General features: G+C 63.3%; 53 protein-coding genes. 32 read left to right on the top strand and 21 right to left on the bottom strand.

Translation table 11 applies throughout. The features are described from left to right. Positions 1-2: 2 nt before the first annotated feature. On the top strand, positions 3-476 hold the full coding sequence (gene bfr, locus ACTJKT_RS11925) for a bacterioferritin (RefSeq protein ID WP_009050554.1): 474 nt from the start codon (positions 3-5) through the stop codon (positions 474-476). Positions 477-597: 121 nt separating this feature from the next. Here bfr and grxD read toward each other — a convergent pair whose 3' ends face one another. From grxD to ACTJKT_RS11910, 3 genes are all read right to left on the bottom strand, one after another. Further along, positions 598-936, bottom strand: a complete 339-nt coding sequence (grxD, locus tag ACTJKT_RS11920; protein WP_440787208.1) for a Grx4 family monothiol glutaredoxin — start codon at positions 934-936, stop codon at positions 598-600. Positions 937-1,032: 96 nt separating this feature from the next. Beyond that, entirely contained in the window at positions 1,033-3,141 is a 2,109-nt protein-coding gene (locus tag ACTJKT_RS11915; RefSeq protein ID WP_440787207.1) for a molybdopterin oxidoreductase family protein, read from the bottom strand. A 126-nt stretch (positions 3,142-3,267) separates the two neighbouring features. Continuing rightward, positions 3,268-3,561, bottom strand: coding sequence for a hypothetical protein (locus tag ACTJKT_RS11910; RefSeq protein WP_440787233.1), 294 nt, complete (start codon positions 3,559-3,561; stop codon positions 3,268-3,270). A gap of 505 nt (positions 3,562-4,066) precedes the next feature. Between ACTJKT_RS11910 and argF the strand changes: the two genes are divergently transcribed. Together argF and ACTJKT_RS11900 are read left to right on the top strand one after the other, a co-directional pair. After that, complete coding sequence (argF, locus tag ACTJKT_RS11905) at positions 4,067-4,987, top strand: ornithine carbamoyltransferase (RefSeq protein WP_025806006.1); 921 nt, start codon at positions 4,067-4,069, stop codon at positions 4,985-4,987. Continuing rightward, a complete protein-coding gene (locus ACTJKT_RS11900) occupies positions 4,984-6,096 on the top strand; it encodes an ABC transporter ATP-binding protein (protein ID WP_440787206.1) in 1,113 nt (370 codons plus the stop codon). Before argF ends, ACTJKT_RS11900 begins: the two co-directional genes overlap by 4 nt. A gap of 96 nt (positions 6,097-6,192) precedes the next feature. Here the strand turns inward: ACTJKT_RS11900 and ybaK are convergent, their stop codons facing one another. Beyond that, the gene (gene ybaK / locus ACTJKT_RS11895) at positions 6,193-6,663 is read right to left on the bottom strand and encodes a Cys-tRNA(Pro) deacylase (RefSeq protein ID WP_016703437.1); all 471 of its coding nucleotides are present in this window, start codon (positions 6,661-6,663) and stop codon (positions 6,193-6,195) included. A gap of 383 nt (positions 6,664-7,046) precedes the next feature. On the opposite strand from ybaK, the gene ACTJKT_RS11890 reads away from it, so the two are divergent. The 14 genes from ACTJKT_RS11890 (at position 7,047) to ACTJKT_RS11825 (ending at position 21,594) form a co-directional block, all read left to right on the top strand. Then, positions 7,047-7,898 carry an MIP/aquaporin family protein gene (locus ACTJKT_RS11890; RefSeq protein ID WP_440787205.1) on the top strand — a complete coding sequence of 284 codons (852 nt, stop codon included), beginning with the start codon at positions 7,047-7,049 and terminating at the stop codon, positions 7,896-7,898. Between the two features lie 78 nt (positions 7,899-7,976). Further along, on the top strand, positions 7,977-9,482 hold the full coding sequence (glpK, locus tag ACTJKT_RS11885; RefSeq protein ID WP_440787204.1) for a glycerol kinase GlpK: 1,506 nt from the start codon (positions 7,977-7,979) through the stop codon (positions 9,480-9,482). Positions 9,483-9,577: 95 nt separating this feature from the next. Next, entirely contained in the window at positions 9,578-10,333 is a 756-nt protein-coding gene (locus ACTJKT_RS11880) for a DeoR/GlpR family transcriptional regulator (protein ID WP_007922413.1), read from the top strand. A gap of 340 nt (positions 10,334-10,673) precedes the next feature. Further along, complete coding sequence (gene glpD / locus ACTJKT_RS11875) at positions 10,674-12,212, top strand: glycerol-3-phosphate dehydrogenase (RefSeq protein WP_440787203.1); 1,539 nt, start codon at positions 10,674-10,676, stop codon at positions 12,210-12,212. Positions 12,213-12,664: 452 nt separating this feature from the next. Next, a complete protein-coding gene (locus ACTJKT_RS11870) occupies positions 12,665-13,579 on the top strand; it encodes a glutamate/aspartate ABC transporter substrate-binding protein (protein ID WP_025806014.1) in 915 nt (304 codons plus the stop codon). Between the two features lie 190 nt (positions 13,580-13,769). Beyond that, complete coding sequence (locus ACTJKT_RS11865) at positions 13,770-14,516, top strand: amino acid ABC transporter permease (protein WP_009050566.1); 747 nt, start codon at positions 13,770-13,772, stop codon at positions 14,514-14,516. Further along, positions 14,516-15,187: an amino acid ABC transporter permease gene (locus tag ACTJKT_RS11860; protein WP_440787232.1), complete on the top strand. Its 672-nt coding sequence runs from the start codon at positions 14,516-14,518 to the stop codon at positions 15,185-15,187. The genes ACTJKT_RS11865 and ACTJKT_RS11860 overlap by 1 nt, the downstream gene beginning before the upstream one ends. Further along, positions 15,184-15,918: an amino acid ABC transporter ATP-binding protein gene (locus ACTJKT_RS11855; protein ID WP_097304879.1), complete on the top strand. Its 735-nt coding sequence runs from the start codon at positions 15,184-15,186 to the stop codon at positions 15,916-15,918. The genes ACTJKT_RS11860 and ACTJKT_RS11855 overlap by 4 nt, the downstream gene beginning before the upstream one ends. Positions 15,919-16,046: 128 nt before the next feature. Next, positions 16,047-17,948, top strand: a complete 1,902-nt coding sequence (locus tag ACTJKT_RS11850; RefSeq protein ID WP_440787202.1) for a sensor histidine kinase — start codon at positions 16,047-16,049, stop codon at positions 17,946-17,948. Then, a complete protein-coding gene (locus tag ACTJKT_RS11845) occupies positions 17,945-19,270 on the top strand; it encodes a sigma-54-dependent transcriptional regulator (protein WP_009050570.1) in 1,326 nt (441 codons plus the stop codon). The genes ACTJKT_RS11850 and ACTJKT_RS11845 overlap by 4 nt, the downstream gene beginning before the upstream one ends. Before the next feature lie 30 nt (positions 19,271-19,300). After that, on the top strand, positions 19,301-19,630 hold the full coding sequence (locus ACTJKT_RS11840) for a GlpM family protein (protein WP_164485818.1): 330 nt from the start codon (positions 19,301-19,303) through the stop codon (positions 19,628-19,630). A gap of 242 nt (positions 19,631-19,872) precedes the next feature. Further along, positions 19,873-20,793 carry an arginase gene (locus tag ACTJKT_RS11835; RefSeq protein WP_440787201.1) on the top strand — a complete coding sequence of 307 codons (921 nt, stop codon included), beginning with the start codon at positions 19,873-19,875 and terminating at the stop codon, positions 20,791-20,793. After that, complete coding sequence (locus ACTJKT_RS11830; protein WP_053280686.1) at positions 20,790-21,164, top strand: EamA family transporter; 375 nt, start codon at positions 20,790-20,792, stop codon at positions 21,162-21,164. Before ACTJKT_RS11835 ends, ACTJKT_RS11830 begins: the two co-directional genes overlap by 4 nt. 31 nt (positions 21,165-21,195) lie before the next feature. Next, complete coding sequence (locus tag ACTJKT_RS11825) at positions 21,196-21,594, top strand: EamA family transporter (RefSeq protein ID WP_097304883.1); 399 nt, start codon at positions 21,196-21,198, stop codon at positions 21,592-21,594. A 124-nt stretch (positions 21,595-21,718) separates the two neighbouring features. Here ACTJKT_RS11825 and ACTJKT_RS11820 read toward each other — a convergent pair whose 3' ends face one another. After that, a complete protein-coding gene (locus ACTJKT_RS11820) occupies positions 21,719-22,585 on the bottom strand; it encodes a fatty acid desaturase family protein (RefSeq protein ID WP_440787200.1) in 867 nt (288 codons plus the stop codon). Positions 22,586-23,118: 533 nt separating this feature from the next. Continuing rightward, a complete protein-coding gene (locus tag ACTJKT_RS11815; protein WP_440787199.1) occupies positions 23,119-23,901 on the bottom strand; it encodes a MipA/OmpV family protein in 783 nt (260 codons plus the stop codon). Between the two features lie 230 nt (positions 23,902-24,131). Here ACTJKT_RS11815 and ACTJKT_RS11810 point away from each other — a divergent pair, with 230 nt between their 5' ends. Genes ACTJKT_RS11810 through ACTJKT_RS11785 form a run of 6 tightly spaced genes read left to right on the top strand, consistent with a single transcriptional unit; the run spans position 24,132 to position 31,433 of the window. Beyond that, on the top strand, positions 24,132-24,851 hold the full coding sequence (locus ACTJKT_RS11810; RefSeq protein WP_440787198.1) for an MtnX-like HAD-IB family phosphatase: 720 nt from the start codon (positions 24,132-24,134) through the stop codon (positions 24,849-24,851). Next, the gene (locus tag ACTJKT_RS11805; RefSeq protein ID WP_440787197.1) at positions 24,844-26,238 is read left to right on the top strand and encodes an aspartate aminotransferase family protein; all 1,395 of its coding nucleotides are present in this window, start codon (positions 24,844-24,846) and stop codon (positions 26,236-26,238) included. Before ACTJKT_RS11810 ends, ACTJKT_RS11805 begins: the two co-directional genes overlap by 8 nt. Beyond that, positions 26,235-27,116: an alpha/beta hydrolase gene (locus tag ACTJKT_RS11800; protein WP_440787196.1), complete on the top strand. Its 882-nt coding sequence runs from the start codon at positions 26,235-26,237 to the stop codon at positions 27,114-27,116. The genes ACTJKT_RS11805 and ACTJKT_RS11800 overlap by 4 nt, the downstream gene beginning before the upstream one ends. Before the next feature lie 14 nt (positions 27,117-27,130). Continuing rightward, entirely contained in the window at positions 27,131-28,258 is a 1,128-nt protein-coding gene (locus ACTJKT_RS11795) for a GNAT family N-acetyltransferase (RefSeq protein ID WP_440787195.1), read from the top strand. Beyond that, positions 28,255-30,039, top strand: coding sequence for an ATP-binding protein (locus ACTJKT_RS11790; protein WP_440787194.1), 1,785 nt, complete (start codon positions 28,255-28,257; stop codon positions 30,037-30,039). Before ACTJKT_RS11795 ends, ACTJKT_RS11790 begins: the two co-directional genes overlap by 4 nt. Beyond that, positions 30,036-31,433 (top strand): sigma-54-dependent transcriptional regulator, encoded by a 1,398-nt coding sequence (locus ACTJKT_RS11785; RefSeq protein WP_440787193.1) that lies wholly within the window; start codon positions 30,036-30,038, stop codon positions 31,431-31,433. Before ACTJKT_RS11790 ends, ACTJKT_RS11785 begins: the two co-directional genes overlap by 4 nt. 17 nt (positions 31,434-31,450) lie before the next feature. Here the strand turns inward: ACTJKT_RS11785 and ACTJKT_RS11780 are convergent, their stop codons facing one another. The 4 genes from ACTJKT_RS11780 to metE form a co-directional block, all read right to left on the bottom strand. Next, positions 31,451-32,359: a hypothetical protein gene (locus ACTJKT_RS11780; RefSeq protein WP_440787192.1), complete on the bottom strand. Its 909-nt coding sequence runs from the start codon at positions 32,357-32,359 to the stop codon at positions 31,451-31,453. After that, complete coding sequence (locus ACTJKT_RS11775; protein WP_097304892.1) at positions 32,356-33,051, bottom strand: hypothetical protein; 696 nt, start codon at positions 33,049-33,051, stop codon at positions 32,356-32,358. The genes ACTJKT_RS11780 and ACTJKT_RS11775 overlap by 4 nt, the downstream gene beginning before the upstream one ends. 353 nt (positions 33,052-33,404) lie before the next feature. Further along, positions 33,405-34,439, bottom strand: coding sequence for an alpha/beta fold hydrolase (locus ACTJKT_RS11770; RefSeq protein ID WP_440787191.1), 1,035 nt, complete (start codon positions 34,437-34,439; stop codon positions 33,405-33,407). A gap of 366 nt (positions 34,440-34,805) precedes the next feature. Further along, complete coding sequence (gene metE, locus ACTJKT_RS11765) at positions 34,806-37,118, bottom strand: 5-methyltetrahydropteroyltriglutamate--homocysteine S-methyltransferase (RefSeq protein WP_440787190.1); 2,313 nt, start codon at positions 37,116-37,118, stop codon at positions 34,806-34,808. 108 nt (positions 37,119-37,226) lie between these two features. Here metE and metR point away from each other — a divergent pair, with 108 nt between their 5' ends. Beyond that, entirely contained in the window at positions 37,227-38,144 is a 918-nt protein-coding gene (metR, locus tag ACTJKT_RS11760; RefSeq protein ID WP_009050584.1) for a transcriptional regulator MetR, read from the top strand. Between the two features lie 147 nt (positions 38,145-38,291). On the opposite strand, the gene ACTJKT_RS11755 is transcribed toward metR, so the two are convergent. The 5 genes from ACTJKT_RS11755 to ACTJKT_RS11735 form a co-directional block, all read right to left on the bottom strand. Next, on the bottom strand, positions 38,292-38,801 hold the full coding sequence (locus ACTJKT_RS11755) for a GNAT family N-acetyltransferase (RefSeq protein ID WP_025806040.1): 510 nt from the start codon (positions 38,799-38,801) through the stop codon (positions 38,292-38,294). Positions 38,802-38,803: 2 nt separating this feature from the next. After that, the gene (locus tag ACTJKT_RS11750) at positions 38,804-39,169 is read right to left on the bottom strand and encodes a nuclear transport factor 2 family protein (RefSeq protein ID WP_440787189.1); all 366 of its coding nucleotides are present in this window, start codon (positions 39,167-39,169) and stop codon (positions 38,804-38,806) included. Positions 39,170-39,184: 15 nt separating this feature from the next. Then, the gene (locus ACTJKT_RS11745; protein ID WP_025806043.1) at positions 39,185-39,823 is read right to left on the bottom strand and encodes a LysE family translocator; all 639 of its coding nucleotides are present in this window, start codon (positions 39,821-39,823) and stop codon (positions 39,185-39,187) included. Positions 39,824-39,850: 27 nt separating this feature from the next. Continuing rightward, a complete protein-coding gene (locus tag ACTJKT_RS11740) occupies positions 39,851-40,285 on the bottom strand; it encodes an NUDIX hydrolase (protein WP_226303561.1) in 435 nt (144 codons plus the stop codon). Positions 40,286-40,522: 237 nt separating this feature from the next. Then, a complete protein-coding gene (locus ACTJKT_RS11735) occupies positions 40,523-40,795 on the bottom strand; it encodes a type B 50S ribosomal protein L31 (RefSeq protein ID WP_009045397.1) in 273 nt (90 codons plus the stop codon). Positions 40,796-41,023: 228 nt separating this feature from the next. Between ACTJKT_RS11735 and ACTJKT_RS11730 the strand changes: the two genes are divergently transcribed. The 3 genes from ACTJKT_RS11730 to ACTJKT_RS11720 all read left to right on the top strand — a co-directional run bounded on the left by ACTJKT_RS11730 (position 41,024) and on the right by ACTJKT_RS11720 (position 43,926). Next, on the top strand, positions 41,024-41,824 hold the full coding sequence (locus ACTJKT_RS11730) for a response regulator transcription factor (protein WP_440787188.1): 801 nt from the start codon (positions 41,024-41,026) through the stop codon (positions 41,822-41,824). 129 nt (positions 41,825-41,953) lie between these two features. Beyond that, entirely contained in the window at positions 41,954-43,573 is a 1,620-nt protein-coding gene (locus tag ACTJKT_RS11725; RefSeq protein ID WP_097304899.1) for an FMN-binding glutamate synthase family protein, read from the top strand. A gap of 68 nt (positions 43,574-43,641) precedes the next feature. Then, the gene (locus ACTJKT_RS11720) at positions 43,642-43,926 is read left to right on the top strand and encodes a putative quinol monooxygenase (RefSeq protein ID WP_023967088.1); all 285 of its coding nucleotides are present in this window, start codon (positions 43,642-43,644) and stop codon (positions 43,924-43,926) included. 22 nt (positions 43,927-43,948) lie between these two features. On the opposite strand, the gene ACTJKT_RS11715 is transcribed toward ACTJKT_RS11720, so the two are convergent. The 3 genes from ACTJKT_RS11715 to ACTJKT_RS11705 are packed head-to-tail and all read right to left on the bottom strand — an operon-like array spanning position 43,949 to position 46,771. After that, the gene (locus ACTJKT_RS11715) at positions 43,949-45,457 is read right to left on the bottom strand and encodes a glucosyltransferase domain-containing protein (RefSeq protein ID WP_440787187.1); all 1,509 of its coding nucleotides are present in this window, start codon (positions 45,455-45,457) and stop codon (positions 43,949-43,951) included. Between the two features lies 1 nt (position 45,458). Next, positions 45,459-46,400: a glycosyltransferase family 2 protein gene (locus ACTJKT_RS11710; RefSeq protein ID WP_025806053.1), complete on the bottom strand. Its 942-nt coding sequence runs from the start codon at positions 46,398-46,400 to the stop codon at positions 45,459-45,461. Further along, positions 46,397-46,771, bottom strand: a complete 375-nt coding sequence (locus ACTJKT_RS11705) for a GtrA family protein (protein WP_440787186.1) — start codon at positions 46,769-46,771, stop codon at positions 46,397-46,399. The genes ACTJKT_RS11710 and ACTJKT_RS11705 overlap by 4 nt, the downstream gene beginning before the upstream one ends. 370 nt (positions 46,772-47,141) lie before the next feature. Here ACTJKT_RS11705 and ACTJKT_RS11700 point away from each other — a divergent pair, with 370 nt between their 5' ends. Next, positions 47,142-47,738 carry a papain-like cysteine protease family protein gene (locus ACTJKT_RS11700; protein WP_097304903.1) on the top strand — a complete coding sequence of 199 codons (597 nt, stop codon included), beginning with the start codon at positions 47,142-47,144 and terminating at the stop codon, positions 47,736-47,738. Positions 47,739-47,748: 10 nt separating this feature from the next. After that, on the top strand, positions 47,749-48,348 hold the full coding sequence (locus tag ACTJKT_RS11695; protein WP_440787185.1) for a hypothetical protein: 600 nt from the start codon (positions 47,749-47,751) through the stop codon (positions 48,346-48,348). Positions 48,349-48,476: 128 nt separating this feature from the next. Here ACTJKT_RS11695 and ACTJKT_RS11690 read toward each other — a convergent pair whose 3' ends face one another. After that, positions 48,477-49,898, bottom strand: a complete 1,422-nt coding sequence (locus tag ACTJKT_RS11690; RefSeq protein WP_053280708.1) for an amino acid permease — start codon at positions 49,896-49,898, stop codon at positions 48,477-48,479. 603 nt (positions 49,899-50,501) lie between these two features. Between ACTJKT_RS11690 and ACTJKT_RS11685 the strand changes: the two genes are divergently transcribed. From ACTJKT_RS11685 to ACTJKT_RS11675, 3 genes are all read left to right on the top strand, one after another. Continuing rightward, positions 50,502-53,609 carry a transglycosylase domain-containing protein gene (locus ACTJKT_RS11685; RefSeq protein ID WP_440787184.1) on the top strand — a complete coding sequence of 1,036 codons (3,108 nt, stop codon included), beginning with the start codon at positions 50,502-50,504 and terminating at the stop codon, positions 53,607-53,609. Between the two features lie 290 nt (positions 53,610-53,899). Continuing rightward, on the top strand, positions 53,900-54,475 hold the full coding sequence (locus ACTJKT_RS11680; RefSeq protein ID WP_025806060.1) for a PadR family transcriptional regulator: 576 nt from the start codon (positions 53,900-53,902) through the stop codon (positions 54,473-54,475). Next, the gene (locus tag ACTJKT_RS11675) at positions 54,472-55,257 is read left to right on the top strand and encodes a siderophore-interacting protein (RefSeq protein WP_440787183.1); all 786 of its coding nucleotides are present in this window, start codon (positions 54,472-54,474) and stop codon (positions 55,255-55,257) included. The genes ACTJKT_RS11680 and ACTJKT_RS11675 overlap by 4 nt, the downstream gene beginning before the upstream one ends. Positions 55,258-55,375: 118 nt before the next feature. Here the strand turns inward: ACTJKT_RS11675 and ACTJKT_RS11670 are convergent, their stop codons facing one another. Together ACTJKT_RS11670 and ACTJKT_RS11665 are read right to left on the bottom strand one after the other, a co-directional pair. Beyond that, positions 55,376-56,035, bottom strand: a complete 660-nt coding sequence (locus tag ACTJKT_RS11670; RefSeq protein WP_440787182.1) for a Pr6Pr family membrane protein — start codon at positions 56,033-56,035, stop codon at positions 55,376-55,378. Positions 56,036-56,044: 9 nt separating this feature from the next. Beyond that, positions 56,045-56,275, bottom strand: a complete 231-nt coding sequence (locus ACTJKT_RS11665; RefSeq protein WP_007923118.1) for a VF530 family DNA-binding protein — start codon at positions 56,273-56,275, stop codon at positions 56,045-56,047. Positions 56,276-56,428 lie beyond the last annotated feature (153 nt).

Raw genomic sequence — 56,428 nt, 5'->3', positions numbered from 1 at the left:
TCATGAAAGGCGACATCACAGTCATCCAGCATCTCAACAAGATCCTTGCCAATGAACTGGTCGCGATCAATCAGTACTTCCTGCACGCTCGCATGTATGAAGACTGGGGCCTGAACAAGCTGGGCAAGCACGAATACCACGAGTCCATCGACGAGATGAAGCATGCGGACAAGCTGATCAAGCGCATCCTCTTCCTCGAAGGCCTGCCAAACGTCCAGGACCTGGGCAAACTGCACATCGGCGAACACACCAAGGAAATGCTCGAGTGCGACCTGCGCATCGAGCGTACCGGCCATGCCGACCTGAAGGCCGCCATCGCCCATTGCGAATCGGTTGGCGACTTCGGTAGCCGCGAGCTGCTGGAAGACATCCTGGAATCGGAAGAAGAACATATCGACTGGCTGGAAACCCAACTGGGCCTGATCGATAAAGTCGGCCTGGAAAACTACCTACAATCGCAGATGGGCGACGAGTAACTTCTCTCAAGGTTCAGCCCATAAAAAAGCCCCGCCTCTCTCACGAGGGCGGGGCTTTTTATTGCGTGGAAAAATCCACACAACTGGCAGGAGCGAACATGTCGCTCCTGCACGAGGCGAATCAGGCTTCGCTCTTGGCAGCCGCTTTTTCAGCAGCGGCCTTGATCAGGGTCTGCAACTCACCATTGGCGAACATCTCAGCCATGATGTCGCTGCCGCCGACCAGTTCGCCGGCTACCCACAGTTGCGGGAAAGTCGGCCAGTTGGCGTATTTAGGCAGGTTGGCGCGGATTTCCGGGTTCTGCAGGATGTCCACGTAAGCGAACTTCTCACCACAACCCATCACGGCCTGAGCGGCTTTCGCGGAGAAGCCGCACTGCGGGGCATTCGGCGAGCCTTTCATGTAAAGCAGAATGGTGTTGTTGGCAATCTGCTCTTTAATAGTTTCGATGATATCCATGGAGCACCTCGGCTGAACTTTCCGACTCTGTTGTCGACACGGTGGCGCATTGTAACGGAAAGCCGAGCGCCATGCTCGGCCTCTCCGACAGACTCCTCAGGCCGCCTCCACCTTCACCGGCACGCCATTGAGCGCCGCGTTGCCCGATAGCTCGTCCAGCTGACGCTCGTCAGTCAGGTCATTGGCACTCGACCCCGGTTGCGCCATGGCGATGCTCATCTGCACACCCGGCCGACCATGCCCCCAGCCATGGGGCAGGCTGACCACCCCGGGCATCATCTCGCTGCTGGCCAGGACTTCCACTTCGATCGCCCCGACCCGCGAACTGACCCGCACGCGCTGCCCGTCAGCCAGCCCGCGCTGGGCCAGATCATCGGGGTTCATCAGCAACTGGTGCCGTGGCTTGCCCTTCACCAACCGATGGTAGTTGTGCATCCACGAATTATTGCTGCGTACATGGCGCCGGCCGATCATCAGCAGTTCATCGGCCGCCGGGGCCTGCAACGCGGCAAAACGCTTGAGGTCCGCCATGATCGGTGCGGGAGCGGCCTGTACCCGGCGGTTCTCGGTTTTCAGGCGCTCCGCCAGATTGGGCTTGAGCGGCCCCAGGTCGATCCCGTGGGGATAATCGGCCAGAGCCGCCACCGACAAGTTGAATTCGGACGCCTCGCCATAGCGCCCCGCTCGCAACCCTCTATCGATCATCTGCGCCGGCGGCACGGTCGGCTTGAGCTCCTTGCCGGTCCGCGCAGCGAAGGCCCTGGCCAGGCCAACGAAGATTTCCCAGTCATGCAGCGCGCCTTCCGGCTTGGGCAGGATCGCCCGGTTGAAGCGGCTGACATTGCGCACCGCGAACATATTGAAGGTGGTGTCGTAGTGATCGTTCTCCAGGGCCGAGGTCGATGGCAGGATCAGGTCGGCATAACGGGTGGTTTCGTTGATGTACAAATCGATGCTGACCATGAACTCCAGACCATCCAGCGCCTGCTCCAGCTGCCGCCCATTGGGGGTGGAGAGCACCGGATTACCAGCCACAGTGATCAGCGCCCGCACCTGCCCGTCCCCTTCGGTCAGCATCTCTTCGGCCAAGGCCGAGACCGGCAGTTCGCCGCCATATTCGGGGCGCCCGGAAACCCGGCTTTGCCAGGCATTGAAGTGCCCACCCGAAGTCGCCGCCACCAGATCCACCGCCGGCTCGGTGCACAGGGCGCCGCCAACCCGATCCAGGTTGCCGGTCACCAGGTTGAGCAGCTGCACCAGCCAATGACAGAGGGTGCCGAACGACTGGGTAGACACACCCATCCGGCCATAACACACAGCCCTGTCCGCTGCGGCGAAGTCCCGCGCCAACTGGCGGATCTGCTGCGCCGGCACCGAGCACAAAGGGCTCATGGCTTCGGCACTGAAACGGGAAATCGCCTCACGCACCTCGGCCAGGCCATCCACCAGCAGATGGCTGTCGTGCGTCATCCCTTCCGCGAAGATCGTATGCAGCATGCCGAACAGCAGTGCCACATCCCCGCCGGGACGGACAAACACATGCTGGTCGGCCATGGCCGCCGTCTCGCTGCGCCGTGGATCGACCACCAGCACTTTGCCACCGCGCCCCTGGATCGCCTTCAGGCGCTTCTCCACATCCGGCACGGTCATGATGCTGCCGTTGGACGCCAGCGGATTGCCGCCCAGAATCAGCATGAAATCGGTGTTATCGATATCCGGGATCGGCAGCAGCAGCCCGTGGCCGTACATCAGGTAGCTGCTCAGGTGCTGCGGCAACTGGTCCACCGAGGTGGCGGAAAAGCGGTTCTGGGTTTTCAGCAGGCCGAGAAAATAGTTGCTGTGGGTCATCAACCCATAGTTGTGCACGCTGGGATTGCCCTGATAGACCGCCACCGCATTATTGCCATGCCGCTCCTGGATCGCCGCCAGGCGCTCGGCCACCAGCTTGAAGGCCTCGTCCCACTCGATCGCCTGCCAATCGCTACCGACCCTGCGCATGGGCTGGCGCAGCCGATCAGGGTCGTTCTGGATGTCTTGCAGCGCCACCGCCTTGGGGCAGATATGGCCGCGGCTGAAGCTGTCCTGGGCATCGCCCTTGATCGAGGTGATCTGCGGGCCGGCACCCTCGACTTCGGTGGTTTCGATGGTCAGGCCGCAGATGGCTTCACACAGGTGGCAGGCACGGTGATGGAGAGTCTTGGTCATGGCCAGTCTCTATTTTATTCGGGGCAGCCAGCGTCAGGCCGCGGGAACAAAACTATGGTGCCAGACCGGTATCAGTGCCAGAGACGTTCGTCTTGTGAATCGGCGGGCATCAAGCCGGCCGATGGCTCAGTTGGAGGGCAGCCTCGGAGGGTCGTCCTGTCGGGCGATCGGCGTCATGCCGTCCATCGGCGTCTCGCTGCCCTGCACCCCGCTGAATTCGGCAAGCAGCCGCCAATGCTCATCGAGATTGCTGCTGATGGTCATCATGCGATCGATCATCTGCCGCGCGGCGTTGCGCGTGGTGCTGTCTTCGCTGCGCAGCAACTCGAAGGACATCGAGGTGATCGATGCCGTCAGGTCGGTCAGGGTTCGCGTCGTCATCCCCAACAGTGTCTTCAGTTGCTGTTCTTTCGAGTCCATTCCAAGCACTTCCCTGTTGCCGGTGCGCATTTATAACCTCAGCCCTTTGCCTTAGGAAATATTTCTGGCCGATATCCCCTGCCGCGAGCCTTCCGTTGCCTGCCAGGCTCAAAATACCCAAGAGCCGAGCAGAGAAAAATGCAGCCCGCGCCAGCCATATGCCTGATAGCGGCATGCGCCACCAGGTGCGTTGCAAAGCGGCCGAGGCGCAGTGTACAAAGGCTGCTCCGGGCCTACGCAAAGTGGATCGACTCCACATCGGACCGAACCTAACTGAACAGGCTGTAAACGTCACGAATGGCCCACTTTTTGGCCCGGACCATTCGCTGCAAGTGGTGAAAGCCCTAGAAACCAAGCCTGCTATTGGTAAGACGCGACATTTAATTATAAGATCGCGCCTTCCCCTATTTCGTCGCCCCGTGCGGCTTTCGCCGCAGGTCTCGCCCGTTTCTCGATAAAACAAGGCTTTGAGTATCTGCGGTCTGTTGCAAAAAGGTAGTTAATGATGAGCGCAAGGCACTTTCTCTCCCTGATGGATTGCACGCCCGAAGAGCTGGTCAGCGTGATTCGTCGAGGCATCGAGCTGAAGGACCTGCGTAACCGCGGCGTACTCTTCGAGCCCCTGAAAAACCGCGTTCTCGGGATGATTTTCGAGAAGTCCTCTACCCGCACCCGCCTGTCCTTCGAAGCCGGCATGATCCAGCTCGGCGGCCAGGCAATCTTCCTGTCCCCGCGCGACACCCAGCTGGGTCGTGGCGAGCCGATCAGCGACTGCGCCATCGTCATGTCGCGCATGCTCGACGCGGTGATGATCCGTACCTTTGCCCACAGCACCCTGACCGAGTTTGCGGCCAACTCCCGCGTACCGGTGATCAACGGCCTGTCCGACGACCTGCACCCGTGCCAGCTGCTGGCCGACATGCAAACCTTCCTCGAACACCGCGGCTCGATCCAGGGCAAGACCGTGGCCTGGATCGGCGACGGCAACAACATGTGCAACAGCTATATAGAAGCGGCGATCCAGTTCGACTTCCAACTGCGCATCGCCTGCCCCGAAGGCTACGACCCCAACCCTGAATTCGTCGCCCGCGCCGGCGACCGGGTGAGCATCGTGCGCGATCCGAAAGACGCGGTGATCGGCGCCCACCTGGTGAGCACCGACGTCTGGACCTCCATGGGCCAGGAAGAAGAAACCGCCCTGCGCCTCAAGTTGTTCGCGCCGTTCCAGGTCAATCGCGCACTGCTCGACCTGGCTGCCGAAGACGTGCTGTTCATGCACTGCCTGCCTGCCCACCGTGGCGAAGAAATCAGCCTCGACCTGCTGGACGATCCGCGCTCGGTGGCGTGGGACCAGGCAGAAAACCGCCTCCACGCACAAAAGGCCCTGCTCGAGTTTCTGGTCGAGCCGGCGTACCACCACGCATGAGCCAGCCATTACTGCTTAACCTGCGCAATCTCGCCTGCGGCTACCAGGACCAACGGGTCGTGCAGAACCTCAACCTGCACCTCAACGCCGGCGATATCGGTTGCCTGCTCGGTTCCTCCGGCTGCGGCAAGACCACCACCCTGCGCGCGATTGCCGGTTTCGAACCGGTGCACGAAGGTGAAATCCAGCTGGCCGGCGAAACCATCTCCAGCGCCGGCTTCACCTTGGCACCGGAGCGCCGGCGGATCGGCATGGTGTTCCAGGACTACGCCCTGTTCCCGCACCTGAGCGTGGCGGACAACATTGCCTTCGGCATCCGCAAGCACCCGCAGAAGAACCGGGTGGTCGAGGAGCTGTTGGAACTGGTCAACCTGAAGAACCTCGGCAAGCGTTTCCCCCACGAGCTGTCCGGCGGCCAGCAGCAGCGTGTTGCACTGGCCCGGGCACTGGCGCCGGAACCGCAGTTGCTGCTGCTCGACGAACCCTTCTCCAACCTCGATGGCGAACTGCGGCGCAAGCTCAGCCACGAAGTACGCGGCATCCTCAAGGCGCGGGGCACCAGTGCGATTCTGGTGACCCACGACCAGGAAGAAGCCTTCGCCGTCAGCGATCATGTCGGGGTGTTCAGGGAAGGCCGCCTGGAGCAATGGGACACGCCGTACAACCTCTATCACGAACCGCTGACGCCGTTCGTGGCGAGCTTTATCGGCCAGGGTTATTTCATTCGTGGCCAGCTGGACAGCCCGGAATCGGTGCAGACCGAGCTCGGCGTACTGCGCGGCAACCGTGCCTACACCTGGCCGCCCGGCGGCGCGGTGGATGTGCTGCTACGCCCGGACGACATCGTTTATGCACCGGACAGCGCCCTCAAGGCGCGGATCGTCGGCAAGAGCTTCCAGGGCGCATCGACCCTGTATCGCCTGCAACTGCCGACCGGCAGCCAGCTGGAGTCGATCTTCCCGAGCCACGCCGATCATCTGGTCGGCGCTGACGTGGGAATCCGCGTCGCCGCCGAACACCTGGTACTGTTCCAGGCCTCCGGCAGCACCGCGGCGCAACTGCCACAGGCTGAATCGGGCGTTCGCCGCTACAGCAGCAGCGCCCAGTGACATCCCACAGGAGCCGGTTCGCCGGCTCCTGTGTCGTTATATCCCCTCATCTCTCCCCTTCCAGACAGCACTAAAACCTCAGGCTGCTTGCCGAAATCAGTCGCGACCGATATCGGCGAATGTTGCCTGGGTGTGTTCGGCCAGCACGGCAGCCGCGAGTTCGACCTCAAGCCCACGCCGACCGGCGCTGACGAAGATGCTGGCAAAGGGCTGCGCACTGTTGTCGATAAAGGTGCGCAGGCGCTTTTTCTGGCCCAGCGGGCTGATCCCACCCAACAGGTAACCGGTCGCCCGCTGCGCCGCAGCCGGGTCGGCCATCTCGGCTTTTTTCACCCCAGCGGCGTGCGCCAGGGCCTTGAGGTCGAGACTTCCGACGACCGGCACCACGGCCACCAGCAACTCGCCCTTTTCACTGCTGGCCAACAGCGTCTTGAACACCTGCGCCGGGTCGAGGCCGAGCTTTTCCGCTGCTTCCAGACCATAGGAAGCCGCCTTCGGGTCGTGTTCATAACTGTGCACCCGATGTTCGGCGCGAACTTTTTTCAGCAGATCCAATGCAGGGGTCATGGCAACTCCATAGGCAGGGAAAACAACAGAAACAATGCCGGCGATTCTAGGATATCCGCCCGCAAAAGGCTCTATTCCACGGCCCATCCCCCAGCCCAGGCAGCCGCCGACACCAGGCTGGCCGCGCCTTTTGCACAAAACCCGCACGCTTCCCGCAAGATCATTCATACAACTGATAGTTATAAAATGACCAATGGTTCACTTTCGACCTTTGACAGTAATGTTTCTTGTCTATATTTTTTCGTTTGCGAATATCATGTGCTAGATCCAACAGCCGTACCCAGCAGTAAGCCGCGCCCAGGATGGGGATCCTGCCGACGGTGAAAATCGCGCTCGGCGCCCTTTACGCCAGCGCCAGACAACAACAAAAACCGAGGTTTTCCATGACAACTGCGTTACAACAACCGTCGCTTTCCGGCCAGTGCATGGCCGAATTCCTGGGTACAGCCTTGTTGATCTTCTTCGGCACCGGTTGCGTCGCCGCGCTCAAGGTCGCGGGTGCCAGCTTTGGCCTGTGGGAAATCAGCATCATCTGGGGGATCGGCGTGAGCATGGCGATCTACCTCACCGCCGGCGTTTCCGGCGCGCACCTCAACCCCGCAGTCAGCATCGCGCTGTGCATCTTTGCCGACTTCGAGAAGCGCAAGCTGCCGTTCTACATCTTCTCCCAGATCGCCGGCGCCTTCTGCGCGGCGCTGCTGGTCTACACGCTGTACAGCAACCTGTTCTTCGATTACGAACAAGCCCACCAGATGGTCCGCGGCTCCCAGGCCAGCCTCGAGCTGGCGTCGGTGTTCTCCACCTTTCCCAACCCGGCGCTGTCCACCGCCCAGGCGTTCCTGGTCGAAGTGGTGATTACCGCGATCCTGATGGGCGTGATCATGTCCCTGACCGACGACAACAACGGCTTGCCGCGCGGCCCGATGGCGCCGCTGCTGATCGGCCTGCTGATTGCCGTGATCGGTAGCGCCATGGGTCCGCTGACTGGTTTCGCGATGAACCCGGCGCGGGATTTTGGCCCTAAACTGATGACATTCTTCATGGGTTGGGGCGAGATTTCCTTCACCGGCGGCCGCGATATTCCGTACTTCCTGGTTCCGATCTTCGCGCCGATTGTCGGTGCCTGCCTCGGTGCCGTGGCTTACCGCGGGTTGATTGCCCGTCACCTGCCAACCGTCGCCCCTGCTCCAACGGATGCCGAAAAAGCCATTGACGGCAAAGTAAGAACTTCTTGAAACCGGTGGCGCAAGGTCCTGCCCAATCCCGACCTGCGCCTCTTGCCCACTTCCTTATTTTTGTCCAAGGCAATCGACATGACCGACATTCAGAATAAGAACTACATCATTGCCCTCGATCAGGGTACGACCAGCTCCCGCGCGATCATTTTCGATCGCGACGCCAACGTCGTGTGCACCGCCCAGCGCGAATTCGCCCAGCATTACCCGCAAGCCGGCTGGGTCGAACACGACCCGATGGAAATCTTCGCCACCCAGAGCGCGGTGATGGTCGAAGCCCTGGCGCAAGCCGGCCTGCATCACGACCAGGTAGCCGCCATCGGCATCACCAACCAGCGCGAAACCACCGTGGTCTGGGACAAGACCACCGGCCGGCCGATCTACAACGCCATCGTCTGGCAGTGCCGCCGCAGCACCGAGATCTGCCAGCAGCTCAAGCGTGACGGCCTGGAAAACTACATCCGCGACACCACCGGCCTGGTCACCGACCCGTACTTCTCCGGCACCAAGCTGAAGTGGATCCTCGACAACGTCGAAGGCAGCCGCGAACGCGCGCGCAACGGCGAACTGCTGTTCGGCACCGTCGACAGCTGGCTGATCTGGAAATTCACCGGCGGCAAGACCCACGTCACCGACTACACCAACGCCTCGCGCACCATGCTCTTCAACATCCACACCCTGGAGTGGGATGCGAAGATGCTGGAAGTGCTGGATATCCCGCGGGAAATGCTGCCGGAAGTGAAGTCCTCCTCGGAAATCTACGGCCGTACCAAAAGCGGCATTGCCATCGGCGGCATCGCCGGCGACCAGCAGGCCGCGCTGTTCGGCCAGATGTGCGTCGAGCCGGGCCAGGCGAAGAACACCTATGGCACCGGCTGCTTCCTGCTGATGAACACCGGCGACAAGGCGGTCAAGTCCCAGCACGGCATGCTCACCACCATCGCCTGCGGCCCTCGCGGCGAAGTGGCTTACGCCCTGGAAGGCGCGGTGTTCAACGGTGGTTCCACCGTGCAGTGGCTGCGTGACGAACTGAAGATCATCAACGACGCCCACGACACCGAATACTTCGCCAACAAGGTCAAGGACAGCAACGGCGTGTACCTGGTCCCGGCCTTCACCGGCCTGGGCGCTCCGTACTGGGACCCCTACGCCCGTGGCGCGCTGTTCGGCCTGACCCGTGGCGTGCGCGTGGACCACATCATCCGCGCCGCGCTGGAATCGATCGCCTACCAGACCCGCGACGTCCTCGACGCCATGCAGCATGACTCCGGCGAGCGCCTCAAGGCCCTACGCGTGGACGGTGGTGCGGTGGCCAACAACTTCCTCATGCAGTTCCAGGCCGACATCCTCGGCACCCAGGTCGAGCGCCCGCAAATGCGCGAAACCACGGCCCTGGGCGCGGCCTACCTGGCTGGCCTGGCCTGCGGTTTCTGGGGCAGCCTGGAAGAGCTGCGCGGCAAGGCAGTGATCGAGCGCGAGTTCGAACCACAGCTGGCCGAAACCGAGAAGGAAAAGCTCTACGCCGGCTGGAAAAAAGCCGTCAGCCGCACCCGCGACTGGGAACCGCACGAAGGCGCCGAATAAGCCAAGTCGCGGATTCGTATCAGGTTGTAACTGGTCGGGAGGGGATTCCTGCGGCATCATGGGCAAATTTTGCATGGCAGCCCAAAGGAAGCCCCATGAATCTGCCTCCCCGTCAGCAGCAAATCCTCGAGCTGGTCCGCGAACGCGGCTATGTCAGCATCGAGGAGATGGCCCAGCTGTTCGTCGTTACACCGCAAACCATCCGCCGCGACATCAACCAGCTGGCGGAAGTGAACCTGTTGCGTCGCTACCATGGCGGCGCAGCCTACGACTCCAGCGTCGAAAACACCGCCTACGCCATGCGCGCCGATCAGATGCGCGATGAGAAACAACGCATCGGCGAAGCCATCGCCGCGCAGATCCCCGATCACGCCTCGCTGTTCATCAACATCGGCACCACCACCGAATCCATTGCCCGGGCGCTGCTCAATCACAGCCACCTGAAGATCATCACCAACAACCTGCACGTGGCCTCCATGCTCAGCGCCAAGGACGACTTCGACGTGCTGTTGACCGGTGGCAATGTGCGTCGCGATGGCGGCGTGGTCGGCCAGGCCAGCGTCGACTTCATCAACCAGTTCAAGGTCGACTTCGCCCTGGTCGGCATCAGCGGTATCGACGAGGACGGCAGCCTGCTGGACTTCGACTACCAGGAAGTGCGGGTTTCCCAGGCGATCATCGCCAATGCTCGCCAGGTGATCCTGGCCGCCGATTCCAGCAAGTTCGGGCGCAATGCCATGATCCGCCTCGGCCCCATCAGCCTGATCGATTGCCTGGTCACCGACCAGCAGCCGGTTCCAGCACTGACCCAGCTGCTGCAGCAGCACAAGATTCGCCTGGAAGTCGTCTGAGCCCCTCCCTGTAGCCGCTGCCGAGCCCCGGCGAGGCTGCGATCGGGGCGCAGCCCCGTAAAACCAGGCGACGCGATATGTCTGATCGATACTGTCACCCGGTTTGGCGCCCGCTGCGCGGTCGATCGCAGCCTCGCCGGGGCTCGGCAGCGGCTACATATTGCGCGCCCCGGCCTCACCTGCCGTCCGTCCGACAATGTTCGTAAATTTTCCTTTGCCCGTCTTTCGATGAGTTTTTTCAATCGAAGTCCGCTGGCTGTCGACGTGTTTCTGCGCTAACATTTTCGTAAATGAACATTCATGTTCGATTTCAAATATCAGAAGAACACGAGGCCAGCCGATGCCCACTTCCACCTTGCCCGCGCCCCCTCTCGCCGAGATTTATGACATTGCCGTGATCGGTGGTGGGATCAATGGTGTCGGCATCGCCGCCGATGCCGCCGGGCGTGGCTTGTCCGTGTTCCTTTGCGAAAAAGACGACCTGGCCAGCCATACCTCCTCGGCCAGCAGCAAGCTGATCCACGGTGGCCTGCGCTACCTCGAACATTACGAATTCCGTCTGGTGCGCGAAGCCCTGGCCGAACGCGAAGTGCTGCTGGCCAAGGCCCCGCATATCGTCAAGCCCATGCGTTTCGTCCTGCCGCACCGCCCGCACCTGCGCCCGGCGTGGATGATCCGTGCCGGCCTGTTCCTTTATGACCACCTGGGCAAGCGGGAAAAACTCGCCGGCTCCAAGAGCCTGAAGTTCGGTGCCGACAGCCCGTTGAAAGCCGAGATCACCAAAGGCTTCGAATACTCCGACTGCTGGGTCGACGACGCGCGCCTGGTGGTGTTGAACGCCATGGCTGCCCGGGAAAAAGGCGCCCACGTACACACCCAGACCCGCTGCATCAGCGCCCGCCGCAGCAAGGGCATGTGGCACCTGCACCTGGAGCGCGCCGACGGCAGCCTGTTCTCGATTCAAGCCAAGGCCCTGGTGAACGCCGCCGGTCCATGGGTCGCCAAGTTCATCAAGGACGACCTGAAGCTGGATTCGCCTTACGGCATCCGCCTGATCCAGGGCAGCCACCTGATCGTGCCGAAGCTGTACGAAGGCGAACATGCGCACATCCTGCAGAACGAAGACCAGCGCATCGTCTTCACCATTCCGTACCTGAACCACTTCACCCTGATCGGCACCACCGACCGCGAGTACACCGGCGACCCGGCAAAAGTGGCGATTACCGAAGGCGAAACCGACTACATCCTGAAAGTGGTCAACGCCCACTTCAAGAAGCAGCTGAGCCGCCAGGACATCGTGCACACCTACTCCGGCGTGCGCCCGCTGTGCAACGACGAGTCCGACAACCCGTCGGCCGTGACCCGCGACTACACCCTGGCGCTGTCCGGCAATGCCGACGAAGCGCCGCTGCTGTCGGTGTTCGGCGGCAAGCTGACCACCTACCGCAAGCTGGCCGAATCGGCCATGGCCCAGCTGACGCCGTTCTTCAAGCACATCAAGCCGAGCTGGACCGCCCACTCGACCCTGCCCGGCGGCGAAGACATGACCACCCCACAAGCACTGGCCGAAGCGATTCGCCAGAAGTTCGACTGGGTACCCAGCGAAATCGCCCGCCGCTGGGCCACCAGCTACGGCAGCCGCACCTGGCGCCTGCTGGAAGGCGTGCACAGCCTGAACGACCTGGGCGAACACCTGGGTGGCGGCCTGTACACCCGTGAAGTCGATTACCTGTGCAGTGAAGAATGGGCAATCAATGCCCAGGACATCCTGTGGCGCCGCAGCAAGCTAGGCCTGTTCACCACCCCGGCCGAGCAGGAAAAACTGCAGCACTACCTGCAGAAGGTCGAGCAGAACCGGGCGAAGATCGAAGCCGCCTGATCGCCCCTCCTATAAAGAAGCCCCCGCGCCACACGGCTCGGGGGCTTTTTCATGCCCACCGCTTTTGTAGGAGCGAGCGGGCGGCGATCCGACTTGCCCGCGATGAACCATAACGCGGTCCAACAGCTACACCGCAGCGCCCGGATCGCGGGCAAGCCTCGCTCCTACAGGGGCATAGGCCCGGCCCTGCTGGGCATTCGGTTTTCCGAACGCGACTTTCGAGTCGATTCGGATAACCGGATAAAGACCGCCGACAATATCCGCCATAAATATTTAATAGCCTTCTAAATCAAGGTCTTGATACGGATCAGCTGGCCTGGCACGACTCATGCTCTACACTCTCCGACGAATGCCTGATGGGCCAACACACATCAGGAGCCGTCAAGGCATTCGCTGTATAAAAGAGCCGTCGAACTGGCTTCATAAAAAAAACAAATGTCGAGGAAATATTGATGCGCATCGTTCCCCATCTGTTGGGCGCAGCCATTGCTGCTGCTCTGATTAGCACTCCAGTGGTCGCCGCCGAACTCACCGGCACGCTGAAGAAAATCAAAGACTCCGGCACCATCACCCTCGGACATCGCGACGCTTCCATTCCGTTCTCCTACATCGCGGATGCATCCGGCGTTCCAGTCGGCTACTCCCACGACATCCAGCTGAAAATCGTCGAAGCCCTGAAGAAAGACCTCGACATGCCGGATCTCAAGGTCAAATACAACCTGGTTACCTCGCAAACCCGTATCCCGCTGGTGCAGAACGGCACCGTGGACGTCGAGTGCGGTTCCACCACCAACAACGTCGAGCGTCAGCAGCAGGTCGACTTCTCCGTAGGCATCTTCGAGATCGGCACCCGTCTGCTGTCCAAGAAGGATTCGCCTTACAAGGACTTCGCCGACCTGAAGGGCAAGAACGTCGTGACCACCGCCGGCACCACGTCCGAGCGCATCCTCAAGGCGATGAACGCCGACAAGCAGATGGGCATGAACGTGATCTCCGCCAAGGACCACGGCGAGTCCTTCAACATGCTCGAAGGCGGCCGCGCCGTGGCCTTCATGATGGACGACGCGCTGCTGGCCGGTGAAATGGCCAAGGCCCGCAAACCGACCGACTGGGCCGTGACCGGTACCGCGCAATCCTACGAAATCTACGGCTGCATGGTCCGCAAGGGCGACGCACCGTTCAAGAAGGCCGTGGACGACGCCATCATCGCGACCTACAAGTCGGGCGAGATCAACAAGATCTACGACAAATGGTTCCAGTCGCCGATTCCACCAAAAGGCCTGAACCTGATGTTCCCGATGAGCGACGAGCTCAAGGCCCTGATCGCCAATCCGACCGACAAAGCGGCTGACGATAAAAAGTCCTGATTCCTGACTAACCTTGTCTCCTGAAAGGGCCCGGCCCTTTCAGGAGCCTGTCACTACCTGCTGGCTTTTTTTTGGAAACACTCGAACCGGTGGTTGTCGAGCCGATCGCGTGTGCCTGGCTGTCATCCAGGCGGGAACGGATTTCCCCAAGCGGGTGCTTGTACATCGATCGATCAGAGGGGAGACCCTAATGAATTACAACTGGGACTGGGGCGTGTTCTTCAAGTCCACCGGCGTGGGCAGCGAGACCTATCTCGACTGGTTCATCGCGGGCCTGGGCTGGACCATCGCCATCGCCGTGGTGGCCTGGATCGTCGCGCTGCTGCTGGGCTCGATCCTGGGCGTCATGCGGACCGTGCCGAACCGCCTGGTGTCGGGCATCGCCACCGTCTACGTGGAGATCTTCCGTAACGTACCGCTGCTGGTTCAGCTGTTCATCTGGTACTTCCTGGTACCGGACCTGCTGCCGCAAAACCTGCAGGACTGGTACAAGCAGGACCTCAACCCGACCACCTCGGCCTACCTGAGCGTCGTCGTGTGCCTGGGCCTGTTCACCGCCGCCCGCGTCTGCGAACAGGTGCGCACCGGCATCCAGGCGCTGCCACGTGGCCAGGAGTCCGCGGCCCGCGCCATGGGCTTTTCGCTGCCGCAGATCTACTGGAACGTGCTGCTGCCCCAAGCCTACCGGATCATCATTCCGCCGCTTACCTCGGAATTCCTCAACGTCTTCAAGAACTCCTCCGTGGCCTCGCTGATCGGCCTGATGGAGTTGCTGGCGCAGACCAAGCAGACCGCCGAGTTCTCGGCCAACCTGTTTGAAGCCTTCACCCTGGCCACGCTGATCTACTTCACCCTGAACATGAGCCTGATGCTGCTGATGCGCATGGTCGAGAAGAAAGTCGCAGTGCCCGGCCTGATCTCCGTGGGGGGCAAATGATGGAATTCGATTTCACTGGCGTCGTTCCGGCCATTCCCGGCCTGTGGAACGGCATGCTGATGACCCTCAAGCTGATGGCCCTGGGCGTCGTCGGCGGGATCATCCTCGGCACCATCCTGGCGTTGATGCGCCTGTCCCATAACAAAGTGCTGTCGAATATCGCCGGCGTCTACGTCAACTACTTCCGCTCCATCCCGCTGCTGCTGGTGATCACCTGGTTCTACCTGGCGGTGCCCTTCGTGCTGCGCTGGATCACTGGCGAAGACACCCCGATCGGCGCGTTCGGCTCGTGCATCGTGGCCTTCATGATGTTCGAAGCGGCGTACTTCTGCGAAATCGTCCGCGCCGGCGTGCAGTCGATCCCCAAGGGCCAGATGGGCGCCGCCCAGGCCCTGGGCATGAGCTATGGCCAGATGATGCGCCTGATCATCCTGCCCCAGGCGTTCCGCAAGATGACCCCGCTGCTGCTGCAGCAGAGCATCATCCTGTTCCAGGACACCTCGCTGGTGTACACCGTGGGCCTGGTGGACTTCCTCAATGCTTCGCGCTCCAGCGGCGACATCATCGGCCGCTCCAATGAGTTCCTGATCGTTGCCGGTCTGGTGTACTTCACAATCAGCTTTGCCGCCTCGGTGCTGGTCAAGCGTCTGCAAAAAAGGTTTGCCGTATGATCTCTATCAAGAACATCAACAAGTGGTATGGGGACTTCCAGGTGCTGACCGATTGCAGCACCGAGGTCAAGAAAGGCGAAGTGATCGTGGTGTGCGGACCGTCCGGCTCCGGCAAATCCACCCTGATCAAATGCGTCAATGCCCTGGAGCCGTTCCAGAAAGGTGACATCGTGGTCGACGGCACCTCCATCGCCGACCCGAAGACCAACCTGCCGAAACTGCGTTCCCGCGTGGGCATGGTGTTCCAGCATTTCGAGCTGTTCCCGCACCTGACCATCACCGAGAACCTGACCATCGCGCAGATCAAGGTGCTGGGCCGCAGCAAGGAAGAGGCCACCAAGAAAGGCCTGCAACTGCTGGAGCGCGTCGGCTTGTCCGCCCACGCCCACAAGCACCCGGGCCAGTTGTCCGGTGGCCAGCAGCAGCGCGTGGCGATCGCCCGCGCGCTGGCGATGGACCCGATCGTCATGCTGTTCGACGAACCGACTTCCGCCCTCGACCCGGAAATGGTCAACGAAGTGCTGGACGTGATGGTGCAGCTGGCTCAGGAAGGCATGACCATGATGTGCGTGACCCACGAAATGGGCTTCGCCCGCAAGGTCGCGGACCGGGTGATCTTCATGGACGCAGGCAAAATCATCGAAGACTGCCCGAAAGAGGAATTCTTCGGCGACATCAACGCCCGCTCCGAGCGTGCGCAGCATTTCCTCGAGAAAATCCTGCAGCACTAAAGCACAGCCTGTAGCCGCTGCCGCAGGCTGCGATAAGGTCCGCAGGACCTTCCTCGGATCCGAAGANCGATCGCAGCCTGCGGCAGCGGCTACAGGAATCGTGCAGTGGTTGACCCAAGGCATCTGTGATGAAATGCGACCCCACTCTCTATCGCGCCGCGCCGCCATCACTCGCCGTGAAACCCCGTCTGATCCGCCACCTGTTCCTGCCGCCACTGGTCATCCTGCTGATGATCGGCCTGGGCTACGTCGGCTTCTGGGTCAGCGAGCACTACGGCATCCGCAGCCTCAGCGAGAACGGCGAACGCCAGCTGGAACTGCACGCCCGCGCGGTCGAAAGCGAGATCAGCAAATACACCTACCTGCCCAGCCTGCTGGAACTCGAATCCAGCGTTTCGCTGCTGCTCAACGACCCGACGCCGGAGCACCGGCAGAGCGTCAACAATTACCTCGAAGGCCTGAACCGGCGCAGCCGCAGTCGGGCCATTTACGTGATGGACACCACCGGCCGCGTGCTGGCCACCAGCAACTGGCGCGACGTCGACAGCTACCTGGGTGAAGACCTGTCGTTCCGGGCCTATTTCCAGAACGCCGTGCGCGGCCAGCCCGGGCGCTTCTACGGTATCGGCAGCACCAACGGCGAACCCGGCTACTACCTGGCCCACGGCCTGGAAGAACAGGGCAAGATCATCGGCGTGGCGGTGGTCAAGGTGCGCCTGGAGGCCCTCGAAGAACGCTGGCAACGCGCCCGCCTGGAAGGCTTTGTCAGCGACGAGAACGGCATCATCATCCTCTCCAGCGATCCGGCCCGGCGGCTGCGGTCGGTACGCCCGCTGAGCGACGACACCAAGGAGCGCCTGGCGCGCAGCCTGCAATATTACTGGTTCACCCTCAACGAACTGGAGCCCCTGGCCCGCGAACGCCTGGCCGAAGGCGTGGAGAAGCTGACCTTCCCGGCCAACACCGAACTGGTGTCCGACGACAAGGAAATCAGCTACCTGTCCCAGACCCGGCCCCTGAGCGATACGCCCTGGAACTTCACCCTGCTGACCCCGCTCAAGGACCTGCGCCGCGAAGCCATCAACCAGGGCATCCTGGTGGCCGTGGCCTTCGCCCTGGTGGCTTTCCTGCTGATTGCCTGGAACGAACGGCGCAAGGTCATCGCCACCCGCCTCGCCGCCCGCGAAGCCCTGCAGGAAGCCAACAACCAGCTGGAACGGCGGATCGCCGAACGCACCAGCGACCTGCGCGCCAGCAACGAACGGCTCAAGGGCCAGATCCGCGAGCGCCGCCAGGCCGAGGAAACCCTGCGCCGCGCCCAGGACGAACTGGTCCAGGCCGGCAAGCTCGCCGCCATCGGCCAGATGTCCACCAGCATCGCCCATGAACTGAACCAGCCGCTGGCCGCCCTGCGCACTTTGTCCGGCAACACCGTGCGTTTCCTCGAGCGCGGCGCCCTGGACACCGCCAGCACCAACCTCAAGACCATCAACGAACTGATCGACCGCATGGGCCGCATCACCGCCAGCCTGCGTTCCTTCGCCCGCCGCGGCGAGGACCAGGGCGAAGCCAGCCTCGGCAAGGCCGTGGACGCCGCCCTGCAGTTGCTCAACGCGCGCCTGGAAAACCTGCCGCTGCAATTGCACCGCGACTTCAGCGAGGTCCAGGTAAGGATCGACCAGACCCGCCTGGAGCAGATCCTGGTCAACCTGATCGGCAACGCCCTGGACGCCATGCAGGCCCAGCCGCGGCCGGAGCTGTGGCTGGAAGGCGAAAGCGTCGAAGGCAAGTACCGCCTGCGGGTGCGCGACAACGGCCACGGCATCGACGCCGAAGCGCGCAAGCATCTGTTCGAACCCTTTTTCACCACCAAACCCGGCGAACAGGGCCTGGGCCTCGGCCTGACCCTGTCCGCCAGCCTGGCCGCCGCCACGGGTGGCAACCTGGGCGTCGAGCACCCGGCCGACGGCGGTACCGCCTTCGTCCTCAGCCTGCCCCTGGTCAGCCCTACACAAGCCGAGCCGCTATGAACAACGACCTTACCGTCCTGATCGTCGAAGACGACCCCCATGTCCTGCTCGGCTGCCAGCAGGCCCTGGCCCTGGAAGACATTCCCTGCGTTGGCGTGGGCAGCGCCGAAGAAGCCTTGGAGCGGGTCGGCGACAACTTCGCCGGGATCGTCATCAGCGATATCCGCCTGCCGGGCATCGACGGCCTGGAGCTGCTGACCCGCCTCAAGGCTCGCGACCGCAGCCTGCCGGTGGTGCTGATCACCGGTCACGGCGATATCTCCATGGCTGTCGGCGCGATGCAGAAAGGCGCCTACGACTTCATGGAGAAACCCTTCTCCCCCGAGCGTCTGGTGGAGGTTGCCCGTCGCGCCCTGGAGCAGCGCGGGCTGGCCCGGGAAGTGTCGTCGCTGCGCCGCCAGCTGGCCGAGCGCGACTCCCTCGAAGGGCGGATCATCGGCCGCTCGCCAGCCATGCAGCACCTGCGGGAGCTGATCGCCAACGTCGCCGACACCTCGGCCAACGTGCTGATCGAAGGCGAGACCGGCACCGGAAAGGAACTGGTCGCCCGCTGCCTGCATGATTTCAGCCGCCGCCATACCCACCAGTTCGTCGCCCTCAACTGCGGCGGCCTGCCGGAAAACCTGTTCGAAAGCGAGATTTTCGGCCACGAGGCCAACGCCTTCACCGGCGCCGGCAAACGCCGCATCGGCAAGATTGAACACGCCCACGAAGGCACGCTGTTCCTCGATGAAGTGGAAAGCATGCCGATGAACCTGCAGATCAAACTGCTGCGGGTGTTGCAGGAGCGCACCCTGGAGCGCCTCGGCTCGAACCAGAGCGTGGCGGTGGATTGCCGGGTGATCGCGGCGACCAAGTCCGACCTCGACGAGCTGGGGCGCGCCAACCAGTTCCGCAGCGACCTGTATTACCGCCTGAACGTGGTGACCCTGGAGCTGCCGCCGCTGCGCGAGCGGCGCGAAGACATCCTGCAATTGTTCGAGCACTTCCTGCAGCAATCCTCCCTGCGTTTCGACCGCGCCGCGCCGGAGCTGGACAACCAGACCCTGTCGAACCTGATGAGCCACGACTGGCCGGGCAACGTGCGCGAGTTGCGCAACGTCGCCGAACGTTTCGCCCTGGGCCTGCCGGCGTTCAAGAAGTCCAGCGGCAATGCCGCCCAGGGCCTGGGCTTTGCCGAGGCGGTCGAGGCCTTCGAGCGCAACCTGCTCAACGACGCCCTGCAGCGCAGCGGCGGCAACCTGACCCAGGCCAGCCAGGAACTGGGCATGGCCAAGACCACGCTGTTCGACAAGGTCAAGAAATACGGCCTGAGCCACTAACCAACGTCTGCGAGAAGTACCGTGGATTTATTGCTGAAAGCTGCACTGGGCGCCGCCGTGGTGGTGATCCTCGCCGCCCTGGCCAAGACCAGGAACTACTACATCGCCGGCCTGGTGCCGCTGTTCCCGACCTTCGCCCTGATCGCCCACTACATCGTCGGCAAGGGCCGCTCTATCGACGACCTGAAGACCACCATCGTCTTCGGCATGTGGTCGATCATTCCCTACTTCGTGTACCTGGCGACCCTCTATGTGATGGTCGACCGCCTGCGCCTGGAGGCTTCCCTGGCGGTGGCCGCAGTGGCCTGGCTGATGGCCGCCACCCTGCTGGTCAGCGTCTGGGTCCGCGTACACGCCTGACTCCCCTCGCGCTCCTGTAGCCGCTGCCAAAGGCTGCGATAAGGCCGAAGGCCTTCAGCGATCTCAAGATCTCTGCGCCCCCTGCGGGGTCGATCGCAGCCTCGCGGGCTCGGCAGCGGCTACAGGTTGCGTTCAGCACCCTGGCCCGTCCCTTGCATTTACCCTGTAAAGCCCGCTCTGCCTGCGTCCGCGACCTGTGACGCAAGCTTTTTCGAGGGGCGCTGCCATGGGTAAAGCCTGCTTTGAACATTCTCGATCTCGACCACAGCCTGACCGCCCAGGAGCCTGTCCAGCGCCGGCTGCGCAGCGGCCAGGCGCGACGCCTGGACCTGCTGGACCTGGGCCCGAAACTGCGGCTCTGGTCCACCGAACGCACCTACCGCCACTTCACCGAGCGCCTGCGGCAAAGGCCCGCCCACAGCGGCCCACAGCCGGAAATCTTCTTTGTCGGCTCCGGTGACTATCACCACCTGACCCCGGCCTTCCTCGCCGACCTGCAACAGCCGGTCAGCCTGATCCACTTCGACAACCACCCCGACTGGGTGCGCTTCGCGCCGCGCCGGCACTGCGGTTCCTGGGTCAACCGGGCGCTGCAGCTGCCGCATATCCAGCGCATCGTCACCCTCGGGCCGTGCAGCGACGACCTGCACAACCCGCAGCTGCGCGGTGGCAACCTCAAGGCGTTGCGCCACGGCAGGTTGCAGCTGTTTCCCTGGCAGCACGCGCCCTCCAAGGTCTGGGGCCGGGTCGGCGACGGCGCCGGGCACCAACAACAGGAAAACCACCTGCACTGGCGCAACCTGGCCGGGCTCGACTGGCCCGCCTTCCTCGAACAGATGATCGACAGCCTGCCGACCCAGGCGATCTGGATCACCATCGACAAGGACGTGCTGGCCAGCGAAGACGCCGCCACCAACTGGGACCAGGGCGGCATGCGCCTGAGCCACCTGCTGCAAGCCCTGCGCAGCCTGGCGGCACGCAAGCGCATCCTCGGTATAGACATCTGTGGCGAGTTCGCCGCGCCGGCCTTCAGCAACGCCTTCAAGCGCTGGGAAGCACGCTCCGACCAGCCACCGGCCGAACGCTGGAGCGAAGCCGACCTGCAGCGCAATGCGACCACCAACGAAGCCCTGATGGCGCTGTTCGAGGAGCTGTTCCCGTGACCCTGACCGTTATCTTGCTGGTGGCCTTTTCCATCGTCCTGGACGTGATCGGCCAGCTCTGTTTCAAGCTCGGCCTGGACCGCCTGCCGGAGCTGGAAGGCGGTTTTCGCCTGAATGCCTTCTGGGGCCAGGTGTTCAACGCGCCGCTCTTGTGGTGCGGCATCGGCGCCTATGTGATCGAGTTTTTCGTCTGGCTCGAAGCCCTGTCCCGCGCGCCGCTGAGCCTGCTATTTCCGGCGGCGGCCCTGGCCTATTGCGGCGTGGTCCTGGCCGGCAAGCTGGTTCTCGGCGAGAACGTCAGCCGCCGGCGCTGGCTGGGCACCCTGGTGATCACCCTCGGCGTGATGCTGGTGTACGTCGCCAGCACCTGAGCCCCCTCAACGCTTCACAAGGAAAGATGCTATGACTGCACAGACTCACGCCTGGCTCCACGGCCGCCTCGGCACCCTGGTGCTCTGGGCCCTGCTGATCGGCTTCGAAAGCGCCGGCCAGATCGCCACCAAGGTCGGTGGCGATCAGCTGGGCCAGATGGATTTCAACCTGCAATGGCTGGCCGCGGTGGCGGTCAACCCGGGAGTGCTGCTGGCGATCGCCTGCTACATCGGCGCCTTCTTCGTGTGGATGCTGATCCTGCGGCGCAGCAGCCTGTCTCTGGCCTTCCCCCTGAGCTCGCTGGTGTTCGTGGTGGTGTTGCTCGGCTCCTGGCTGGGCCTGGGCGAGCAGATCAGCCTGCTGCACTGGGTCGGGGTCTTCGTGATCATCGGCGGGATCGCCCTGCTGGCCGAAGGCGAAGAAGCCTGAAAGGCTTTATGTAGCCGCTGCCGAAGGCTGCGATCGACCCCGAAGGGGGCGTCGCTCTTGAGGGCCTCTGAAGGCCCTCCGGGCCTTATCGCAGCCTGCGGCAGCGGCTACAGGTACGCGGGTGTCAGCGCTTCGGGTGTTTCTGCAGAAAGCCCAGGCCATGGGCCAGCGGGATCACCTTCACCCCCGCCGCCCGCTGCTGCTCGCGGATCTCGCGGTGGAAGGCCTTGACCCGGGTCCAGTGCATCTTCGGCCGGTAGTGGTGTTCGGCGTGGTAGCCGTTGTTCATCCAGATCAGGTTGTAGAGCCGGCTGTAGGAGCTCACGCCCCAGGCGATCGGCAGGTCCGGGTTGCCGCCCAGGTGCTCGTAGTAGCCGTTGAGCGAGGACAGCGACTGCCCCAGGTACCAGAACGGCAGCAGCACCAGCAGCGCATGCCAGTCGTATAGCGCCAGCGCCACATAGACCAGCACAGTCACGCCTATTTCCACCTTGACCCAACGCGCGTCCGCCGGGCGCTTGCGCTGCATTTCCTGGTAGATGGCCTTGGGGTCGTCGCGGAAAAAACTCAGGAAGGTGTAGGCCCAGACATTGTCCGGCTGGCCGTTGCGGCCATGCAGGTAGATCGACAGCGGGTCGACCGTGGTGCCGTCCGGGCCGGGCCGATCCGAGTTGCCGCGGTGATGGCGGTTATGGATATCGCGGTACAGGGTCTGGGAAAAACCTATGGTCACCGACAGCAGCAGGTCGAAGGCGCGGTTCAGCCACGGCAGGCTGAAATAGGCGTTGTGGATCTGGTTGTGGGAAATGCTGTTGATGCTCCACGACAGGCTGACTGCATACAGCAACGCCGCCGGCAGGATCACCCACCAGGACAGGCTGTGAAAGGCCAGCACCAGCCAAAGCACGAAGGAAAAATGCGCCAGGGCCATCAGGATCGGGACGATGTCCCACAGCGAATGGGCGAGCAGGCGATAAGCGGGACGAGCCATGAAGAACTTCCTGAAAAGTGGGTTCATGACTGCCAGTGCAAAGGGTGGACCAATTCACCCACTGTAGGAGCGAAGCTTGCTCGCGATGAACGATAACGCGGTCCTACAGGCACTCCGCGGCGCCTTGATCGCGGGCAAGCCTCGCTCCTACAGAAACAGCACACGCCGACAGAGCTATTCGCCCCGTTTTTTGTAGGAGCGAAGCTTGCTCGCGATGAACGATAACGCGGTCCTACAGGCACTCCGCGGCGCCTGGATCGCGGGCAAGCCTCGCTCCTACAGAAACAGCGCACGTCGGCAGGGGTATTCGCCCCGCTTTTTGTAGGAGCGAAGCTTGCTCGCGATGAATGATAACGCGGCCCTACAGGCACTCCGCGGCGCCTGGATCGCGGGCAAGCCTCGCTCCTACAGAAACAGCGCACGCCGACAGGGGTATNTTCCGCCCCGCTTTTTGTAGGAGCGAGGCTTGCCCGCGATGACGGCCCGGAGAACGCCATCGCCCCGCAAGCCCGACGACAAGGCCTTGGCGGGCCTCAGAACTGGTAGCTGAGGGCGGTCTGGACCTGGCCCTGATTCACCTCGCCGCGCTCGCGCACCAGGGTGCTGTCGGCCGCCGAGCCCGTCAGGTGAATCCAGCTGGCGCTGGTCATCCACGACCAGTTGCCGCCCAGGGGCACCTGCAGGTTCTGGGTCAGGGTCAGGTTCTGCAAACCGCCGCCGGCGCTGTAGCGGCCGATGCCCGTCGCCTGGGCCTCGGCGTCGCTGATGCCAAAGAAGGTCTGGGTCTGCCGGGCATCGGCGAAATGCGCGGTGAGGTTGTTGCTGCCGATGATCCCCAGGCCCAGGGGATAACCGATCTCGCCGCCGATCTTGCCCAGCAGGCCGCCCTGGCCCTCGCCCGCGGCCACCGCGCTGCCGATGGAGGCGAACAGGCGCCAGAAGTTATCCGGCGCGTACTGGATGTAGCCGCCGACATCGGCCATGTTCGGCACGTCCCGCAGGCCGCGCAGCGAGCCGTTGGCGTTGCGTCCCGGCAAATAGTTGATATAGGGCCCGGCGCTGAAACCATTGCCCTTGAAGGCATCCCAGGTCAGGCCGTCGTCGGTGTCGAGGCTGACATCGCCCCACTCCAGATCGACATAGGGCAAGGGCACAGTGTCATGCCGGCTGCCGCTGGGGTCATGGGGCTGGTAACCGATGCCCAGGCCCAGCGAGCCGCTCAATCCATCCTGGCCCCCGTCCTCGGCGAAAGCCCCGCTGGTGGCCCCCAGGATGAGCAGGACGGCAAACAGGGCGGAGCGTGTGAAGCTGAACATGGCGCAGGTTTCCTGGAGTGAAGATGCGCGCATCAATCACCACCCCGTCCCCTCCCTGCAAGCACTGATGTTGTTTGTAGCGAGCTACAAAATTTGTAGCTCCAACCGGCCCAGCCAACGCCTTTTTCCCGCGCAGAGCCCGGCCCGCCTGGGCTTAAGCCACTTGGCACAGTCCCTGCTCCAGTACCTGGCATGCGCAAAGTGCGCTCCTCTCCAACAGGTAACTGCAGATGATGCACTGGCATATCGTGTGTGACTTCGACGGGACCATCACCCGCACCGACGTGATCGACAACGTCCTCCAACGCTTCGCCGACCCGAGCTGGGAAGACATCGAGCAACAATGGCTGGATGGCCATATCGGCTCCCGGGAATGCCTCAGCCGCCAACTGGCGCTGGTCAAGGCCTCGCCCGCCGAACTGCTCGCCTGTTTCGACAGCGTCGAGATCGATCCCGACTTCCCCGACTTCGTCGATCACGTGATCGGCCTGGGCGCTTCCCTGGAAGTGGTCAGCGACGGCATCGAGCAAGGCATAGCGCGGATCCTCGCGCGCCACTACGTGAGCCTGCTGCCGATCCTCGCCAACCGCCTGCGCCAGGTCGACCAGCACAGCTGGCGCATCGACTTCCCGCACGCCAGCGATGCCTGCCGCGCCGCGTCCGGCAACTGCAAATGCAAATCCACGCCCAAGGGCAAGCGGGTGCTGGTGATCGGCGACGGCCAGTCCGACATGTGCGTGGCCGCCAGCGCCGACTTCGTCTTCGCCAAGGGCCGCCTGGCCGAGTACTGCCAACGCAACGCCATTCCCCACGCAACCTTCGATTCCTTCGCCGAACTGCCGGCACTGCTGGCCCTGTTGCCCAACGAAGCGGCCAACGCCGGCACCTTCGCCCTCGACAACGCCAACGAACATTCCGTACCCACTCAGGAACTCTTCCATCATGTCTGACATTCGTATCGCTACCGCAGAAGACCAGGTGCTTCTGGAAAAAGAAGCCAAGTACTGCTCCTACGGCGACACCGTCCACTACATCGAACCGCCACGGATCTTCAGCCGCTGCGAGGGCTCCTACGTCTGGGACACCAGCGACCAGGCCTACCTCGACCTGCAGATGTGGTACTCGGCGGTGAACTTCGGTTATGCCAACCCGCGCCTGAACAATGCCCTCAAGCAACAGATCGACACCTTGCCGCAGATCGCCAGCCAGTACCTGCACAAGGGCAAGATCGAGCTCTCGGAAATGATCGCGGTGGATGCCAAGAAGAAGTTCGGCCTCGACGGCCGCGTGCACTTCAACGTCGGCGGCTCGCAGTCCATCGAGGACTCGCTGAAAGTCGTGCGCAACGCCACCAATGGCAAGAGCCTGATGTTCGCCTTCGAAGGCGGCTATCACGGTCGTACCCTCGGCGCTTCGTCGATCACCTCCAGCTACCGCTACCGCCGCCGCTACGGCCACTTCGGCGAGCGCGCCAACTTCATTCCCTTCCCCTACCACTTCCGCGGCCCCAAGGGCATGACCAAGGAAGAGTACGGCAGCCACTGCGTGCAGCAGTTCGCCCGGCTGTTCGAGACTGAATACAACGGCGTGTGGGACCCGAAAGTCGGCCAGAGCGAATACGCCGCCTTCTATGTCGAGCCGATCCAGGGCACCGGCGGCTATGTGATCCCGCCGATGAACTTCTACAGCGAACTCAAGCATGTGCTCGACCAGCACGGCATCCTGATGGTGGTCGACGAGATCCAGATGGGCTTCTACCGCACCGGCAAGCTGTGGTCGATCGAGCACTTCGACGTCAAGCCGGACGTGATCGTCTTCGGCAAGGCCCTGACCAATGGCCTCAACCCCCTGGGCGGCATCTGGGCCCGCGAAGAGCTGATCAACCCCAAGGTGTTCCCGCCGGGTTCGACCCACTCCACCTTCGCCTCCAACCCGCTGGGCACCGCGGTGGGCCTGGAAATGTTCAAGATGACCAGCGAGACCGACTACGGCGCGATGGTCATGGAGAAGGGCAAGTATTTCCTGGCCGGCCTACAGGACCTGCAGAAACGCTACCCGATCATCGGCGACGTCGACGGCCTGGGCCTGGCGCTGCGCTGCGAGATCTGCACCAGCGACGGCTTCACCCCGGACAAGGCGACCCTGGACTACATGGTCGAGGAAGGCATGAAGGGCGACATCGAAATCAATGGCCAGCGCCTGGGGCTGATTCTCGATGTGGGCGGCTACTACAAGAACGTCATCACCCTGGCCCCATCCCTGGAAATCAGCTACGCGGAGATCGACCTCGGCATCGCCCTGCTCGACCGTCTGCTGGACCGGGCCATGAAACGATGACAGCGCAGATCGATCCGGGCGCAGGCATCGACCTGGGCGAAGGCGATGCCGGCTTCATCCTCGGCAATGGCGAGGTCGCGGTGTTGTTGATCCACGGCCTCACCGGCACCCCGACGGAACTGCGTCGGGTGGCCGCCGGCCTGGCCAAGGCCGGGTGCACGGTGTACGTGCCGACCCTGGCCGGGCATTGCGGCAACAACGCCGACCTGCAGGCCACCGGCTGGCAGGACTGGTACGAGGGCGTGCGCCGGACCTTCGTCGGCATCCGTCAGCGCCACCGGCAGGTGTTCGTCGGCGGCCTGTCGATGGGCGCCGTCATGTCCATGTACCTGGCCTCGGAGCACCCGGGGCAGGTCAGCGGCCTGCTGATGTATTCGACCACCCTCAAGTACGACGGCTGGAGCATCAACAAGCTGGCGTTCCTCACCCCGCTGCTGATGAAGATTCCGTTCGGCGTGCACATCTGCAGCTTCGAGGAGAAGCCGCCATATGGCATCAAGAACGAGCGCCTGCGGGCGGTGGTCGAGCGGCAGATGAAGGCCGGCGAAAGCAGCAGTGCCGGCCTGCTGACCATGGAAGGGGTGACCGTGCGCGAGCTGCACCGGATGAACGCGGTGGTGAAAAAACGCATGCCGTCGATCACCACCCCGGCCCTGGTGCTGCACTCCATCGAGGACGACATCACCAGCCGCTGGAACGCCGATTATGTCGAGCGCAAGCTCGGCGGCCCGGTGGTCAAGGTGCTGCTCGACAACTGCTACCACATGATCACCGTCGACCTGCAGTACCGCCGGGTGGTGGAGTTGAGCGCGGACTTCATCGAACGCCAGGCGGGCCCGCGGCCCGCGGTGTACGCAGAGCTGCGCCAGTTCGCCTGATTCAAGGACCGCACGTGATCACCAGCCAAGTCTTTTCGAGCATCCAGGCCATCGACCGCAGCGCCTGGAACGACTGTTTTCCCGGTGCCCTGGAAGATTGGGACTACTACCTGGCGGTAGAGAACGCCGGCATCGCGGACTTCACCTGGCGCTACCTGGCGGTGTTCGAAGACGGGGCGCTGGTGGCCGCCGCCCCGGCCTTCGCCACCCGCTACCGCCTGGACACCACCGTCTCGGGCCCGGCCAAGCGCCTGAGCGAACGCCTGCAACGCTGGTGGCCGGGGCTGCTGCAACTGCCGCTGTACGCCATAGGTTCGCCGGTGGCCGAACAGTGCCACGCCGGCACCGCCAGCCATATCCCCGCGGTGCGCCGCCAGGTTCTGCTGGAGCAGCTGCTGCACCTGGCCCGACGCGACGCCGACGCCCAGGGCATCGGCCTGCTGGCGGTCAAGGATGCCGCCAGCCAGGATCGGCAATGGGCCGCCAGCTGCCAGGCGTTCGGCCTGCAAGCCATGCCCAGCCTGCCCAGCGCCCTGCTGCCGGTGCCCTTCGGCTCGCTGGACGCCTACCTCGGCACCCTGGGCAAATCCACGCGCAAGGACCTGCGCCGCAAGTTGCGCGCGCCCGGGCCGCGGATCGAATGGCGACGCAACATCGACGACGTCCTGCCCGAGATCATGCGCCTGTACGAAGCCACCCTGCAGCGCAGCGACCTGCAATTCGAACGCTTACCCGCGCCCTACTTCACCGGTATCCTCCAGCAGTTGGGGGAACGGGCCGCCTGCGTGCTGTACTGGGTCGACCAACAACTGGTGGCTTTCAACCTGGTGCTGCTTGACGAGCACCGGCTGATCGACAAATTCTTCGCCCACGACCTGGAGATCAGTCGTGAGCACAACCTGTATTTCCGCAGCTGGATGGCCAATGTCGACTACTGTATCCAGCACCGGATCGCGCTCTACGAATGTGGCCAGGCCGGTTATGCCAGCAAGCTGCGCCTGGGCTGTAGCTTCAGCGGCAACAGCCTGTTCTTCCAGCATCGCAACCCGCTGCTCGACACCCTGCTCAAAGGGCTGAAATATGTTCTCCGGCCGGATCGTTCCGACCCCGCCATGGCCGCTGCACTAAGCGAAAGTTCATGACCAGAAAAGACCGCCGCACCCCTCGCCCTTTCGCCATCTCCCGCTGGAGCCTGCAGCGCAAGCTGGTGCTGGCGTTCTGGATGGTCAGCGTGATCCCCACGATGATCGCCGCCGAGCTGGCGGCCACCACCCTGTCGCAGATCTTCGACAGCAACGTGCGCATCTGGCTGCAGGAATCGACCAAGATCGTCGAGGACGAAATCACCGAGACCCTGCGCGACAACGCGCGCATCGCCCAGCTGTTCCTGCGTTATGCCAGGCCGCCCACCGACCGCAACGCGGCCAAGCACGACAAGCTCACCGCCGACATCGCCGACTCCATGGGCATCGATGTGGTGGCGCTGATCCGCAAGCGCGACCAGCAGGTGGTGTTCAGCACCGCCGCCGACGATATCGTCGGGCAGATCAACCTGGCCCATAACGCGGTGCTGCAGACCCTGCAGATCGGCGGCGTGGCCACCGGCGCGGTGGTCTCGACCTTCCAGACCACCCTCGACGGCATCGACTACCAGTTGCTGATCGCCACCTACCTGGACGCCAGCTTCCTCACCAGCGTGGCCGACGTGCATTCCCTCGACCTGCGCCTGTACCTGGCCAAGGCCAACGACTTCGCCGAGATCTTCGCCACCCAGCGTTTCGAGGACCACCCGACCCAGGTGCCGGAAAAGATCGAGAACGTCCTGCGCGACACCCGCCAACCCACGGAGCAGTTCACCAGCCGCTACAGCGGGCTGTACCGGCCGATCTTCAACGACAGCGGCGACCTGGTGGGGGTGATTTTCAGCGGCCTGCTGCGCCACAGCAGCCTGGTGGGGCTGGTCAACCAGAGCAACCTGTTCATCCTGATTTTCCTGCTCAGCTCGGCGGCGTCGCTGGCCGTCGGCTGGCTGGTGTCGAAACGCCTGACCATGCCCCTGCGCGGTTTGTCCAAGGGGGTCCAGGCGGTGATCGCCGGCGACTACCGACAACGAGTGCCGGTGATTGGCGGCGACGAGCTGGCGGAGTTGAGCAGCACCTTCAACCACATGAGCGAACGCCTGGGCGAACTGCAGCACCTGGAAGCCCAGCTGCGCCGCCGCGACCGCCTGCACGCCCTGGGCGAAGTGGCCATGGGCCTGGCCCACGAGATCCGCAACCCCCTGGGCATCATCAAGACCGCCACCCAACTGCTGCACCGCCGCGCCGACCTGCCCGAAGGCGACAAGCGCCACCTGGAATACGTGATCAGCGAAGTCAGCCGGATCAACGACCTGATCACCGACTTCCTCGACTTCGCCAAGCCCAGCGCGCCGATCCGCTCGACCCAGCTGGCGCGGCCGCTGGTGGAGGAACTGATCGGCTTCTGCGAGCCGGAACTGGCCAGCCACAAGATCGACGCGCAGATCGATGACCAGGCGCCGGGCGCGACCCTCTACGCCGACGCCCGCCAGCTCAAGCAGGCCTGCCTGAACCTGATCCTCAACGCCATCGACGCCATGCCCGCGGGCGGGCGCCTGACCCTGGGCATCGCCCAGGACGCCGAGCACACCATCCTGCGGGTCACCGACACCGGCCAGGGCATCGAGCCGGACATGCTCGAACGCATCTTCACCCCCTTCGTCACCACCAAGGCCTCGGGCACCGGGCTGGGCCTGGCCAAGGTGTTCTCGATCATGGAAAACCATGACGGGCACATCGAATGCAGCAGCGAAATAGATGCCGGCGCCACCTTCAGCCTGTACATTCCGGCCAAGGGTGAGGACGACGAAGATGATGAAGATGAGCAAAAGGCACAGTCATGACGCATAACCTGCTGGTGGTCGACGACGAGCCCAAACTCTGCGACCTGCTGTCCTCGGCGCTGAGCCAGGACGGTATCCAGGTGTTCACCGCCGGCAACGGCCTGCATGCGCTCAAGGTGCTGGAGCAGGAAGAGATCGACCTGGTGATCAGCGACTGGCGCATGCCCGGCATGGACGGCCCGCAGCTGCTGGCCGAGATCAAGCAGCGCTACCCGCAGATCCCGGTGATCGTCATGACCGCCTACAGCACGGTGAAAAACGCCGTGCAGTCGATGCGCAACGGCGCCTACGACTACATCGCCAAGCCCTTCGACATCGACGAGCTGGACATCACCGTCAGCAAGGCCCTGCAGTTTCGCGACATCCTCAAAGATAACCAGCGCATGCGCGCCGAGCTCGACGAGCACCGGCAGTTCGACAGCCTGGTGGGCGACAGCCCAACTTTCCGCCAGGTCCTGCAAGCGGTGGACTCGGTGCGCGAAAGCAACGCCACCATCCTGCTGACCGGCGAAAGCGGCACCGGCAAGGAGATGGTCGCCCGGGCCATCCACCAGCACGGCAACCGCGCCAACAAACCCTTTGTCGCGGTCAACTGCGCGGCAATCCCCGAAGGCCTGCTGGAAAGCGAAATGTTCGGCCATCGCAAGGGCGCCTTCACCGGCGCCGTGGCGGACCGGGTCGGGCGCTTTCAGCAGGCGGACAAGGGCACGCTGTTTCTCGATGAGGTCGGCGACATGCCGCTGGCCCTGCAGGCGAAGATCCTGCGCGCCTTGCAGGAGCGGGTGATCGAACCGGTGGGCGACCCGCGCGAGCGCAAGGTCGATGTGCGGGTGATCGCCGCCACCAACAAGAACCTGCTGGAGGCGGTGGCCAACAAGGAGTTTCGCGAAGACCTGTATTACCGCCTCAACGTGTTCCCGATCCCCCTGCCCGCCCTGCGCGAGCGGGTCGAGGATATTGCGCCCCTGGCCCGGCATTTCGCCCACACCCTGGGCGCCACCGCCGGCAAACGCATCACCGGTTTCAGCCCGCAGGCCCTGCAGGCGATGGCCAACTATGCCTGGCCGGGCAATATCCGCGAACTGCAGAACTGCGTCGAACGCGCGACCATAGTCGCCGCAGGCGCGGTGATCGAGGAAAGCGACCTGCCGGGTTATCTGTTTACCTCACCGCAGGTAAACGCAGGGGCCAGCTCCCTGCCCGGCGACAGCCTCAGCGTGCCCAGCGACCTGGACGCGGCCCTGGCCGAAGTGGAGAAGGCCTATATCCTCGCCGCCCTGCAACAGAGCAACGGCGTGCAGGCCGCCGCCGCGCAGCTGATCGGCATTTCCGAACGCAGCTTCTGGTACCGCCTGAAGAAGCTCGGGATCCAGGTCGACAAGATCGTCCGCTAAGGGCTCAGCCTGAAGTTCTACTGCCCGTAGATTTTCTGCAGCTGCTCTTCGCTGAACGCATCCTCGAAGGCCACCGGCACTGACTTCACCGCGCCCTGCAGATTGCGGTAGCGCGAGTAACTGCCACTACCCGCCAACTGGTAACCACGTTCGACCACCCGCTGGCCGTCCAGCACGTAACGCAGGGTTTCCTGGGCCGCCGGCCTCGACGCCGGCTGGTTCAGGTCGGCCGCCAGCACCCGCATCGACTCCCTGACACACTCGTCGAGCAAGGCCAGCACCTTATCCAGCTCCAAACCGCCGTCATCGATGCACTGCGCACCGCAGCGACGGAATGGCTGGCTGACCACTTCGATCCGGGTGCGGTACAGCGCGGAGCCCGCGATATCCTCGAGCCGAACCTGATTGATCAGCACAAAACTGCCGCGATCCGGCCCCAGCATCAGCTTGGGCTCGACCAGCAAGCGGGCGGTGATTGCCCCCTCGCCCTGCTTCAGGCCGGCAGCTTGTGAAGCCTCCTGATAGCGCTGTTGCAGGCGTGTCTGCAACGGCTGTCCACCGAGCAACGTGGCCATCGGCCGTGACTCGTTGTGCGCGGCCTGTTCGGCCTCGCGCTGCAAACTGCCGCTGCCCATTTGCGTATTGATCAGGCTGGCCACCAGCACTCCGGCCAGGCCGGCACTGGCCCCGGAGCTTTGCAGCAGGGTATTGCTGGAGGACGCGGCGCGGGTCGCGTCCTTGATATCGATCACCGTGCTGGCGCCGACGAAGTCCTGCTCGTTGAGCAGCACCTCGAGCTTGAGCCCATGGCTCTGCACATAGGGCAACGCCCCCTGATCCTTGAAGCCGGCCGGCGGCAGTGCTTTCTGCGCACAGCCGCCTGACGCCAGCAACAACGCCAGGACGACAGCCAACCGGCCCGTCATTGCGAGAACGGTGTGATCATTTGCTGGCGGCTGCTGTCCATGGCCTGGTAGAAGGCGTTGGACAGGTTGGCGTAGTTCGGCTCATCCCACTCGCCCTGGGCCGCCTGCACCGCGGCGAACGGCTGGAACCACAGCAGTTTGTTGTCGGCCAGGTCGACCACCATGCCCTGCCCACCCACTTGGGCCATCGGCACGCTGGTCGGGACCAGGCTGTAGTAGCTGCGAGTGGCACCGGTCACGAAGACGTTCACCAGCAACAGGCGATCGACCCCATACATGGCTTTCATCGGAGTCATGTCCTTGGTCATGTAGCCTTCGCGGAACGAGATGTTTTTGTAATTCTTCAGGTCGATCTGGTCGATGATGCGCTTGGCCTTGTAGCCCTTGGCTTGCAACTTGGCCACGATCACGTCCGGCAGGGTGTCGAGGTCGCGCACTTCCCAGGTCTTGACGTTGTCGCTGAGCTTGCTGTTGACGCCCTTGTTGATAGCCACGTCCAGCAACCCCTGGCTACCCGTCAGCATGAGTTCGGGAGCAGGCAACACAGTGATGGCCACGCCGATAGTCGGCTCCTTGGCCCCCCAGAACTGCTGGTCCAGGGCAATAGGCTGCTGCACGTTGGCACAGCCGGTGAGTGCCAGGCAGGCCAACAAAGTCAGCACGCCCCAGGTACGCAAGATACGAAAACTCATGAATCAATTCCCTATGAATTAAGAATGACGCTGCCTGTGTCGGCCATCATTGCAAAAACCATAGTGGCACATTGATATATTTTTCTATTCCCCCCAGGTGCGGCCTGCCGCTCCAACCATCTGCTCCGCCACGGACCTGTAGGAGCGAAGCTTGCTCGCGATAGCGGTACATCAGGCACACCGCAGTGCCCCAATCGCCGGCAAGCCTGGCTCCTACAGAAGCCAAGCTCGACACCGTCCTGTAGGAGCGAGGCTTGCCCGCGATGGTCGTCAACGATGACGCGGCGCCTCTGAAACAACGCGGCGCCTATGGGTTCATCGCGAGCAAGCTCGCTCCTACAACAGGAATCGATTTACAAAAGGTTCGGCGCGGGCAGCGGATCGATCTGCGCCCAGTGCGAGGTGTCTTCGCGATGGCGTTGCAGGTAGGGCAGCACCGCCGCCAGCAACGGCGCCTTGAAGGCTTCCTGGAAACGATGGGCCAGGCCCGGGATCAGCTTCAGCTGGCTGCCCTGGATATGCGCGGCCAGGTGTACGCCGTGCATCACCGGCAGCAGCGGATCGGCGGTGCCATGCACCACCAGGGTCGGCACCCGCAGCTGGTTGAGCAGGGCCACCCGGCTCGGTTCGGCGAGGATCGCCATGATCTGGCGCTTCACCCCTTCCGGGTTGAAGGCACGGTCATAGGACAGCGCCGCCTGGTGCAGCAGCGACTGGCGATCATCGGTGACCTGCGGGCTGCCGAGGGCGGCCAGCAGATCAGCCTGTTGCTCCAGCGCCGCCTCACGGTTCGGCGCGCCGCGCCGCGACAACAGCTGCACCAGGGCCTCGTTGGGCGCCGGCAGGCCTTCGGCGCCGGAGCTGGTCATGATCAGGGTCAGGCTCTCGACCCGTTGCGGCGCCATGGCCGCCAGGTGCTGGGCGATCATCCCGCCCATGCTCGCGCCCAGGACATGGAACTGCTCGACCTGCAGGGCATTCATCAGGCCCAGGGCATCATCGGCCATATCGGTCAGGCTGTAGGGCGCGGCCACCGGCAGGCCGAGCTTGTAGCGCAGTACCTCAAACGTCAGGTTGGCGCTGGCCGGCGCCTGGCGCCAGGTGGACAGGCCGACATCGCGGTTGTCGTAACGGATCACCCGGAACCCCTGCTGGCACAGGGCAACGACCACTTCGTCCGGCCAGTGGATCAACTGCCCGCCCAGGCCCATCACCAGCAGCAGGGCCGGATCGGAGGCACGGCCGATGCTCTGGTAGGCCAGGCTCACCTGCTCCAGTTCGACCCTTTGGGTCGGTACGTTGACATCGCAGCGAGACGCCGCCTGAGACGGCAGGCCGAGCAGCAGCGCGGCCAGGAAAACAGTCGTTGAAAAAAATCTTGCCCACATGAAGAAACACCGAAACGCAGAAGCCCAGTAGAGCGCGAGTCTGATGAACTTTGATCGAGCGCGCTGCCACAGTTACGTGACAGTTTGATGAAGATTGCCCAGTGGTCATAAAACCTGTAGCCGCTGCCGCAGGCTGCGATCGGCCCGAAGGGACGCAGCGATCTTGAACCCGCTGAAGGCCTTCGGCCTTATCGCAGCCTGCGGCAGCGGCTACAAAAGCCCGCGGCATCGTGTCCCGGCCCACTGTAGGAGCGCAGCTTGCTCGCGATGGTGGTGAACGATGACGCGGTGTTCCTGACGCAGCGCGGCGCCTGTGGGCTCATCGCGCGCAAGCTGCGCTCCTACAGGGATTGGTGTTGGCTGGGATCAGGCCTGCTGGTTACGCAGCTGGCGGGCGGCGGCGACCATGTTGACCAGGGCGGCTTCGGTTTCCGGCCAGGCGCGGGTCTTCAGGCCGCAGTCCGGGTTGACCCACAGGCGCTCGGCGGGGATGCGCCGGACCGCCTTGCTCATCAGCTTGACCATCTCGGCGGTGTCCGGCACCCGTGGCGAGTGGATGTCATACACCCCCGGGCCGATGTCGTTCGGGTAGTCGAAGGCCTCGAAAGCCTCCAGCAGCTCCATGTCCGAACGCGAGGTCTCGATGGTGATCACGTCGGCATCCATGGCGGCGATGGCCTGGATCACGTCGTTGAACTCGCTGTAGCACATGTGGGTGTGGATCTGAGTGTCGTCGCGCACCCCCGAGGCGGTCAGGCGGAAGGCTTCCACCGCCCAGTCCAGGTACGGCTGCCAGTCCGCCCGGCGCAGCGGCAGGCCTTCGCGGAACGCCGCTTCGTCGATCTGCACGATCTTGATCCCGGCCTTCTCCAGGTCCACCACCTCATCGCGCAGGGTCAAGGCCAGTTGCCGGGCCTGCACTTCACGGGACACGTCCTCGCGGGGGAAGGACCACATCAGCATGGTCACAGGCCCGGTGAGCATGCCCTTCATCACCTTGTCGGTCAGGCTCTGAGCGTAACTGATCCAGTCCACCGTCATGGCCTGCGGGCGGCTCAGGTCGCCGTAGATCACCGCCGGTTTCACGCAGCGCGAACCGTAGCTCTGGACCCAGCCGAAGCGGGTGAACAGGTAGCCGTCCAGTTGCTCGGCGAAGTACTCGACCATGTCGTTGCGCTCGGCCTCGCCATGCACCAGCACGTCCAGCCCCAGGCGCTCCTGGACCTGCACCGCATGGCGGATTTCGCAGCGCATGGCGTCGGTGTAATCGTTGTTCGACAGCTTGCCCTGCTTGAATGCCTGGCGGGCCAGGCGGATCGAGGCGGTCTGCGGGAACGAACCTATGGTGGTGGTCGGGAACACCGGCAACTTCAAGCGGGCGTGCTGCTGGGCAATACGCTGGGCAAAGGGCGAATGACGCTGGCTGTCGGCGGCGCTGACCGCCTTGAGCCGCGCCTGGACCTCGGCCTTGTGGATCCGCGGCGACTGCGCGCGACTGGCCTGCACCTGGCGGCTTTCGGCCAGGGCCGCTTGCACCGCCGGGGCCTGGGGATGGTTCAGGGCGTCACGCAGCACCGAGATCTCGCCGCATTTCTGCACGGCGAAGGCCAGCCAGCTTTTCAGCTCGGCATCCAGCTGGTCTTCCCGGGACAGGTCCACCGGGCTGTGCAGCAGGGAGCAGGAACTGCTGACCCACAGGTTGTCGCCAAAACGCTCCTGCGCCGCTTGTAGTTGCTGCAGCGCCTGCTCCAGCTCGCAACGCCAGACGTTGCGGCCGTTGACCAGGCCCACGGAAAGAATCTTGTAGGTCGGCAGGCGGTCGAGCACCTGGGTCAGTTGCTCCGGCGCCCGCACGGCGTCGATGTGCAGGCCGTCCACCGGCAGGCCGACGGCCAGCCCGAGGTTGTCCTGCAGGCCGCTGAAGTAGGTGGCCACCAGTTTTTTCAGCGGCGAGTACTGGAGGATGTGGTAGGCCCGCTCGAAGGCGCCCTTCCATTCCTGCGGCAGGTCGAGGGTCAGGATAGGTTCGTCGATCTGTACCCACTCCACGCCCTGGGCCTTGAGGCGGTTGAGGATCTCGCCGTAGACCGGCAGCAGGCGCTCCAGCAGTTCGAGCTTGTCGAAGTCGTTGCCCTTGGCCTTGCCCAGCCACAGGTAGGTCAAAGGACCGATGATCACCGGCTTGACCCGATGGCCCAGGGCGTGGGCTTCGTCGACCTCGTCGAACAGCTGCACCCAGCTCAGCTTGAACGACTGGTCGGCGCTGAATTCAGGGACCAGGTAGTGGTAGTTGGTGTCGAACCACTTGGTCAGTTCCTGGGCGTACTGGGTCTTGCCGTGCTCGCCGCCACAGCAGCCAGCCGAGGCACCGCGGGCCATGGCGAACAGGGTGTCGAGGGTCGGCTGGCCCTGGGCGTCCTGGCTGCTGGCGAAGCGCTCGGGAACCACGCCGAAGGTCAGCGAGTGAGTCAGCACCTGGTCGTACCAGGCAAAGTCGCCCACCGGCAGCAGGTCGATGCCGGCGTCCTTTTGCAGCTGCCAGTGCCTGGCCCGCAGCTGGCGTCCGACGTCTTGCAGCGCCTGCCGGTCGAGGTCGCCCTTCCAGTAGGATTCGAGGGCTTTTTTCAGTTCGCGGTCGGCGCCGATGCGCGGAAAACCAAGGGTGTGGGCCAAGGCCATGGGTGGGTTCCTCCCTGTAAAAGATGGCGCTATTGTCGACAGCCAGGACAACATGAGACAAACTCAACCTTTTCGTGTTGATCACAAAATTCATTCATGGAGACCCTGGTGCTCGAAATCCGTCACCTGAAGACCCTGCACGCCCTGCGCGAAGCCGACAGCCTGGTCGAAGCCGCCGAACGCCTGCACCTGACCCAGTCCGCCCTGTCCCACCAGTTCAAGGAACTGGAAGAGCGCATGGGCATGCCGCTGTTCGTGCGCAAGACCAAGCCGGTGCGCTTCACCAGCGCCGGCCTGCGCCTGCTGCAACTGGCGGACGCCACCCTGCCGTTGCTGCGCGCCGCCGAGCGGGACATCTCCCGCCTGGCCGGCGGCACCGCAGGCCGTCTGCACATGGCCATCGAATGCCACAGCTGCTTCCAGTGGCTGATGCCGACCATCGACCAGTTCCGCGACGCCTGGCCGGAAGTCGAGCTGGATTTGGCCTCGGGTTTCTCCTTCGCCCCGCTGCCGGCCCTGGCCCGCGGCGACCTGGACCTGGTGGTGACCTCCGACCCGGTGGAACTGGCGGGCATCACCTACGTGCCGCTGTTCACCTACGAGGCGATGCTCGCAGTGGCCAACCAGCATCGCCTGGCCAGCAAGCCCTACATAGTTCCGGAAGACCTGCTCAGCGAAACCCTGATCACCTACCCGGTGGAGCGCGACCGCCTGGATATCTTCACCCGCTTCCTGGAACCGGCCGACATCGAGCCGGCCCAGGTCCGCACCTCGGAGCTGACGGTGATGATGATGCAGCTGGTGGCCAGCGGCCGTGGCGTGTGCGGCATGCCCCACTGGGCGCTGCATGAATACAGCTCGCGGGGTTATGTGAAGGCCAAGCGCCTGGGGGAAAAAGGCCTGTTCGCCACGCTGTACGCGGCGATCCGCGCCGACATGCTGGATGCGCCCTATATGCGCGACTTCCTGCTGACCGCCAAGGACACCTCGTTCTCGACCCTGGACGGGGTCAGCGCGGTGCGTTGAAGGGCGGCGGCCGTCTGTATCTGTCGGAACAGCGGGTCGACGCTCGATGACTCAGGATAATCGTCAACCTTGAGCGGTGTTTCTGGCGCATCGCGGCGCTCTCGGGTTTATCGCGAGCAAGCTCGCTCCTACAGGGGATAGCGGAGTTCAGAGGGGGGAGATGACTTCACGCCACAGGTGAAGCTTGTCGAAATACTCGACGCCCACCCGCACCGCCAGCGGCTCCAGGCCGAACTGGACGAAACCGCAGCGCTGGTACAGCACCAGGGCGGCCTCGTTGCCGGCGGTGACCGTCAGTTGCACCAGCCGCACCCCGGGGCGTTGGCGCGCCTCCTGCAGCAGCGCCTGGACCAGCCGGTAGCCCAGGCCGCTGTGGCGATAAGGCTGCGCCACATACAGGCCGAACAGCGTGGCCTTGTGCCGGGCTTTTTCCCGGACCTCGAACGCCAGCCCGACGATGCCCACCAGCTCGCCGCCCTCGAAAGCCCCCAGCAACAGGTCCAGCGGGCTGCTCAGCCGCGACTCCCACCAACTCAGGGGCATCGCCGCGCGTTCGGCGACGCTGGAAGTAAAGGCCTGCGGATGGCGCTCGTAGGCTTCGAGCATCAGCGCACGGTAGGCGGCGGCGTGACTGGCATCGAGGCGCTGGATGGACATGTTCAGTCGAGGGTCCTGGGCCCGGTGGTGAACGAGGCAGTCTTGATCCGCCCCGCCTCTACTTCATAGATCGCCACGGTTTCCAGGGTGCCGGGGCCTTCGGCGAACGTCCGGGTGACCATTTCATGGTCGATCACCACCTGGCCCATCACCGCTCGCGAAAGCAGCCTGGCATGCAGGTTCGGCTCCTGGAAACGCTCGACCGCCCGGGCGCGGATCTCGGCGTGACCGCTGGCCAGCAGCGTCGCCGGATGCCCGTACTGGCGAGCGTCCTCGGCATAGGTCGCCAGCCAGGCCTCCAGGTCGCGCCGGTCATAGGCTTCGAGCTGGCGCTGGGCCACAGCCTGCGCAGAAAGATCATCACTCATCGAATCGACTCCCGATCAAGCCGTCTGGCGTTGTTCCAGCAGCAGACGCACCGCCAGCCCGGCCAGCACGAAGCCCATGAAATAACGTTGGGTCGCCAGCCACAGCGGGTTGTGCACGAACCAGGCGGCGATTCCCGAAGCGAACAGTGCGATCAGCAGGTTGACGCTGAAGCTCACGCTGATCTGGGTCAGGCCGAGGATGATGCTCTGGATAAACACCGAACCGTGTTCCGGGCTGATGAACTGGGGAAAGACCGAGAGGTAGAACACCGCAATCTTCGGGTTCAGGGCGCTGGTGAGAAAGCCCATCAGGATCAGCTTGCGCGACGAGTCCGGCGGCAGTTGCTGCGCCTCGAACGGCGAACGCGCGCCCGGCTTCAGGGCCTGCCAGGCCAGCCACATCAGGTACAGGGCGCCGACCCACTTGAGCACTTCATAGGCCACCGGCACCGCCATGAAGACCGCGGTCAGGCCGATCGCCGCGGCGAACAGATGGACGAAGAAACCGGCCACCACGCCGACCAGCGAGGTCACGCCTGCCCGGCGGCCCTGGCAGATCGAACGGGAGATCAGGTAGATCATGTTGGGGCCGGGGGTCAGCACCATCAGCAGCGCTGCGGCGATGAAGATCAACATGTCGTGAAGGGGAATCATGATGGGCAATCCTTTGTCCTTGAAAAATCAGGCCGAGGCCAGTTGCGAGGCGCGATAAAACGGCAAGATCAGGTCGCGTGTCAATGGGGCCAGGGTGAGCTCGTCGGCAACCTGCGGATCGATCCAGCGAACCTCCTCGATTTCCGCCGCGGGCTGTACCTCGTCGGTGTCCAGATCGAGGCGGAACAACTCGGCCTCGACCACAAAACCCGGCTCGTTGGCCGCCGGGGCGGAAAAACGTCCCAGGTAACGGGCGTCGGCCGGATCGATCCGCAGCCCGAGTTCTTCTTCCAGTTCACGGGCCAGGGCCTGGGCCGGCAACTCGCTCGGCTCGATCTTGCCGCCCGGCTGCATGAAGGCCTGGGTGCCGCGCTTGCGCACCAGCAGGGTACGGCCGTCGGGGCCGATCAGCAGGGCCGCGGCGATACGGATAAGGGGGGATGTGGCGCTTGAAAGAGTCATGAAAAACCTGGATCTATTACGCGAGGCGGCAAGGATCCCATGACTGGCGAGGCGGCGTCACGACACAGTCGGCCGCTGTTTTTTCCATACACCCGGCGCCTCGGGCGGCGGGACAAAGCGGGTGCCGCCCAGGCCTTCCATGGACTGGCTGAAATAGAGAAGGGATTGGACGAGAGGATGCAGCTCGCTCCCACAGGGATGCAGGAACGAGCAGGTGCGCGGCAAGGGCCGGGGCCTTCAAGCGTTGCCGGTCTTGCCGGACGAACCGAAAGAAGCGAAACGCTTGTTGAAGCCGGCGATCCGGCCTTCGGACTGGGTCTTGCGCTGCTGGCCGGTGTAGACCGGGTGCGAGGCGCTGGAGACGTCGAGGGTGACATAGGGATAGGTGTTGCCATCGCTGTGGCGCTGGGTGCGGTCGGTGTCCACGGTGGAACCGATCAGGAAGTACACGTCGGCGGCGGTGTCGTGGAACAGCACGGTGCGGTAGGCGGGATGGATATTGGCTTTCATGGGAGTCTCCAGGGGATAGCTAAGGCTGCAATACGTTACACAGTAACATTATTCAATCCTATAAACGAGAACCAGTTGCAATAAGAAAAGCTGCAAATCCTCTATCGCCCCTCGGCAACGCCCGGCTCCAGACGTTCAGGCTTGCCCACGGCAGGTCCCGGCGCCAGTATGCGCAACAGCAACCGACCGCTGATCGGGCGTCGGCGCAATCCGAAAAAGGCAGAATCCATGACCCTCTCGCTGGAAGACATCGCCTGGCACCGCAGCGTCGGCCAACTGATCGACGCCCTCGACCGGCCGAACTTCTGGACCCTGCTGGTGCGCCAGCTGGAGCAGTACCTGGGCTTCGACAGCTGGGTCGCGCTGCTTTTTTGTAACGAACAGGCACCGCGGGTGTTCGCCGAATGCCCGGGGGCGGACGGCAGCCCCGACCAGCTGTTCCAGGACTACCTCAACGGCCTGTACCTGCTCGACCCCTTCTACCTCGCCAGCCGCGAACAGCCGGGGACCGGCCTCTATCACCTGGCCGAAGTGGCGCCCGAAGACTTCGAGCGCACCGAGTACTACCAGCGCTACTTTCGCCTGAACCTGGTGGCCGACGAGGTCCACTTCAATTGCCAGCTCGACGGCGAACGCACCCTGTGCCTGTCCTTGGGTGCCCGGCAGCGTTTCACTCCGCCGCAACTCGCCCTGCTGTCATTGATCCAGCCCTGGGTGGTCAGCCTGCTGCGTCAGCGCCTGGCCCATGAACCGCTGGAACAGCCGGGCGTCGGCACGCCGAACCCGGGCGGCAACTGGCGCAATCGCCTGGAAGATTCGCTGCAACGGCTCAAGGGCACGCAATTGACCGCCCGCGAGCTGGAGGTCGGGCACCTGATGCTCAGCGGTTGCTCCGGCAAGGAGATCGCTCGTAAGCTGCAAATCTCTGCCGAAACCGTGAAAGTCCATAAGAAACACATCTACGGCAAGCTGGGCATCAAGTCCCAGTCCGAGCTGTTTTCGATTTTTCTCCAGGCGCAGAATGCCTGATGCCTGAAGCGGTCATAAGCGCACAGCCGATGCGCCACGGCCGTTCTCTACAACAACAAGATCGTTGGCCACACAAGAAGAATGAGTACCCAAAAACGAAATCTATAGAGTCCGAACCAAGGAAACCGTATGAGCCTGTCCCTCCTGAGCCGCTACGCCTTCTTTGCTGCCTGCGTGATTTTCACCCTCGCCAGCTTGCCCTTTCTCGAACATGACTGGCTCTGGCCAATCACCCTGGTAACCGCCCTGCTCAGCCTGCTGGGCATTTTCGACCTGCTGCAAAGCCCCCACGCGGTACGCCGCAACTACCCGATCCTGGGCAATATCCGCTACCTGGTGGAAGGCATCCGCCCGGAAATCCGCCAGTACCTGCTGGAGTCCGACAGCGAGGCCCTGCCCTTCTCCCGGGCCCAGCGTTCGCTGGTCTATTCCCGGGCCAAGAACGAAAGCGCCGACAAGCCGTTCGGCACCCTGATCGACGTCTATCAGTCGGGTTTCGAATTCATCGGCCACTCCATGCGCCCCGCGCCCCTGAGCGACCCGAGCACCTTCCGTGTCACGGTCGGCGGCCCGCAGTGCAAGCAACCCTACTCGGCCTCGGTGTTCAACATCTCGGCCATGAGCTTCGGCTCCCTCAGCGCCAACGCCATCCGTGCCCTCAACCAGGGCGCCAAGCTCGGCAACTTCGCCCATGACACTGGCGAAGGCAGCATCAGCCCCTACCATCGGGAAAACGGTGGCGACCTGACCTGGGAACTGGGCAGCGGCTATTTCGGTTGCCGCACCAGCGACGGCCATTTCGACCCGGAGCGTTTTGCCCAGCAGGCGCAGAACCCGCAGGTGCGGATGATCGAAATCAAGATGAGCCAGGGCGCCAAGCCTGGCCACGGCGGCATCCTGCCCAAGCACAAGGTGACCCAGGAAATCGCCGACACCCGCGGCGTGCGCATGGGCGAGGACTGCATCTCGCCCTCGAGCCACAGCGCCTTTTCCACGCCGATCGAAATGATGCATTTCATCCAGCAGCTGCGTGAGCTGTCCGGCGGCAAGCCCGTGGGCTTCAAGTTCTGCCTCGGCCACCCGTGGGAGTTCATGGGCATCGCCAAGGCCATGCTGGAAACCGGCATCCTCCCCGACTTCATCGTGGTCGACGGCAAGGAAGGCGGCACCGGCGCGGCACCGGTGGAGTTCACCGACCACATTGGCGCGCCGATGCGCGAAGGCCTGCTGTTCGTGCACAACACCCTGGTGGGCCTGAACCTGCGCGACAAGATCAAGCTCGGCGCCAGCGGCAAGATCGTCAGCGCCTTCGACATCGCCAGCGTGCTGGCCATCGGCGCCGACTGGGCCAACTCGGCGCGCGGCTTCATGTTCGCCATCGGCTGCATCCAGTCGCAAAGCTGCCACACCAACAAATGCCCGACCGGCGTCGCCACCCAGGACAACCTGCGCCAGCGGGCGCTGGTGGTGCCGGACAAGGCGCAACGGGTGTTCAGTTTCCACCGCAACACCCTCAAGGCCCTGGCCGAAATGCTCGCCGCCGCCGGCTTGAATCACCCGTCGCAACTGGAAGCCAGGCACCTGGTGCGGCGCATGTCGGCCACCGAGATCAAGCTGTTCTCGCAGCTGCATGTGTTCCTCAAGCCCGGCGAACTGCTCACCGGCGCGGTCACCGGCGAGTTCTATTCGCGGATGTGGCAACTGGCGCGCGCCGACAGCTTCGAGCCGAACCGCGAAGCCGCGGCCTGACCAGCCACACCCGACGCCCCGCCCTTGCGGTGGGGCGTTACTCATCGATATGCAAAGGACGCAAATCCGTGCTCAAAGTCATCGCCGAAGACTTCATCAAACCCGAACACCTCGACACCGTGCGCCCCTGGTACGCCGAACTGGTGGAGAAAACCCGCCAGGAACCGGACTGCATCGCCTACGACCTGTTCGTCGACCAGCAAGACCCGGGGCACTTCATCTTTATCGAACAATGGCCAGACCGCGCGGCGCTCAAGGCCCATTGCCAGACCGAACACTTCACCCGCCTGGTGCCGCAGATCAACGCCTTCCAGGCCAGGGAATGCCGTGTGCTGCTGATGGATCAGTTCTGATCCAGCGGATAAGGCCAGCGCCTCACCAGTGCAAACTCTTGATCGGCGCCGGCTCCTTCATGACGATAAAACCGTAGTCCCCCAGCAGGTAGATCCGGTAGTAGCGGCTGTCCACCAGCGGTGGATAGCCCTGGTAACCGACCAGGGTCGCATTGCGCCGCCCCCGTTCCGCGACCACGTTGGTGATGCCCACCTTGGGCAGGTTCTCGGCCAGCATGAAGAAGTCGATGTTCAGCAGGTAGTGCAGCACCGGCATCTGCTTGAACGAGCCTGCGGCCGCCAGCAGCCAGTGATCGGAATAGGTCACCGACATATAGATGCGCTTGGCCTCGCGCAGCTGCTGGTGGCTGGTGATGTCGCGTTCAAGGCTCGACAGTGCGCTGGCCACCAGGGTTTTCTGCATCGTCAGCACCCGGCCATAGGCGAACGACAGCGACAGCATCGCCAGCAGCGGTACCATCAGCAGCAGCGGCAAGCGCTCATGGAGCCTCGCCAACGCCAGGTGGCTCAGATAGAACAGCAGCACCAACAGCATCGCGAAGCCCATCAAGGTCCGGGCGCCTTCATTGAAGTCGCGGAAAAACAGCGCGATCCCCGACACCAGCAAGATCACCAGCGGCAATGTCAGCAGGCAGACCAGAGCCATCACGAGCTTTTTCAGGCCGCTGTCCGGCCGCTTGAACAGGTTCGCCGCCAGCCGCACGCAACCGACAAGGGCGCACAGCGCCAGCGCGGCGAACACCCAGGCGAACCCGCCGTGAAACAGCAGCACGACTTTTTCCAGCACCCTGCCGATGTTGACCTGCAGTTGCAGCATGGGCTGCGCCGACCAGTTCAGCAGCAGGGTGCGGGTCTGTTCCATGAAGGGGTAGGCGGTGATGCAATAGATCATCCAGCCCAGGGCTGCCTGGGCGATCTTCCAGCCGATCATTTCCCACCAGCGCGGCCAGGCGGCCTTGTCATTGGCGCCGCGGATCACCTCCAGGCAGCACAGGCCCAGGAACACATTGATGCTGATCTGATACAGCCCGATGGCCAGCGCGACCAGCAAGGCCGGCACCAGCCATTGCAGTACGCGGTACGGGTTGCGATAGGTGATGGCGTAGATCACCGCCACCAGGCTCAGGGCCATGGCCGGGCCGTCGTATTGATAGGACAGGTTCTGCAGAAAGAAGGGGTTGTACCAGAGCGGCAACAGCACCAGGCAGCAGGCCGCCGTCGGCTGCGAGTAGTAGTGGAAGGTCAGGCTGGTCAGTGCCCAAGCCATGGCGAGCGTGGCGATCAGCAGCGGCAAGGGAAAGATGTTCGGCGCAGCATTGCTGAAGGTCAGGACGTTGTAGAACAGCTCGGCAAACAGTCGTCCCTGCTCCGTCCAGGCGGTGCCGGCCGACAGCGAGCGCCAGTTGTCATCGATATAGGGAAAGTCCGCGAGGATCAGCGGCAGCACGTACAACAAGGTGGCGAACAGAAAAAACAGCCAGACCTGGCGGCGTCCGAGTTCCCCACTGAGCAAGCTGCCCATTCTGTCCATGCTAGAGCCCCAGGCGGTCTTTGCCGCCAATGACGTCCTTGATCACGTAGCGCGGCCGATGCTTGGCTTCGATATAGATACGGCCGACGTACTCGCCGAGGATACCGATGCCGATCAACTGCACGCCGCCGAGAAACAGAATGGCGGTCATCAACGAAGGGTAGCCGGGCACGCTGTTGCCGAAGAAAATCTTGTCCAGGACCATGTACACCGCGTAGAGCACGGCAAAAATCGAGATGCCGCCACCGACGTAGGTCCACAACCGCAACGGCACGGTGCTGAACGAGGTGATGCCTTCCAACGCCAGGTTCCACAGCTTCCAGCCATTGAACTTGCTGTTGCCCGCCACCCGCCCGGCGCGCTCGTACTCCACCACCACCGTGGTGAAGCCGGCCCACGACAGCACGCCCTTCATGAACAGCTGATGCTCGGGCAGGGTGCGGATCACATCGACCACCTTGCGATCCATGAGCCGGAAGTCGCCGACGTTTTCCTCGATCCGGGTGTAGGCGATACGGTTCAGCAGGTGGTAGAACAGCGCCGCGCTGCAGCGCCTCAGGTAACTGTCGGCGGCGCGCCCGCGGCGTTTGGCGAGCACCACATCGGCGCCCTTCTGCCACTCCTCGATCAGCCGCGGGATAACGCTGATCGGGTCCTGCAGGTCGACGTCCATGGGAATCACCGCATCGCCAGTGGCGTGTTCCAGCCCGGCGAACAACGCCGGCTCCTTGCCGAAATTGCGCGAGAAGTTGATCAGCAGCACCTGTTCGTCCATCTGCGCCAGGGCCTTGACCTCCTCGGCCGTGCGGTCGGAACTGCCGTCGTTGATAAACACGATCTCGACCTCGCCCTGCTCGAAGCGCAACTCGCGACGCACCGCCTGATAGAACAGGCCGATGGCCTGCTCTTCATTGAAGACCGGAACGATCAGCGAGATCTTCATGGCTCACACTCGCGAAACACCAGGTACTTGGCGAACAGAAACCCTGCCACCAGGCTCAGGGCGGAAAACACCAGCACCGTCAGCAGGCCGGGCAGCCGCCACAGGTCCCCGGCATGTCCGACGCCCAGGCTCAGCGCGCCCATGCCCCCCAGAAACAGCAGATAGCCGCCGACCGACACCTTGGCGGCGAAGGTGAAACGCGCATTCATATAGAAAGAAAACGACGCCGCGACGCAAAAGGCCGCCAGGTTGCTGAGCGCCTGGCTGAGGCCCGCCGCCAGGCTCAGCAAGAAGAACACCAGCCAGTGGATAAAGGTGTTGGCGATGCCGATCACCGTGTATCTGGAGATTCCCTTCCATAAGAGTCTCATTGGTGACACTCCCGCATTGAATGTTGCTCAACCTGTATGGCAGGTTTTTTTGCCCATCGATTGGCGAAATCACTGATCCAGCAGTCTTTCAGACGTGCGGCATCCAAGCCGGCCCGCATGGGCCGTTGTCGTGCAAGCCCTCCTCCCAGGCATCCCATCACCAGGCAGCTTGCTGCCAACAAATTGCATTGATGCATAATTTTATTTGCACAAATGCATATACCAACTAAGGTTACTTCTGAACCCGACCGGAGCAGGCCATCGAGGATGGCGAACCTTTCAAGCCGGTTCGCGGTTTCGAAAGACGCTTCATCGCAACATGCAACAACGACACAAGCTGGACGCTTGTTTTTACTCATGGAGGATGAAAATGTTAACTCTCGAAGACACACCATTCACCCGCACAGGTCCTGCCGAAGCACTGCCACAGTGCCTGGTCGGCACCCTGCTCGACGCCGGACTGAGCGAAGTCGACGACAGCGCGGAACACGCCGCCCTGGCCGCCAGCCTCAACTTCAGCATTCAGCAGCAAACCCAGACCAACTGGTGCTGGGCCGCACTGTCGGCCTCGGTCGGCAACTATTACCGCACCGGTTCCTGGACTCAATGCGGGGTCGCCAACGCCGAACTGGGCCGCAATTCCTGCTGCAACCAGCCGGGACCCTGCAACGTGTACGGCTACCTGGACTCGGCCCTGCAAACCACCCGCAGCTTTGCTGGCATGAGCCAGGGTTCGATCCAACTGTCGGCCATCGACAACCAGATCAACATGGGACGCCCCGTTGGCCTGCGCTGTGCCTGGTTTGGCGGCGGCGCGCACTTTCTGGCGATCTATGGCACCAACGGCAGCTACCTGCTGATTGCGGACTCCATCTACGGTTATTCGACCCGTGCCCTGAACAGCTTCCCCCGCTCGTACAACGGCGGCGGCAACTGGACCCACACTTACTTCACCCGGAAAAACTAAGGAGGGCAGCATGCAACTGACTTATCCCAAGGCACCCGCCAACGGCGCTCAGGTACTGCGCCCGGCTCTCCAGGCCGCCCTGCAGAGCAAAGGCTTCGGCGTCAACCGCCAGTTCGCCCAGGCCACGGCCAGCAAAGTGAGCCTGTCCGAGCCCTACCGCGGCTACTCGCTGAGCCTGGAAGACCTGGCCCAGGGCAAAGGCCTGCAACAGGCCACGCTGGGGGACTGGCATTACCTGGTGTTCAGCGACGGGGTATCGATTGCCGACGCCCAACTGACGGAAGTCGCTGGCCAGGTCGAGTTCTCGTCCCTGAACCACGGCGCCCTGGCGTCGGCCACGGTCAATGCGCTGAACCTGGCGGAAAAGGCGCCGCACCTCAAAGGCCGGACCTTTGAACTGCGTGTGCTGTTCGTCTCGGCGCTGCAGGTGGTGGCGATCTGGCTGCACGCCAGCGATGAAGACGTGCTGATCCCGATCGAGCCGACGCCCAAGCGCCTGGCGAGCACCAAGCTGTACAGCGAGGCCGCGTTGCTGGCCCTGCTGGCGCCTGCCGCCCAGCAAGCGAAAGCCGCGTTCGACGCGGACACCACAGGGCTGTTGGGGAGCTGACCGTGTACGGCGATCGAGCTGCGGTGAACAGGTGGTTGCAACACTGAAACCTGGAGCCGCAGCAAGATCGCCCGCATAAAAAAGCCCCGGTCACTGACCGGGGCTTTTTGTTTTATCGCCTGCCGGGGTTACGACACCGAACGCACCGCGCCCTGTTGGGCATTGTTCGGTTGCAGCTTGAACAGGTAGAACAGCACCGTCAGCAGCACCAGGAACGCCGGGCCCACATACAGCGCCACGCGGGTGTCCGGGAAGTAGGCCATCAGCCCCACCACCAGTACCAGGAACGCCAGGGCCAGGTAGGAACTGACCGGGTACAGCCACATGCGGTATTTCAGGCCGGCACGTTCCGAGGCGCTCAGGCCTTTGCGGAACTTGAGCTGGGCCAGGAGGATCATCACCCAGGTCCAGATCGCGCCGAAGGTGGCGATGGACGTCACCCAGACGAACACTTTCTCCGGTACCAGGTAGTTCAGCAGCACACCCAGCAGCAAGGCGAAGATCGACAGCAGCAGCGCGCGACGCGGTACGCCGTTGTTCGAGGTCTTGGCGAAACCGGCCGGGGCCTGGCCGTTCTGCGCCAGGCTGTAGAGCATGCGCCCGGTGCTGAAGATGCCACCGTTGCAGGACGACAGCGCGGCGGTGATCACCACGAAGTTGATGATGCCGGCGGCGGTCTTGATGCCCAGGCGCTCGAAGGTCATCACGAACGGGCTGCCCTGGGTGCCGATTTCGTTCCAGGGGTAGATCGACAGGATCACGAACAACGCGCCCACATAGAACAGCAGGATGCGCCAGAACACCGAGCCGATGGCGTTGGGAATGGTCTTCTGCGGGTTCTTCGCTTCGCCGGCGGTGAGGCCGATCATCTCCACGCCCAGGTAGGCGAACATCACCATCTGCAGGGACATCAGCACGCCGGTCATGCCGTTGGGCATGAAACCGCCGTGGGTCCACAGGTTGGAGATGCCCAGCGCCACGCCGTCATTGCCGAAACCGAAGGCGATGATGCCGACGCCGCCGATGACCATGGCGATGATGGTGACGATCTTGATCAGGGCGAACCAGAACTCGAACTCACCGAAAGCCTTGACCGCGATCAGGTTGATCGAACCCATGCTCACCAGGGCCGCCAGGGCCCAGATCCAGCGCGGCACATCGGGGAACCAGATACCCATGTACACCGCCACCGCGGTGATTTCCGCGACGCAGGTCACCAGCCACAGGAACCAGTAGTTCCAGCCAGTGAGGAAGCCCGCCAGCGGGCCCAGGTAGTCTTGCGCGTAACGGCTGAAGGAACCCGCGACCGGGTTATGCACGGCCATCTCGCCGAGGGCGCGCATGATCACCAGGATCGCCAGGCCGCCGAGGATGTAGGACAGCATGATGGCCGGGCCGGCCATTTCGATGGCCTTGGCCGAACCGAGGAACAGGCCGACACCGATACAGGCGCCGAGCGCCATCAAGCGAATATGCCGTTCGCCGAGTTCGCGTTTCAGCGGGCCGCCTTGAGCGGTCTCGCCTTGGGGCAGGTGGTTGCCAACTGGCATGGGGTACAACCTCATCTTGTTATTGGATATGAGCCACCGAGTCTGTAAGGCACGGACGGATAACCCGTACCAACCAGATCGGATCGACCTTGTGGGCCGATACGTCTTGTAGGACAAATCCTGCAAGATCAGTGGGGCGTGCAGTATAAAAAGCTGACGACAGGCTTTTTCACTCTATAAACAGCTAAATTCAGAGAGAAGTCTCGGTATTTTCCGGTTTTGCGAAGTGGCATCACCTGGATTTTTTGCCATTTGTCATTTTTGAACGGCGCCGAGTATTGCACAGCCATGGTGCAGCGTCATGCCCCTACCTAGGGCGTATTTACCGGTCGTAACGGCTCTATCTCGCCCCTCTCCCGCCTGCATCCGAACACCTGCCGAAGCGATCTGACGCCTGCCGACAATCCATGCCCCCCACAAAACCTGTAGGAGCGAAGCTTGCTCGCAATGGCGGCACCTCAAGCCACGAGCAAGTCCCCCTGCAGCGGAAACGGCAGGTAACTGATGAATGCTTTCAGGCCGATCACAAATTTTTCACCATTGCCCGCCACCGTCTAAGCTTCAGACAAGTCCGATCAATCTGCGTGAATGGATCAGTCGACTATGGGTGCTTTACGGCAGACCGATTCGAGTAAAAAAGTAGTGCCAACTGATCGCGTGGAAGAAGCGCCTATCCCTGAAAAATCCCATTCAAGCCGGCTTTGGTGGCGGCTGTTCTGGCTATTGCTGCTCATGGCACTGATCGCCCTGGGCTTTGCTGCGTCCAAGGAAATGCGCACCTCGAAACTGCAGGCGCGCGAGCTCAGCAAGTTTGCCACGGACCTGAACTATTCCATGGCGCCCGGGCCCAGCGATGCCATCGTCTACCCCGGCGCCGGCCCCTTCGACAAACGCCTGGGCTACAGCGCCCTGGATGATTTCCTGGCGCGCCTGCTCAAGCGCGGTTACGTGGTAGAGGCCCAGACCCGCTTCTCCCCCGCGTTGATGAACTACAGCGAAAACGGCTTCTTCGTCCCCTATACCGAGAAGATTCAGGCCGGGCTGTCGATCACCGATTGCCGCGCGGCGCCGCTCTATCAATTCAAGTACCCGCAGCAGCTCTATTCGAACTTTGCCGCCATCCCGCCGGTGATGGTGCGCAGCCTGCTGTTCATCGAGAACCGCGAATTGCTCGACCCCGACCAGCCCCTGGCCAACCCGGCGGTGGACTGGCCGCGCTTTGGCAAGGCCGCCTGGTCGCAAGTGGCCAAGCTCCTGCACCTGCCCGGGCAGACGGCGGGCGGCAGTACCCTGGCGACCCAGCTGGAAAAGTACCGGCACTCGCCGGACGGCCTGACCGTGTCCGGTGCGGAAAAGATCCGGCAGATGATTTCCGCCAGCGTGCGCGCCTACCAGGGCGGCCAGCAGACTCTAGAGGCCCGGCGTCGGATCATCCGCGACTACCTCAACAGCGTGCCGCTGTCGGCGGTGCCCGGCCACGGTGAAGTGCATGGCATGGCCGAAGGGCTGCGGGTCTGGTACGGCGCCGACTTCGCCCAGGTCAACGCGCAGCTGGCGAGCACCGCCAGCGATCCGCAGAGCCTGGCACAACGCGGCCTGGCCCTGCGCCAGGTGCTGTCGTTGATGATCGCCCAGCGCCGGCCTTCGCATTACCTGTCCAAAGGTCGCCAGGAGCTGATCGAACTCACCGACAGCCATATCCGCATCCTGACCCAGAGCGGTGTGATCGACCCGCCGCTGTCGGCCGCCGCCCTGGCCAGCAAGGCCAGCTTCCGCGACTGGGTGCAGCAACCGACGATCCAGCCGATCGAAACCAACAAGGGCATCAGCGTCGCCCGCAGCCGCCTGGCCGGCCTGCTCAACCGGCCGCTGTACGACCTCGACCGTCTCGACCTGTCCGCCACCAGCACCCTGCAAAGCGAGCTGCAGCGCCAGGCCACCGAGTACCTCAAGCACCTGGCCGACCCGGTGTTCGCCGCCGAGATCGGCCTGCTCGGCGAACGCCTGCTGACCCCTACCAGCACTACCCAGGTGCGCTACAGCTTCACCCTGCTGGAACTGACGCCGGACGGTTCGCGGGTACGGGTCCAGACCGACAGCACCGACCAGCCCTTCGACATCAACGAAGGCAGCAAGCTGGAGTTGGGCTCCACCGCCAAGCTAAGGGTCCTGACCACCTACCTGCAGATCATTGCCGAACTCTATGAGCAGTACGGCGCCGAAACCCCGGCGGTGCTGAAGAAAGTCGAGATCGCCGAACAGGACCGCCTGAGCCGCTGGGCCGTGGACTACCTGATCCAGAACAACGACCGCAGCCTGCCGAAAATGCTCGAGGCGGCCCTGGACCGCAAATACTCGGCCAGCCCCGGCGAGAGTTTTTTCACCGGCGGCGGGCTGCACACCTTTCATAACTTCCGCAAGGAAGACAACGGCCGCATGCCGACCCTGCGCGATGCCCTGCGCGAATCGATCAACCTGCCCTTCATCCGCCTGATGCGCGACCTGGTGCGCTACAGCACCTACGCCGGCCCGAGCAACAGCGCCAACCTGCTCAAGGATGACGGCGACCCGCGACGCCAGGAATACCTGGCCAAGTTCGCCGACCGCGAGGGCACCTCCTTCCTCCTGCGGTTCTGGAAGAAGTACCGCAACAAGGACACCCAGGCACGCCTGGACACCTTCCTCGACAGCATGCACCCGACGCCGATCCGCCTGGCCGCCGTGCACCGCTACCTGCTGCCGGAAGCCAGCCAGGAGAGCTTCAACAGTTTCATTCGCTCGCACCTCAAGGGCGCCAAGCTCACGGAGAAACTCACCGACGAGCGCCTGGACAAGCTCTACTACAGCTACGGCCCCGGCTCCTACGACCTGCCCGACCAGGGCTATATCGCCAAGGTGCACCCGCTGGACCTGTGGCTGCTCGGCTACCTGCTGAACAACCCCGACGCCAAGTTCAGCCAGATCGTCAAGGCCAGCGAGTTCGAACGCCAGGAGGTCTACAGCTGGCTGTTCAAGAGCCGGCACAAGAGCGCGCGGGACAGCCGCATCCGCACCATGCTGGAGATCGAGGCGTTCCTCGACATTCACCAGCGCTGGCAGAAAGTCGGCTACCCCTTTGACCACCTGGTGCCCTCGCTGGCGACCGCCATCGGCAGTTCCGGCGATCGTCCCGCGGCGCTGGCCGAACTGGTCGGCACCATCCTCAACGACGGCGTGCGCATGCCGACCCTGCGCATCGACAGCCTGCATTTCGCCGCCGATACGCCTTATGAAACCAAGCTGATCAACGACCCGGCCGAGGGCAAGCGGGTGATGCCTTCGGAAGTGGCCACCGCGCTGCGCGGTGCCCTGTCGCAAGTGGTGGACGCCGGTACCGCCAAGCGCCTCTCCGGCAGCTTCAAGCTGGCCGACGGCACCCCGCTGGCCATGGGCGGCAAGACCGGCACCGGCGACAACCGCATCGAGGCCATCGGCTCCGGCGGGCGGATTCTCAGTTCGAAATCCATCAACCGCACCGCCACCTTCGTGTTCTATATCGGCGAACACCACTTCGGCACCCTGACCGCCTATGTGCCGGGCGCCTCGGCCCAAGGCTTCAAGTTCACCTCGGCCTTGCCGGTCCAGGTGCTCAAGGGCATGGCGCCGATCCTCACGCCGTACCTGCAACCGGACAGCAACACCCAATGCCTGGGCAGCCTGGCCCAACGCTGAAACGTCCCCCCGCCCATAGCCGCCTGTAGCCGCTGCCGAGCCCGCGAGGCTGCGCTCGAGGACGCAGTCCTCGCAAAACCAGCCACCGCCGTTGTAGCTGCCGAAACGCGGTTGCCCGGTTTGCGGCCGCTTCGCGACCGATCGCAGCCTCACTGCGCTCGGCAGCGGCTACAGCCATACCCCTCACATTGATTCTCCGACCAACGGCTGGCCTGTCTGGCGCAGAAATACTTGCGCAGTTTTTAAGATATATCTTAAGTTATGTCTTAACCAAGCAGGAGAAAGAGAAAATGAGAGAACATCACCACCCCCACCGCGAGTACGGCGACGGCCACGACGGTTTCGAAAAACGCCCCGGGCGCGAACGCGGCGGCCGCGGCCCGCGAGTCTTCGCCCCCGGCGACCTGAAGCTGCTGTTGCTGGCGCTGATCGCCGAGCAGCCGTGCCACGGCTATGACCTGATCCGCCAGATCGAAGGCATGTTCGATGGCGCCTACAGCCCCAGCCCGGGCGTGATCTACCCGACCCTGACCTTCCTCGAAGAAAGCGAATTGATCAGCGGCGACGCCGAAGGCGGGAAAAAACGCTACAGCGTGACCGAGGCCGGTCGTCTGTCATTACAGGACCAGGCGATTGCCCTGGACGGCGTGCGCATGCGCATCGACGTCAGCAAGCGCTCGCTGCGCGGCCATGATCGCCCGGCGGAAATCCACGAGGCGGTGCACAACCTGCGCCACGCCCTGCAGATGCACCACGGCCGCTGGAACCCGCAAGAAATCCTGCGGGTCCGCGACCTGCTGAACAACACCGCCCGCGCCATCGTCGACGGCCCGGCCACCCCTTCTGCTCAGGAGTCAGCTGAATGAGCGCAGACAATTCGCTATCGATTCATCGGGTCAGCCACGAAATCAAACGCCGCCGCCTGGAAGTGCTGCGGGTGGTGGACCTGACCCCGCGCATGCGCCGCATCACCCTGGGCGGGCCGGAACTCGCCGGCTTCATCAGCCTGGGCAGCGACGACCATATCAAGCTGCTGTTCCCACAGAACGCCGAACAGCAGGCCGCCCTGGAAACCCTGGTACTGGGCCCGGGCAAGGACAACGGCGTGATGCCGGCCATGCGCGACTACACGCCACGGCGCTACGACCTGGACATCGGTGAACTGGAGATCGACTTTGTCCTGCACGGCGACGGCCCTGCCTCGACCTGGGCCGAGCAGGCCAAGCCCGGCCAGTTCCTGCATATCGGCGGGCCTCGCGGCTCGATGATCGTGCCGGACATCTTCGACAGCTACCTGCTGATCGGCGACGAAACCGCGCTGCCAGCCATTGCCCGGCGCCTGGAAGAACTGCCGGCCGGGCGCCGGGTACTGGCGGTGATCGAGATCCAGGATGCGGCCGAGCGGCAGGTGCTGGAGAGCGCGGCGCAGGTCGAGGTGATCTGGGTCGAGCGCGACGGCGGCCAGCAGGACCTGATCAGCACCGTGCGCGGGCTACAGATGCCGAGCGGCAAGCTGTACGCCTGGGTGGCCACGGAAAGCAAAGTCTCGCGGCAGATTCGCCGGGTGCTGCTGGACGAGCACCGACTCGACGACGAGTTCGTGAAGGCCGCCGGTTATTGGCGCCTGGACAGCAGCGAAGAAGAATAAACGGCGGCTTTACCGCCTATCGCGGGCAATCGAGCGTCGACCGGCCGCTCCTACAGACAAGCGCAATCCTGTAGGAGCGAGGCTTGCCCGCGATGACGCCCTTCCCGTCACCGCCCAATCAAACCCGGCGACGCCCCAACCAACGATCCAGCCCGACAATCCCCAGCGCCACCAGCACAAACCCCGCCAGAATCCCCAGCGCATTCACGAACGCCTGCGCATAGCCCAGCTTGTCCACGTCGACAAAAGGATAGGGGTACAACCCCAGCACATGCCCGCGCAGCAGGACATAGGCGAAGTACAGCAGCGGGTAAAGCATCCACCCGGCGACATGCCGCAGCCCCAGGCGGCCCTTGGGCACGCAGCACCACCAGTAGACGAGAAACAGCAGCGGCATCACGTCATGCAGCAACTCGTCCGCCACCCACTGCCAGCCCTGGGGATGCCACAGGTGACGCAGCAACAGGCTGTACGCCAGCCCCACTACCAGAATGCTGACCGCAATACCGCTGCTGACCCAGGGTTGCAGAAAAAACCGCTGCCCGCGGGAGCTGCGCAGGTTCAGGGCACAGGTCAGCACCACCGCCACCAGGGTGTTGGTGAGCACGGTGAAGAAACTGAAAAAATTGATCAGCCCGCCCAGCAGGCTGGCGTCCACCGTCCAGCGCAGATGGAGGATCAGGTACAGCTGGATCGTCAGCCCCGCCCAGCTGAGCAACGCGGCCAATGCGGTGAACAGCCGTTTGCCGCCTGAAGGAAAAACCGGCTCGACAGCCATCGAAGGTCCTTAGAGCGGGCGTTTGGTGCGCTGCAATTTCACGTACAGCTGCTCGACTTTCTCCCGCGCCCAGGGCGTCTTGCGCAGAAAGGTCAGGCTCGACTTGATGCTCGGGTCGCTCTTGAAGCAACGGATATCGATGCGCTCGGCCAACCCCTGCCATTCGTAGTGTTCCACCAGCGCCTTGAGGATCTGTTCCAGGGTGACGCCGTGCAGCGGGTCGTTGTTCGTTGCAGTCATGCCGGGCCTTTGAGCGAGAGAAAAAGGAAGTCGCGCACCTTAGCCGAGGCTTCGTCCCCGTGGAAGGGTGGGTGCGGATCTTGAGTAACTGTAGGTGAGATCCCGCGCGCCGGTGAACCCGTAGGAGCGAGGCTTGCCCGCGATGCAGGCGCC

The organism is Pseudomonas sp. 22526, from assembly GCF_052044735.1.
GTDB classification, from domain to species: Bacteria; Pseudomonadota; Gammaproteobacteria; order Pseudomonadales; family Pseudomonadaceae; genus Aquipseudomonas; species Aquipseudomonas piscium.
Note: the sequence above shows the minus strand (reverse complement) of the source record. Positions and strands in the feature narration are given on the sequence as shown.

Bases quoted from the DNA above. Each gene is read 5' to 3' on its own strand.
- ACTJKT_RS11915 (WP_440787207.1), bottom strand. From the start codon at position 3,141: ATGACCAAGACTCTCCATCACCGTGCCTGCCACCTGTGTGAAGCCATC.
- ACTJKT_RS11695 (WP_440787185.1), top strand. From the start codon at position 47,749: ATGCAACTGACTTATCCCAAGGCACCCGCCAACGGCGCTCAGGTACTG.
- ACTJKT_RS11690 (WP_053280708.1), bottom strand. From the start codon at position 49,898: ATGCCAGTTGGCAACCACCTGCCCCAAGGCGAGACCGCTCAAGGCGGC.
- ACTJKT_RS11855 (WP_097304879.1), top strand. From the start codon at position 15,184: ATGATCTCTATCAAGAACATCAACAAGTGGTATGGGGACTTCCAGGTG.
- ACTJKT_RS11815 (WP_440787199.1), bottom strand. From the start codon at position 23,901: ATGTTCAGCTTCACACGCTCCGCCCTGTTTGCCGTCCTGCTCATCCTG.
- ACTJKT_RS11680 (WP_025806060.1), top strand. From the start codon at position 53,900: ATGAGAGAACATCACCACCCCCACCGCGAGTACGGCGACGGCCACGAC.
- ACTJKT_RS11820 (WP_440787200.1), bottom strand. From the start codon at position 22,585: ATGGCTCGTCCCGCTTATCGCCTGCTCGCCCATTCGCTGTGGGACATC.
- grxD (WP_440787208.1), bottom strand. From the start codon at position 936: ATGGATATCATCGAAACTATTAAAGAGCAGATTGCCAACAACACCATT.
- ACTJKT_RS11665 (WP_007923118.1), bottom strand. From the start codon at position 56,275: ATGACTGCAACGAACAACGACCCGCTGCACGGCGTCACCCTGGAACAG.
- glpK (WP_440787204.1), top strand. From the start codon at position 7,977: ATGACCGACATTCAGAATAAGAACTACATCATTGCCCTCGATCAGGGT.
- ACTJKT_RS11910 (WP_440787233.1), bottom strand. From the start codon at position 3,561: ATGGACTCGAAAGAACAGCAACTGAAGACACTGTTGGGGATGACGACG.
- ACTJKT_RS11715 (WP_440787187.1), bottom strand. From the start codon at position 45,457: ATGGACAGAATGGGCAGCTTGCTCAGTGGGGAACTCGGACGCCGCCAG.
- ACTJKT_RS11900 (WP_440787206.1), top strand. From the start codon at position 4,984: ATGAGCCAGCCATTACTGCTTAACCTGCGCAATCTCGCCTGCGGCTAC.
- ACTJKT_RS11755 (WP_025806040.1), bottom strand. From the start codon at position 38,801: ATGTCCATCCAGCGCCTCGATGCCAGTCACGCCGCCGCCTACCGTGCG.
- ACTJKT_RS11825 (WP_097304883.1), top strand. From the start codon at position 21,196: ATGACTGCACAGACTCACGCCTGGCTCCACGGCCGCCTCGGCACCCTG.
- ACTJKT_RS11785 (WP_440787193.1), top strand. From the start codon at position 30,036: ATGACGCATAACCTGCTGGTGGTCGACGACGAGCCCAAACTCTGCGAC.
- ybaK (WP_016703437.1), bottom strand. From the start codon at position 6,663: ATGACCCCTGCATTGGATCTGCTGAAAAAAGTTCGCGCCGAACATCGG.
- ACTJKT_RS11675 (WP_440787183.1), top strand. From the start codon at position 54,472: ATGAGCGCAGACAATTCGCTATCGATTCATCGGGTCAGCCACGAAATC.
- ACTJKT_RS11780 (WP_440787192.1), bottom strand. From the start codon at position 32,359: ATGACGGGCCGGTTGGCTGTCGTCCTGGCGTTGTTGCTGGCGTCAGGC.
- ACTJKT_RS11735 (WP_009045397.1), bottom strand. From the start codon at position 40,795: ATGAAAGCCAATATCCATCCCGCCTACCGCACCGTGCTGTTCCACGAC.
- ACTJKT_RS11730 (WP_440787188.1), top strand. From the start codon at position 41,024: ATGACCCTCTCGCTGGAAGACATCGCCTGGCACCGCAGCGTCGGCCAA.
- ACTJKT_RS11810 (WP_440787198.1), top strand. From the start codon at position 24,132: ATGATGCACTGGCATATCGTGTGTGACTTCGACGGGACCATCACCCGC.
- ACTJKT_RS11845 (WP_009050570.1), top strand. From the start codon at position 17,945: ATGAACAACGACCTTACCGTCCTGATCGTCGAAGACGACCCCCATGTC.
- ACTJKT_RS11670 (WP_440787182.1), bottom strand. From the start codon at position 56,035: ATGGCTGTCGAGCCGGTTTTTCCTTCAGGCGGCAAACGGCTGTTCACC.
- ACTJKT_RS11880 (WP_007922413.1), top strand. From the start codon at position 9,578: ATGAATCTGCCTCCCCGTCAGCAGCAAATCCTCGAGCTGGTCCGCGAA.
- ACTJKT_RS11800 (WP_440787196.1), top strand. From the start codon at position 26,235: ATGACAGCGCAGATCGATCCGGGCGCAGGCATCGACCTGGGCGAAGGC.
- ACTJKT_RS11685 (WP_440787184.1), top strand. From the start codon at position 50,502: ATGGGTGCTTTACGGCAGACCGATTCGAGTAAAAAAGTAGTGCCAACT.
- glpD (WP_440787203.1), top strand. From the start codon at position 10,674: ATGCCCACTTCCACCTTGCCCGCGCCCCCTCTCGCCGAGATTTATGAC.
- ACTJKT_RS11705 (WP_440787186.1), bottom strand. From the start codon at position 46,771: ATGAGACTCTTATGGAAGGGAATCTCCAGATACACGGTGATCGGCATC.
- ACTJKT_RS11745 (WP_025806043.1), bottom strand. From the start codon at position 39,823: ATGATTCCCCTTCACGACATGTTGATCTTCATCGCCGCAGCGCTGCTG.
- ACTJKT_RS11775 (WP_097304892.1), bottom strand. From the start codon at position 33,051: ATGAGTTTTCGTATCTTGCGTACCTGGGGCGTGCTGACTTTGTTGGCC.
- ACTJKT_RS11805 (WP_440787197.1), top strand. From the start codon at position 24,844: ATGTCTGACATTCGTATCGCTACCGCAGAAGACCAGGTGCTTCTGGAA.
- ACTJKT_RS11870 (WP_025806014.1), top strand. From the start codon at position 12,665: ATGCGCATCGTTCCCCATCTGTTGGGCGCAGCCATTGCTGCTGCTCTG.
- ACTJKT_RS11700 (WP_097304903.1), top strand. From the start codon at position 47,142: ATGTTAACTCTCGAAGACACACCATTCACCCGCACAGGTCCTGCCGAA.
- ACTJKT_RS11865 (WP_009050566.1), top strand. From the start codon at position 13,770: ATGAATTACAACTGGGACTGGGGCGTGTTCTTCAAGTCCACCGGCGTG.
- bfr (WP_009050554.1), top strand. From the start codon at position 3: ATGAAAGGCGACATCACAGTCATCCAGCATCTCAACAAGATCCTTGCC.
- ACTJKT_RS11890 (WP_440787205.1), top strand. From the start codon at position 7,047: ATGACAACTGCGTTACAACAACCGTCGCTTTCCGGCCAGTGCATGGCC.
- ACTJKT_RS11740 (WP_226303561.1), bottom strand. From the start codon at position 40,285: ATGACTCTTTCAAGCGCCACATCCCCCCTTATCCGTATCGCCGCGGCC.
- argF (WP_025806006.1), top strand. From the start codon at position 4,067: ATGAGCGCAAGGCACTTTCTCTCCCTGATGGATTGCACGCCCGAAGAG.
- ACTJKT_RS11750 (WP_440787189.1), bottom strand. From the start codon at position 39,169: ATGAGTGATGATCTTTCTGCGCAGGCTGTGGCCCAGCGCCAGCTCGAA.
- metE (WP_440787190.1), bottom strand. From the start codon at position 37,118: ATGGCCTTGGCCCACACCCTTGGTTTTCCGCGCATCGGCGCCGACCGC.
- ACTJKT_RS11770 (WP_440787191.1), bottom strand. From the start codon at position 34,439: ATGTGGGCAAGATTTTTTTCAACGACTGTTTTCCTGGCCGCGCTGCTG.
- ACTJKT_RS11725 (WP_097304899.1), top strand. From the start codon at position 41,954: ATGAGCCTGTCCCTCCTGAGCCGCTACGCCTTCTTTGCTGCCTGCGTG.
- ACTJKT_RS11860 (WP_440787232.1), top strand. From the start codon at position 14,516: ATGGAATTCGATTTCACTGGCGTCGTTCCGGCCATTCCCGGCCTGTGG.
- ACTJKT_RS11710 (WP_025806053.1), bottom strand. From the start codon at position 46,400: ATGAAGATCTCGCTGATCGTTCCGGTCTTCAATGAAGAGCAGGCCATC.
- ACTJKT_RS11790 (WP_440787194.1), top strand. From the start codon at position 28,255: ATGACCAGAAAAGACCGCCGCACCCCTCGCCCTTTCGCCATCTCCCGC.
- ACTJKT_RS11850 (WP_440787202.1), top strand. From the start codon at position 16,047: ATGAAATGCGACCCCACTCTCTATCGCGCCGCGCCGCCATCACTCGCC.